This window comes from Rhizobacter sp. P5_A1, assembly GCF_056400745.1.
Window position 1 is genome coordinate 168,155 of sequence record NZ_JBFUKR010000006.1, and the last position, 56,557, is coordinate 224,711.

The following is a 56,557-nucleotide window of genomic DNA, read 5'->3' on the forward strand; positions in this document are numbered from 1 at the left end:
GTGTGCGAGCCGATGTCGGCGCCACGCGCGCAGAGCTACGAAACGCTGGCCGCGAAGATCATGAGCGGCCCCGGCGTCTATCGCAAAGGCTACCGCGGCAAGCGCGGCGGCGCCTGAGCTACGCAGGCATGGCGCGAAGCGCGGCGCGCAGTTCGCTCAGATCGAGCCACACGCGGCCGACGTTCGGCGCTGCGAGCGCATGAGCGATGCGACCGAAGCTGTCTTCGCGCGAGCGATAGGCGCGGCCATACGCGCGCATCGCCGCGTCGATCTCGCCGCGCTCCTGCAGGGCGATGCCCAGGTTCACTTCGGCCTCGACATGCTCGGGTGAAAGCAGAAGCGCCTCGCGCAGCGCCTGTTCCTCGCCGGCGGCATCGCCCGCGTCATGCCGCACCAATGACAGCTGAAACCATGCGTCGGCGCCAATGCGCAAAGTCGGAGGATGTTCCGGCCGGAGCGCGAGGCTCGCCTGCGCCAAACGCACGGCGGAGGCCGCGTCGCCTTCCTGCAGACTGATCACCGCGAGCAGCTGCTGCACCGCCGGATGCGGCGGATGCGTGGCTGCGGCCTGCTCGCACAGCACGCGTGCACGCGCGCGCTGGCCGGCGTTGACATGCTGGATCGCGAGGCCGAGCAGCGCTTCGACCGGGGCCGCAGCCGGCGCCATCGCGGCTCAGCGAGCGACCGCGGCGCGGCGCGTTGGCGTCGCCTTGACCGCGTTGGCCGGCACCGGCCATGAGCGCATCGCCATCTCGACGCTGCGCAGCAGGCTCGCACGCGTCGCGCCGTCTTTCGCCTGCATCGACATGCCCTGGTAGACGGTCGCGTAGAAATTCGCGAGTGCGCCGGCGTCGGTGCTGCGCGGCAGCTCGCCTTCGTCGATGCCGCGCTGGATGCGCGCCTGCATGTTCGCGACGCCGAGTGCGCGGCGCTTCGCGAGCGCGGTCTGGATGTGCTCGGCAGCGACCGAGCAGTTCGTCGCAGCCATCACCATCATGCAACCGAGCGGGTGGCAGTCTTGCGTCAGCTCGTCGGCCGCTTCGTTCAGCAGGCGGTGGATCGCGCGCCGCGCGGTCGGCTCTTCGTCGAGCGCGCGCTGGCCGAAGCCGCCCGGGCCCTTGCCGTAGCGCTCGATCGCCTCGAGGAACAGGTGCTCCTTGTCGCCGAACGCGGTGTACAGGCTGGGCGGCGTGATGCCCATCGCGGCGGTCAGGTCGCTGATCGACGCGGCCTCGTAGCCGTGCTCCCAGAACACGTGCATCGCGCGGTCGAGCGCGGTGTCACGGTCGAAGGACAGCGGGCGTCCGCGGGGTTTCGGTGCGGCGCCGCAGCAGCTCGCCGTTGTCTCGGGGGTCTTTTTCATATCGATCGCTAATAAATCTCTTGACGAGCTCTTGTGCGATGGCTACATTGTGCCACATGTCGTAGCGTTCACTACGTAATTTTCTGACCCGGCCCCGGGCCCCAAGTTCCCACGCGATGCAGTCGCCGAAACGCTCGTTTCGGCAAGGCGGGCGGAGCTGTTTTCGGCTCGCGGCCGGGCACGCGAAACAACCAAGGAATCATCATGTCGAAACCTCTTCCGCTCCCGACCCGCCGCCGCCTCTGGGTTGCCGGCACCACGCTGACCGCCCTCACCGCGATCGCAACCGCGGTGTTCAGCCTGCGCACGACGACCGCGACCGCCTCGCCATCGCCCGAAGCGCCGGCCACGCCGGTCTCGGTGGCGATGGTCGTGAACAGCGATGTCGCGACCTGGGACGAATTCTCCGGCCGCCTCGAAGCCGTCGAGCGCGTCGACATCCGCTCGCGCGTGGCCGGCACGGTGCAAGCGGTGCACTTCCGCGAAGGCGCGCTGGTCAAGAAGGGCGATCTGCTGCTGACGATCGACCCGGCGCCGTACGCCGCCGATGTCGAACGCGCCGAGGCGCAGGTCGCCGCCGCGCAGGCGCGCCAGTCGTACACCCGCAGCGAGTACGAGCGCGCCCAGCGCCTGCTCGACGAGCGCGCGATCGCGCAACGCGAGGCCGACGAACGCATCAATGCGCAGCGCGAAGCCGACGCGAACCTGCGCGCCGCGCAGGCCGCGCTGCAGACCGCGCGCCTGAGCCTCGGCTACACGCAGGTGCGCGCGCCCGTCGCCGGCCGCGTCGGGCGGCTCGAGGTCACGGTCGGCAACCTGGTCGCGGCCGGCCCCGGCGCGCCGGTGCTGACGACGCTGGTCTCCGTCAGCCCGATCTACGCAAGCTTCGATGCCGACGAGCAGATCGTGACGCGCGCGTTGCGCGGCCTGCAGGGTGAGGCGAAGGGCGGGGGCGCGAGCGCGCGCACGCAGCTCGAGAAGATCCCCGTCCAGATGGGCACCGCGGCAACCGCCGACACGCCGTTCACCGGCCACCTGCAACTCGTCGACAACCAGGTCGACGCGAAGAGCGGCACCGTGCGCGTGCGGGCGGTGTTCGACAACGCCGATGGCAGCCTGATCCCGGGCCAGTTCGCGCGACTGCGCATGGGCCAGGTCAAGAGCAGCGCGGCGCTGCTGGTCAACGAGCGCGCAGTCGGCACCGACCAGAACAAGAAGTACGTGATGGTCGTGGGCGACGACAACAAGGCCGCGTACCGCGAGGTCACGCTGGGCGCGAACGTCGGCGGTCTGCGCATCGTGACGACCGGCCTGAAGGCGCAGGAGCGCGTGATCGTCAACGGCCTGCAGCGCGTGCGCCCCGGCGCGCTGGTCGCGCCGCAGCCGGTGGCGATGGAAATCAAGGCCGAGGCCGCGCCCGCCACCGCGCCGCGCTCATAAGAACAGAAAGCTCTTCATGAATCTCTCGAAATTCTTCATCGACCGGCCGATCTTCGCCGGCGTGCTCTCGCTGCTGATCTTCCTCGGCGGCCTGATCGCGGTGCGCGGGCTGCCGATCTCCGAGTACCCGGAGGTCGTGCCGCCCTCGGTCGTGGTGCGCGCGAACTACCCCGGCGCGAACCCGAAGGTGATCGCCGAGACCGTCGCGACGCCGATCGAGGAGCAGATCAACGGCGTCGAAGGCATGCTCTACATGGCGAGCCAGGCGACGACCGACGGCCTGATGACGCTGACCGTCACGTTCCGGCTCGGCACCGACCCTGACAAGGCGCAGCAGCTGGTGCAGAACCGCGTCGCGCAGGCCGAACCGCGGCTGCCCGAAGAGGTGCGCCGGCTCGGCATCACGACGATCAAGAGCTCGCCCGACCTGACGATGGTCGTGCACCTGCTGTCGCCGAACGGCCGCTACGACATGACCTACCTGCGCAACTACGCAGTGCTCAATGTCAAGGATCGGCTGAAGCGGGTCGACGGCGTCGGCGACGTGCAGCTGTTCGGCTCGGGCGACTACTCGATGCGCGTCTGGCTCGATCCGCAGAAGGTCGCGAACCGCGGCCTCTCGGCGAGCGACGTGGTGAGCGCGATCCGCGGCCAGAACGTGCAGGCCGCGGCCGGCATCGTCGGTTCGTCGCCGGGCCTCTCGGGCATCGACGTGCAGCTCTCGGTCAACACGCAGGGCCGCCTGCAGAGCGAGGACGAGTTTGGCGACATCATCGTGAAGACCGGCGCCGACGGTGCGGTGACGCGCCTGCGCGATGTTGCGCGCATCGAGCTCGGCGCGGCCGACTATTCGCTGCGCTCGCTGCTCGACGGCAAGGACGCCGTCGCGGTGCCGATTTTCGCCGCGCCGGGCTCGAACGCGATCGCGATCTCGAACGGCGTGCGCGCGACGATGGAAGATATCAAGAAGGCGATGCCCGAAGGCGTGAGCTACGAGATCGTCTACGACCCGACGCAGTTCGTGCGCGCGTCGATCGAATCGGTCGTGCACACCTTGCTCGAAGCGATCGCGCTCGTCGTGCTGGTCGTGATCCTGTTCCTGCAGACCTGGCGCGCGTCGATCATTCCGCTGCTCGCGGTGCCGGTCGCGGTCATCGGCACGTTCGCGGTGATGAAGGTGTTCGGCTTCTCGATCAACGCGCTGAGCCTGTTCGGGCTGGTGCTGGCGATCGGCATCGTCGTCGACGACGCGATCGTCGTGGTCGAGAACGTCGAGCGCAACATCGAGGGCGGCCTGAGTCCGCGCGACGCGACCTACCGTGCGATGCGCGAGGTCTCGGGGCCGATCATCGCGATCGCGCTGGTGCTGATCGCGGTGTTCGTGCCGCTCGCGTTCATCAGCGGCCTGACCGGCCAGTTCTATCGCCAGTTCGCGCTGACGATCGCGATCTCGACGGTGATCTCGGCGGTCAACTCGCTGACGCTGTCGCCGGCGCTCGCCGCGCTGCTGCTGAAGAGCCACGACGCACCGAAGGACGCGCTGACCCGCGGCATGGACCGCGTGCTGGGCCGCTTCTTCCGCGGCTTCAACACGCTGTTCCTGCGCGGTGCGAACGCCTACAGCGGCGGCGTGAAGGGCGCGATCTCGCGCAAGGCGGTGATGTTCGGCGTCTACGTGCTGCTCGCGGCCGCCACGCTCGGCGTGTTCAGGCTGGTGCCGCACGGCTTCGTGCCGGCCCAGGACAAGCAGTACCTGATCGGCTTCGCGCAGCTGCCGGACGGCGCGACGCTCGATCGCACCGAAGACGTGATCCGCCGCATGGATGCGATCGCGATGAAGACCCCCGGCGTCGAACACGCGGTGTCGTTCCCGGGCCTGTCGATCAACGGTTTCACGAACAGTTCGAACTCGGGCATCGTGTTCACGCCGCTGAAGGCGTTCGACGAACGCCGCGGCCCCGAGCTCTCGGCCGGCGCGATCGCGCAGAACCTGAACAAGCAATTCGGCCAGATCCAGGATGCGTTCATCGTGATGTTCCCGCCGCCGCCGGTGCAGGGCCTGGGCACGACCGGCGGCTTCAAGCTGCAGCTCGAAGACCGCGCCTCGCTCGGCTTCGAGGCGCTCGACGCGGCGCAGAAGGCCTTCATGGCGAAGGCGTACCGGACGCCCGAGCTCGCCGGGATGTTCTCGAGCTGGCAGGTCAACGTGCCGCAGCTCTATGCCGACATCGACCGCACGAAGGCGCGCCAGCTCGGCGTGCCGATCACCGACGTGTTCGACACGATGCAGATCTACCTCGGCAGCCTGTACGCGAACGACTTCAACAAGTTCGGTCGCACGTACTCGGTGCGCGTGCAGGCCGACGCGGCCTACCGGGCGCGTGCCGAAGACATCGGCACGCTCAAGGTGCGCTCGACCAGCGGCGAGATGGTGCCGCTCGCGGCGCTGATGAACATCAAGCCGACCTTCGGTCCGGAACGCGCGATGCGCTACAACGGCTTCCTGACCGCCGACATCAACGGCGGCCCGGCGCCCGGCTATTCGTCGGGACAGGCGCAGGACGCCGTTCGGCGCATCGCCGCCGAGACATTGCCGCCCGGCATCAGCTACGAGTGGACCGACCTGACCTACCAGGAGATCCTGGCCGGCAACTCGGCCGCGCTGATCTTCCCGATCGCGATCCTGCTGGTCTTCCTGGTGCTCGCCGCGCAGTACGAAAGCCTGACCCTGCCGCTGGCGATCCTGCTGATCGTGCCGATGGGGCTGCTGGCCGCGATGACCGGCGTGTGGCTGACCGACGGCGACAACAACGTGTTCACGCAGATCGGGCTGATGGTGCTCGTCGGGCTCAGTGCGAAGAACGCGATCCTGATCGTCGAGTTCGCACGCGAGCTCGAGTTCGCCGGCCGGACGCCGATCCAGGCCGCGATCGAGGCGAGCCGGCTGCGCCTGCGGCCGATCCTGATGACCTCGATGGCCTTCGTGATGGGCGTGCTGCCGCTCGTGCTCGCCACCGGCGCGGGCGCCGAGATGCGCCGGGCGATGGGCATCGCGGTGTTCACCGGGATGATCGGCGTGACCGCGTTCGGCATCTTCCTGACGCCGGTGTTCTACGTGCTGCTGCGAAGGCTGACCGGCAATCGCCCGCTGAAGCTGCATGGCGGCGTGCCGCACCTGGACCCGGCCGAGGCGATCGGCGGCGGCGGCGCCAGCCATGCACTGACGCCGCAGCCGGCTGCGCCGCTGCGCCTGCCCGAGTGATGCAGGCAATGACACGAATCGAGAGACATGACATGAACCACAAGCTCTTCACGACACCGCGCTGGGCGCTCGCGCCGCTCTTCGCCGCGCTGCTGCTCGCCGGATGCGCGACGACGCCGGCCTTCGAGCCGATCGCCGCGCCCGCGGCGCCGGCCGCGTTCAAGGAAGTCGACGGCCGCTGGGCCGCGCTCCAGCCGGCCGAAGCGCAGCCGCGCGGCGAATGGTGGAAGGCCTTCGGCGATCCGCTGCTCGACGAGCTGGTCGCGCGCGCCGAGCGCCACAACACCAGCATCCAGCTCGCGGCCGCACGCCTGGCGCAGGCCCGGGCGCTGGTGCGAGCTACCGACGCCGATCGATTGCCGCAGCTCGGCCTCGCGGCCGGCGCGAACCGCCAGACCGCGAGCCCGGCCTTCGGCACGACGGCGCCAAGCAATGTCTTCAGCGCCGGTGTCGGCGCCTCGTACGAGCCCGACCTGTTCGGCCGCCTCGCGAAGGCCAGCAACGCCGCGGCACTCGACGCGCAATCGCGCGAGGCGCTGGTGCAGAGCGCGCGGCTGCTGGTGCAATCGGACGTCACGCAGACCTACTTCGGCCTGCGCGCGCTCGACGCCGAGCGTGCGCTGGTGCGCCAGACCGTCGGTGCCTACCGCGACACGCTGCGCCTGACCGAGCGGCGCTACCAGGCCGGCGACGTGGCCGAGCTCGACCTCGCGCGCGTGCGCACCGAGGTCGCCTCGACCGAATCGCAGGCGCTCGCGCTCGACCAGCGCCGCGCCGCGCTCGAGCACGCGCTCGCGGTGCTGCTCGGCGAACTGCCGAGCGCGCTGACGTTTGCCGAGAGAGCCGCCGAGGCCGACTGGGGCGGTGCGCTGCCGCAGGTGCCGCCCGGCGTGCCGAGCACCGTGCTCGCGCGCCGCCCCGATGTGGCCGCGGCGCAGCGCGCGATGCAGGCCGCACAGCTGCGCGTCGGCGTGGCGCAGGCCGCGTGGTTCCCCGACGTGTCGCTGACCGCCTCGGGCGGCTTCGCGTCGACCGATCTCGGCGACCTGTTCAAGTGGTCGGCGCGCTCGTGGGGCATCGGCGCACTGCTGTCGCTGCCGCTGTTCGATGGCGGCCGGCGCGAGGCCGGGGTGCAGAGCGCGAACGCGCAATGGGACGCCGCCGCCGCCGGCTACCGCGAGCAGGTGCTGGTCGCGTTCCGCGATGTCGAAGACCAGCTCTCGACGCTGCGCCTGCTCGCAGATCAGGCCGGCGCGCAGGCGCAGGCGGTCGATTCGGCGAGCCGTGCGACGCTGCTCTCGACCTCGCGCTACCGCAACGGCTACGTCAGCCAGCTCGAACTGCTCGACGCGCGCCGCAGCGAGCTCGCGAACCGGCGGCTCGCGCTGCAGGTGCGCTCGGCGCAATACCAGGCGACCGTCGGGCTGATCCGTGCGCTCGGCGGCGGCTGGGGCGACGCGCCGGCCGCCGCGCAGGGCCGTGCGCAAGCCCCGGGCCCGACGAGCTGACGCGACGCGCGGCCTACGGTCGCGGCTCGATCAACCCGGCCTGCCAGAGCAGGAACGCGAAGGTGTCGGCGCGTTCCTCGTAGCCCTGCTTCTTCGTCGAGCCCATGCCGTGGCCGGCGTCGTAGTCGACCCGCAGCAGCACCGGCTTGCCGCTCGCGGTGGCGGCCTGCAAGCGGGCGGCCATCTTCGCGGCCTGCCACGAATCGACGCGTGGGTCGTTGACGCCGGTGGTGACGAGCACGGCCGGGTACCTGGTGCCGTCCTTGACCGCGTGGTACGAGCTCATCGCATACAGCCCCTTGAAGCCGTCTTCGGTCTTGACGCTGCCGAACTCGGGGATGTTCGGCGGCCCGTTGGCCGAGAACTCGAAGCGCAGGGCATCCGACACCGGCACCTGATCGATCGCCGCGCCGAACAGCTCGGGCCGCTCGGTGATCGAGCGGCCGACGAAGATGCCGCCGGCGCTGCCGCCCATGATCGAGAGCCGCGCGCTCGTCGTGTAGCCGTTCGCGATCAGCCATTCGCCGCTCGCGATCGCATCCTTCCAGGTGTTCGGCTTGGTCAGCTGGTAGCCGGCCTTGTGCCAGTCTTCGCCGTACTCGCCGCCGCCGCGCACGTGTGCGACCGCGAGCACGCCGCCGCGCTGGAACCACGGCAGGTAGGTCGGTCGGTAGAACGGCGTCTGCGAGATGCCGTAGGCGCCGTAGCCGTACAGGATCGTCGGGTTGCTGCCGTCGAGCTTCAGCCCCTTGCGGTGGACGATCGACAGCGGCACCAGCGTGCCGTCGTGCGACCTGACCTTGACCTCGGTCGAGACCAGGTCGGCCGGGTTGTCGTAGGGGCCTTGCGGCTGCAGGCCGGTATCGCGGACCTTGGCGCTGCGCGGGTCGTAGGCATAGACGCCGCCGAAGCGGGTCCAGCCGCTGGTGTCGAAGACGACGCCGGGCACGCGCACGTCGGTCGCCAGCACGCTGATGTCGGCCTCGTACGGCAGCGGCACGGTCACCGCCTTCGCACCCGCCGCGTAGGGCAGGCGCAGCAACTCGCTCGACGCGCCGCTCATGCGCCGCAGGTAGAGCGCATCGCGCGCGGCCGCGAGGCCGGTGATCACCGCTTCGCTCGCGGGGACCACGACGTCGGCCTGGCCCATGTCGGCGGCGTTCATCGCGAGCCGGAGCACCTGGTATCGCGACGCGCCCCGATGCGAGAGCAGGTACAGCGTGTCGCCGAAGGCCGCGAAGTCGGTGACCTGATCGGCGGGGTCGACGACCTTCTTCCAGGTCGGCTTGCCGCCGGTCAACGAATCGATCGGCGCGAGGTAGAGCGTCAGCTCGCGCTGCACGCCGTTGACGATCAGCCCGACCGCCTGACGCGAACCGGGCACGATGCCGATGAAAGGTATCGCGCCCGGCGCGATCTCGACATTCGCCGCGAGGCCGGCGCCGAGCAGCGCGGTGTCCTGGTCCGGATCGTCGCCGAGCCTGTGCAGGTAGACGCGGCTGTTGAGGTACTTGTCGCTCACCGGCGCGTCCGCGGCCGTGGCCTGGAGCCGGTTGTAGACCAGGCGGTTGTCGGCGGTCCAGCCGGGCGGGCCGAAGTTGGTGCGCGTGATCAGCTCGCGGGTCGCGCGACCGGTCGCGCCCTCCTTGACATGCAGCACCGATTCTTCCGAGCCGCCGGTCGAGAGGCCATAGGCCAGGTACTTGTTGTCGGGCGACGGCGCGAACCAGTCGATCGCGGCGTGCGCTTCCTTCGAGCCCCCTTCGGTATCGGGATCGACCAGCAGCCGGTCCGTGCCCGCCGCGCCCTCGCGCACGTAGAGCTTCGCGATGGTGTCGTCCGGCCGGCGCTTGTAGAAGTAGATCGCGTCGCCGTTCACCTGCATGCCGTAGACACGCGCGACGCCGGCATCGCCGTAGCCCGTGATCTCCTTCAGCAGGGTCTCGCGCAGCGGCAGCCGGTCGAGCGTCGCGCGCGTGCGGTCGGCCTGCGCCTTCACCAGCGCCGCGACCGCCGGGTCCTTCACGTTCTCGAAGTAGCGGTACGGGTCATGCACGGTGGTGCCGAAGTGGCGATCGGTCACGTCCTTGACCGGCGCGGGCGGCGGCGCGCTCGGCGCCGGCTCGGCGTGGCAGAGGCCGCTGGCCAGGGCCAGCAGGGCGGCCGGCGCGAACCTGCCGGGGGCGAAGGAAGCAAAGCGCATCTGGAGCCTCTCGTGGAACGCGCGCGAATGTCCACGCACAAGGTGCGCAATTTATCGCACGCCGCGACGCGGCGCCGGGTGCGATCATCCGACCGTGCAAGCCGTGCCCGATCAGTTCGACCACCCGCTCGACGCCGCGGAGTTCAAGCGTCCGGCGCATCGGGCCGGCGTGGAGCTGTACCGCGCGCACATCGTGCGCCACGCGTTCGAGCCGCACACGCACGACGCATACGGGCTGGGCGCGATCGAGTCCGGTGTCGAGCGCTTTCGCTACCGCGGCAGCGAACACCTCGCGCCGGCCGACACGCTGGTGCTGATGAATCCCGACGAACTGCACACCGGCCGCGCCGAGACCGAGCACGGCTGGCGCTATCGGATGCTGTACCTCGACGCGGAGGTGCTGGACGCACTGACCGGCGAGCCCGGCTGGTGGTTCGCCGATGCGGTCGGCCGCGACCCGCCGCGCGCACGGCGCGTCAGCGGCCTGCTGAAGGCACTCTGGTCGACGCATGAACCGCTCGCGTTCGACAGTGCGCTGTCGCTGCTGGTCGACGCGCTGCGGCCGAGCGCGCGCGTGTTGCAGCCGCAGCGGCCCGAGGGGCGGCAACGGTTCGCGCGCGTCGTCGACTTCATGCAGACGAACCTGGCCGAGCGTGTCACGCTCGACACGCTCGCCGCGGTCGCGGGCCTGAGCCCGTTCCATTTCCTGCGCGAGTTCCGGCGCGCGCACGATGCCACGCCGCAGCAGATGCTGATGGCGTTGCGCCTGTTCGATGCGAAGCAGCGGCTCGCGCGCGGCGAAGCGCCGGCGCAGGTCGCGGCCGCGGTCGGGCTGACCGATCAGGCGCACCTGACACGCGCCTTCGCGCGCCGCTACGGCGTCACGCCGGGCCGCTACCAGCAGCAACTGGGTACAAGACCGCGACAACGCGCGTAGGCGACACTCGCGGCCCATGTTCGCTGCGCCACTCGTCTCCGGAATCCTCTTCGCCCTCGCCGCCGGCCTGATGTGGGGCCTCGTGTTCGTCGGCCCGCTGCTGCTGCCGGAGTACCCGGCGACGCTGCAATCTTTCGGCCGCTACCTCGCGTTCGGGCTGATCGCGTTGCCCCTCGGCTGGCTCGATCGCGGCCGATTGAAGCAGCTGGCGCGCGCCGACTGGCTCGAGGCGCTGAAGCTCGCGCTGGTCGGCAACATCGTCTACTACCTGTTCCTCGCGAGCAGCATCCAGCGCGCCGGCGGGCCGCTGCCGACGATGATCATCGGCACCTTGCCGGTCGTGATCGCGATCACCTCGAAGCTGCGCCGCGCCGGCGCCGGCGCGCGCGCCGAGGCGCCGCTGGCGTGGTCGAAGCTGCTGCCGTCGCTGGCACTGATCGGGCTGGGCATCGCGCTCGTGAATCGCGTCGAGCTCGCGCAATTGCGGCGCGACCCGAACGCCGACCTGGCGCGCTACGCGCTCGGCGCCTTGCTCGCGGCCGGCGCGGTCGCGTGCTGGACCTGGTACCCGATCCGCAATGCCGAGTGGCTGCGCGCGCACCCGGATCGCAGCCCGCGCGGCTGGGCCACCGCGCAAGGGCTGATGACCTTGCCCTTGGCGCTGATCGGCTATGCGCTCACCTGGCTCTGGCACAGCGCGAGCGGCAGCGCGTTCGAGATGCCGTTCGGGCCGCGCGCCGCAGAGTTCCTGACGCTGATGTTCGCGATCGGGCTGTTCGCATCGTGGCTCGGCACCTTGTGCTGGAACGAAGCGAGCCAGCGCCTGCCGCCGACGCTCGCGGGCCAGCTGATCGTGTTCGAGACGCTCGCGGCACTGGGCTACGCGTTCGTGCTGCGCAAGAGCCTGCCGCAGGCCGAGACGCTGCTCGGCGTTGCGCTGCTGATCGCCGGCGTCGTGTGGGCGGTGCGCACACAGCCGGCACAGGCGAGCGCCGACGCGCATCCCAATTGAGCTGAGTCGCCTGAGCGGCGCCGCCGCGGTGCGCGCCCCGCTTGACCGACTGCTTGCGAGCCAAATGCTCGGTGACTAGGCGGCGCAAGCGCCGATACACCTCGAGACTCAAGCCAGGGCATTGCCCAACACTTCAGTGGCGACCGGACCGAGGCGTGCCGAACTTGGGCGGTGAGTCGCGCAAGCTGCGAGGCGATCGTCGCTGAGGAGGGCCGTGATCTGTTCGACCGGCATTGGACGGCCAATGTAGTAGCCCTGCATCACGTCGCAGTCGAGCGCGCCGAGGAATTCCAGCTGCGCCCTGGTTTCCACGCCTTCCGCGACGGTGCTCATGTTCAGCGAACGGGCCATGGCGATGATTGCCCGCGTGATCGACGCCGCGCCATCGTCGCTGGTCACTTCGAAAGTGAATGACTGATCGATCTTCAGAACGTCGATCGGGAAGCGCTTGAGGTAGCTCAGGCTGGAATACCCCGTCCCGAAGTCATCCAGGGCGAGGCGCACACCAAGATCCTTGATGTTGCGCATCGTCTGAATGGCGGCGTCGGTATCGTGCATCAGGGCGCTCTCCGTCAACTCGAGTTCCAGGCAATGAGCCGGCAATCCGGTGGCGCGGAGCACATCGCACACCAGCGCCGGGATGTCCTGTTGCTGGAACTGCTTCGCCGACATGTTCACCGCCACAGACAACGCAGCGTGGCCTGCAGCGTGCCACGCCTTGGCCTGAGCGCACGCCGTTCTCAGCACCCACTCTCCGATCGGGACAATCAGCCCGGTCTCTTCGGCCAGCGGAATGAATTGCAGTGGCGGCACCATCCCGAGTTCTGGATGGTGCCAGCGCAACAGCGCCTCCACCCCGGTGCAAGCGCCATCGCGGTCCACCTGAGGTTGATAGTAGAGCTCCAGTTGATGGCGTTCGATTGCAACCCGCAGCGCAGCCTCGAGTTCCGTGCGCCTCTGAGCCTGGGCGCCCATTTCCTTCGAGTAGCACTGGAACCCGTTCCGACCGTTCGCCTTGGCGCGGTACATGGCCACATCCGCGTGCTGGAGTAGGGTGTCGCAAGTGTCTCCGTCGTGCGGAAAGACGCTGATGCCAATGCTGGCGCTCAAGTGCACCTCACGTCCGTCTTGCGGCATCGGCACCGAGATCGCCTCGAGCACCTTCGATGCGACACGAACCGCCCCTTCTGCATCTGCAAGGTCGGGCAGCAGGATCACGAATTCGTCGCCGCCCAGTCGCGCGACTGCGTCGCTTTGGCGCACGACAACCTCGAGCCGAGCCGCCACGGAGCGCAACAGGGCATCGCCGAACGCGTGCCCGAAGCTGTCGTTGATGAACTTGAATCCGTCGAGGTCCAGGAAGAGCACCGCCACATGCTGATCGTTGCGCCGGGCCAGCGCGATCGCCTGCTCGACACGGTCGGCAAGAAGGTTCCGATTCGGCAAGCCGGTCAATGCGTCGTGGGTTGCCTGGTACGCCATCCGTTCGGCGTGCGACTTTCGTTCGGAAATGTCGCTGGCCACGCCGTCGATGCGGATCGGCACTCCATCCGGTCCGCTGATGACTCTGGCCTTGTCTTCCAGCCAGCGTTCGCTTCCGTCCGGCCGCACGATTCGGTATTCGAGCGTCATGGCCTTGTTGACGATCAACTCGTCGAGGCTGTCCCTGAGGCGGCGGCGGTCGTCCGGGTGGACGATGCTGAGCCAGAGGGCGCGGTCCGCGAAGAAGTCGCAGACCGGTCGGCCGTACACGCGCTCGGCGGCCGGGTTGAGATAGAGCAACTCGTTTTCCGTCAGCGAAATCGACCACACCACGTTGTCGATCGAATCGAGCACGCCCGAGAGTTTCTCTTCGGCGCGATGGAGCTGAAGCACGCGTTGTTCCAGGCGCGCGTTGGAGTCGGTCAGGTCATCGCGCGCCTGGCGCAGGCCCTCGCGGGCGCCCGCCAACCCGGCCGCGGCCGAGCCAATTTCGGCTTGCAGAATGTTGAAACTCATTGCCATGTCGCCGACTTCGTCGCGCGTGTTGACGTGCACCGGCGTGATGTCGACCCTGGCGTCAGCGCCGTCCAAGTCCCCGCGACCGAGCGCATTCATCGCGCGGGAAAACTCCGCCAGGGTCCCCGTGGCGAGGCGCTTCGCCACGCTGGAGACCTCCATGACCGAGTGGGCGATGATGCCCGGCAGCACCAGCGCCACCGTGATCGACAGCATCGCGACCGCGACGAAGATGTCGGCCAGGGCCGTCATCAGCGCGCTCTGTTGCGGGGGCAAGTTGCCAACGGCGAGCAGATAGCCGGTGCCATCCAGCACCAGCACCAGCAGCATGGCGCCGGTCAACTTGACTTGCAGGCTGCCCACCAGGCCAGGCAAGCCGGCGCGCTTGCGGTCGTCGTACTTGCGCCAGGCGTACAGCGCCGATCCGGAGTACGCGAACGCCAGGCCAATCAGCACGGTGGACAGGCCGAACTGCTCGAAGCCTAGCAGGGCCGAAAGGCCCCAGATGATGGCCGCGGCGAGGCCGAGGTTGAGGGTGCCGCGCGGCGCCCGGAAGGGGCGATGCAGCTGCGGTGCGTCGCGCCGCAACAGCCATACCGCCACGCTGGGCAAGGCGATGCTGATGAGGTAGGTGAAGTTGGCGGCGGCGATCAACCAGATCGGGTCACCGATCAGCAGAAACAGAATGGCCATCGCTGCGGTCAACAGCGTGGCAACCCACGGTGCGTCGGTTCGCGAGCGACGCGCCAGGATGCGTGGCAACAAGCCGTCCTCCGACAGCTGCGACAGGGCGCGCGCGGCGCCCGCGAGCGGCTGCAGGGTGCCAGAGAACATGCCGAAGACCATGAACCAGATGGCGACCGCCTTGCCCGCGTTGCCGAACAGCGGGGCGAAGGTCGGGCCGAGCACCAGGGCCAGATCCTTGCCCAAGGGCTCCGCCCCCAAGGTGCCTAACCAAACCCCGGGAAGGACGGCGAAGAACAGGCCGGCCAGCAGGCCGCTGGCCAGCATGGCGCGCGGCACGGCCTTGTTCGGATCGATGGTCTCGCCCACATGACAGGCGGCGGCCTCGAAAGCCGGCGCGGCGAACCCGATCAGGTAGAGCCCCGCCATCAGACTGGTCAACTGGCCGAACCAGCCGCTGAACGGCGTGGTCAGCTCGAACGTGGTGGCCAGGCGCCAGTCGACCTCACCCGCCACGATCGGGGCCAGGCCCGACACGAAGGCCAGTACAGCGGAGACGCTCGCGATCGGAACCGCAACGCGCGTCACCCACCGGATGCCGAGCAAGTTCAGTAGCGTGAAGCACGTGACGATGGCGATCGCCAGGACCGTGATCGGCACATCGGGCGCGTACCACTGATGGATGGCTGAAGCCGAAAGGATCGCCGTCAGCCCGCAGGTCGGCACCCAACCCCACCAGTAGCAGACGCCGGTCAGGTTGGCCAACACGGGGCTGTAAGGTCGGAACGCCTCGATGCAGGCCGCCGAAATGCCGCCTACGCGATGCGGATACATCAGCACCAGTTCGATCCACCCTGGAGCCGCGGCCCAGGAGAGCAATAAGCCGATCATGAGCAGCGGCACGGCGGCGCTGCCCTGGCCCAGGATCTCGCCCTGGCCGGCGAACAGCGCGGCCAGGATGAACAAGCTCTGGTTGCTGCCGCCCATGGCCAGCGCGGTGGTGCCGATCCAGCCCAGCGCACGCGGGTGAGGGGCCGACTGGCCGGAGGGCCAGACCTCATGGTCGTTTGGTGAAGTCATGTGTCGGACGCCGTTGGAGGAAGGTGTAGGCGGCCCACGCCGTACTGCGCGCAGATCAGGTGAAGATTGCTTGTGTCTTCGGCACCGGTAAAAATATCATTACCACCATTTAAATCATTTTTTCACAGCCATCGCTGACTCAATCAGTGGAACTGCCTGCCGTTCCAGTGACACTTAGGGCGACCGCGCGCGGGATCGCGTTGCAAGTCGAGGGCTCTCGATGCGTTCGTTCTGACGGTCTTTCCCGCACTCATGCGCGGCGGGTCGCGTTGAGGATGCAGCGGCATTCAAGTCGCGCGTTACCGAGTGGTTTGCGCGCGAATCGTGGCGCTGGGTGGCAGCGATCCGGTCGGCGAAGGCTGGGCTTTCGGTCAGCTGCCGACTGCCATCGATCAGCGACTTCCGGCTGCTTGCCGAGGCCGGCTTTCCTGATGAGCTACGGCGCGGACCTCGACGCCCCGGGTCGGCGTGCAGCGACGTACGTCGACAAGATTCTCAAGGGCGCGCGCCCCGGTGACGTGCCCATCGAGCGGCCGAGCGAGTTCGAACTTTTCATCAACGTCAAGACCGCTCGCTCACTCGGGATCACGCTGCCGCAAGCCGTGTTGCCGGTCGGAAGTCCCACGAACATTCGCCGGCCGAGCGGGAGTAGCATCCGACCAGTCAGATGCAGCGAGGGAGGTCGGCATGGAGTTCATCGCAGCTTTGAAGCGCCTGACGTGGGGTCTCGCGTTCACCCTGACTGCTCTGCCGGCTATTGCCGGCGAGTATCCCGCGCCCAAAGAAGGCGATTGGATCGTGCGCGATTTCCGCTTTCACACCGGCGATGTTCTGCCCGAGATGCGCATCCACTACGCGACCGTGGGCTCGCCCACAGGCGAACCCGTGCTGATCCTGCACGGCACGACTCAATCGGGTGCGAGCATGCTCTCGCCGGCATTCGCCGGTGAACTCTTCGGCCCCGGGCAGCCGCTCGATGCCGACCACTACTACGTCATCCTGCCGGACGCCATCGGGCACGGCAAATCGAGCAAGCCGTCGGATGGGTTGCGCACGGGCTTTCCGAAGTACAGCTACGAGGACATGGTTGACGCCCAGCACAGGCTGGTAACCGAACACCTGGGCATCCGCCATTTGCGCCTCCTCCTCGGCTATTCGATGGGTGGCATGGAGACGTGGATCTTTGCGCAGAAGTACCCAAGCTTCATGGATGTCGCGGTGCCGATGGCGTCGCTGCCGATCCAAATGTCGAGCCGCAACTGGTTGCTTCGACGCCTCATCATCGACTCCATCCAAAACGATCCAGATTGGATGAACGGCAACTACACCAAGCAGCCACGCAGCGCGCAGTTCGCCTCGGTGTTCTTTGGACTCGCGACCAGCGGCGGCAATCAAGCACTCTACAAGGCAGCGCCAACACGAGAGCAGGCCGACGATCTTCTGAGCAAGCGCCTGAACACGCCCTTCAGCGCCGATGCCAACGATGTTCTCTATCAATGGGAGTCGTCGCGCGACTACAACCCGTCGGCGGGGCTGGAGCGAATTCAGGCCGTGACGTTGGCGATCAATTCGGCGGACGACGAGCGCAACCCTCCAGAACTCGGAGTCATGGACCGCGAGATCAAGCGCGTGAAGAACGGCCATGTGCTGCTGATACCTGCCAGCGACCAGACCGCTGGCCATGGAACGGCTTTCCAAGCGAAGTTCTGGAAGAAGGAAGTGGGAGATCTCCTGCAAGCCGCGCCACGCGAGGCGAGATAGGTGCTCGGCGCGTTCGCCGCCAGGAGACGTTCCTGAAGGACTGGTCCTGGCCGGGCCCTGCTTGCCACAAACGACAGGAACTGCGTCCTCAAAATTGATGGCAGCTTTGCGGCTACCCAGTTGAGCAGATGAATGGGTCGTCTCGACCCACTGCGGAAGTTCCCAGAGCTGATCTCAACGTCGGAAAGCGGCCACTCATCTCTCAGTCAGGCCCAAGACCAAAAGACTGCTGAATGGCAAGTTGACGATGTCAAGAGTCCGCCTTCATCGCTACTGCGTAGACAAGAGTCGCTTCGACCGAACTGATACTCGCGTCTCGTGTGAACCTGCCGATGTCGGTTAATGGTTGTCGCAACGCGTGTAATGCAGCATGCTCCGGCGATGGAGCGCACACCGGCCGAGGATCCATCGCAGCCTCCCCGCGGCTGGTGGGCGGCGGTATCCGGCACGCCGCACGGCGGCATCGCCGTCGCGCTGCTGCTGCGCGTCGTGCTGTTCAGCACGCTGGTCACGCTGGTGCTCACGATCCTGCAACTGAGCCTGAGCTACCGCAGCGAACGCGGGCGGCTGGAAAGCCGCTTTGGTGAGATCGAGCAGGCCAGCGCGCGCAGCTTGGCCGATAGCCTGTGGGCGGTGGACACGCGGCAGATCGAGGAGCAACTGGATGGCATCGTGCGCCTGCCCTCGATCCGCGCCGCCGAGGTGCGCGAGGTCGGTGGCTCGGGCCGCCCGTTCGTCGTCTTCCGCGGCGAGCGCGAGCCCCATGGCGTGACGAAGGAGTTCCCGCTCGCTTGCTGCAGTCCGAACCCGGTGACGATTGGGGTGCTTCGCATCGAGGCCACGCTGGCGGACATCTACCGGGACCTTGCCGAACAGGCCGTGGTCATCCTGCTGAGCAACGCCGCCAAGACCTTCCTGGTGGCTTTCTTCATCCTCTTCGTCGTGCACCAGTTGACGACTCGGCACCTCCTGGACATTGCCGCATCGGCGCGCAGCGTCAGCCTCGAAAGCGACGCGGCGCCGCTGCGACTGCGCCGTGCCCGCAGTGAGGGCGACGAACTGGACCAGCTCGTGAATGCACTGAACGCGATGCGCGAGCGACTGGCCCGACAGGCGCTTGAGCTGCGCAACGCCGATGCCCGCATGGCGGCCATCCTGGACAACATGCCCGACCTGGCGTGGATGAAGGACACTGAAGGCCGCTTCACCGCAGTCAACCGCGCTTTCGCGGCGGCCAAGGGCTTTGCCGACCCGCGCGAAATGCTCGACAAGACCGACCTCGACGTCCATCCACCGGAGCTGGCGCGCAGCTACCGCAGCGACGACGCCGAACTGATGGCGTTGCGCGGCACCCGGCGCATCGAGGAGCAGCACGCGCGCGCCGATGGCAGCATCCAGCTTGTCGAGACCATCAAGACGGCGCTGATCGACGCCGACGGCCACCTGGTCGGCACGGCCGGCATCGCGCGCGACATCACGGAGCGCCGCCAGGCCGAGGACGACCGCGAGGCGCGCCGAGCGGCCGAGATCGCCAGCGAGGCCAAGAGCGCATTTTTGGCCCACATGAGCCACGAGATCCGCACGCCGATGAACGCCATCGTCGGCATGTCGTACCTGCTGCTGCTGGCCGGGCTGGAAGTGCGCCAGCGCGAACAGGTGCAGAAGATCAACGACGCAGCCACGTCGCTGCTCGGCATCATCAACGACATCCTCGACTTCTCGAAGATCGAGGCCGGACGGTTGGACCTGGAGTCGATACCGTTCGATCTGCGTAAAGTGATGGACGGGGTGGCCGACATCGTCGGCATGAACGCCCAGGCCAAGGGGCTGGCGTTGCGGCTCGAGCTGCCGCCCGGGCTGCCGACGGCCCTGGTCGGCGACCCCTCGAGACTGCGCCAGGTGCTGCTCAACCTGGGCCATAACGCCGTCAAGTTCACCGAACGCGGCGCGGTGACGTTCGCGGTGCAGGTGGTCGAACGCGATGGTGCCGCGGCCCGCCTGCGCTTTGAAGTGCAGGACACCGGCATCGGCATGCCGAGCGACGTGCAGCAGCAGCTGTTCCGGCCGTTCACGCAGGGCGACGCGTCAACGAGCCGGCGTTACGGCGGCACCGGGCTCGGGCTGACGATCAGCCACCGCCTGGTGCGCATGATGGGCGGTGATATCGACGTCGCGAGCGCGCCTGGGCAAGGCAGCCGCTTCGGCTTCGAGCTGCACTGCCCGCTGCAGCGCGAAGCGCGCCCGACGCCAGTGCCGCCGCCGGCGGACATGGCGCGATTGCACGGCGCACACTTGCTGCTGGTGGAAGACAACGCCATCAACCGCGAGATCGCCGAATCGCTGCTGCAGCATGCTGGCGTCACCGTCGCCGTCGCCTGCAACGGTCAGGAGGCCCTCGAGATGCTGGAGCGTGGTGGGCGCTACGACGGCGTGCTGATGGACTGCCAAATGCCCGTGCTCGACGGCTACGAGGCGACGCGGCAGCTTCGCCGACAGCCGCAGTGGCAGGACCTGCCGGTGATCGCAATGACCGCCAACGCCCTGGTCGGCGACCGCGAGAAGGCGCTTGCCGCGGGCATGAACGACCACATTGCCAAGCCCATCAAAGTCGACGAGATGTATCGCACGCTGGCGCGCTGGGTGCGGCTCTCGACGCCGCAGACGTGAACTACTTTCGGCGCAGGTCGTACCACAGCTCGGGCCGGCTCACCGGCGTGCCGGGCGTGACCAGCGGGTTCTTCAGTTCGATGATGACGCGCTTGTCCAGTTGCGCCCGGCGCAGGCTCTCGCCGTGGTGCTGTTCGAAAAGACGGTCGGCGGAGCCGTCGGCGAGCGCCTTCTCCAGGCCCTGGCGGATGATCTCAGCCAGCCTCGTATTGCCTCGGTTGAGCATGTAGTACGACGCGTAGTAGGGATAGTGCAGCACGATGCGCGGCTCGACCTCCAGCGCATCGGCGTTGCTGGCCTGCTCGTTCCAGATCTCCATGACGCTGCGCGGAAAGTAGTCGAAGCGGCTGCCGACGATCATCTTGAACAATCCCTCGTAGCTCGGCCCCGTGATGACGGGAATGCCGTTGGCGCGCAGGATGTCCGTGTCGGGCCAATGCAGCCCCTGGGCCAGGCGCACCCGCTTCAGGTCGTCCAGGGTGTTCACATCGGCAATCCGGGCCGCGTCGCCCTTGCGGATCAGCCCCAGGCGCCAGCCGAGCACGCCCCTGTTGATCGGGATGTACACAGCCAGCAAGCGTGCCTCGCGCTCGGCCGAACTCGGCACGGGCGCGACGTCGATCGTTCGCCCGGCCTCGAGTTCGAGGATCTGGCGCTCTTGGTTCATCGGCGACTCGGCCAGCTCGACGCGGTAGCCCGGGCCGGCCTTGGACAGCGCCAGCTTCAGCAAATCCAGTGCGTAGCCAAATCGGCGATCGCCTTCGAACTCGGGGCGCGGAAAGCGGACGATTTCGGCGGCGGCGCACTGCGCGACGAGAAGCAAGGAGAGGAGGAGACGGGCGAGCAACGACATGATTCCTCCACTCTGCCTCCTCGCCGCGATTCTAACGCCGCACGCAACGGGTCGACCCTCTCGCTGTCGATGCGCGCGCAGTCGCTGAATGGACCAGTGTTTGCCTTGCCTTGCTTCAGCTCGTCGAACAGGACATCGAAATTGCAGTTGCCCTTACCCAGCTGCCGCGCCGCCGCTGACACGTCGACTTCGAGTCCTGCCTCAGCGCAGATACGGCGCGTCCGGCAGCTCGTTCGGATTCGCCGCGCCCGGCGCGAGCGCGAAGTGCGTGACGAGCAGCGCGTCGACCGCGTCGATCGCCTGGTTCAGCCCGGTCTCGAACTGGCCGGCCTTGAAGGCCGCGCTCATCGTCGCGGCGATGCGCTGCCACTGCGCGGCATCGACACGCCGTGCGAGCCCGCGGTCGGCGACGATCTCGATCGCGTGCTCGGCGAGCAGCAGGTAGATCAGCACGCCGTTGTTGTCCTCGGTGTCCCAGACACGCAGCTTGCCGAACATCATCAGCGCGCGTTCGCGCACCGGCGCGTCGCGCCGCAGGTAGCTCAGCGGCAGGCCGGCCTCGACGCAGACGCGGATCTCGCCGCTGTGATGCCGCTCGCTCGCTGCGACGCGCGCCTCGATGCGCTCGAGCGCGCCATCGCCGAGCAGCCGCCTCGCGTCGGCCTCGTCGAGCCGGCGATGCTTGAGCAGGCGCAGCAAACGGTTCGCCATCACCAGCTTCCCGACGCGCCGCCGCCGCCAAAATCCCCGCCGCCGCCGGAGCTGAAGCCACCGCCACCACCACCACCACCACCGCCGCCGAACCCGCCGCCACCGCCACCGCCACCGCCCCAGATGATCGGCCCGCCGCGACGGCCCAGGCCACCGAGCCGCCCGCTGCCCATGCCCATCACGCCGACGAGAAACAGCGCGATCAAGCCGGCGCCGCCGGCCACCAGCGCGCTCGCGGTCAGCCACCAGGCGATGCCACCGACCGCGCCGCCGGTCAGCGCCGCGCCGAGCTTGCGCCCGAAGATGCCGGTCAGCACCGCGCCGGCGATCGGCACGCCGACGAACAGGAAGATCGCCAGATCCTGGATGTCGAAGCCGCCGAACAGGCCGCCGCGGTTCGCGGTGCCGCCGCCCTTGCGCGTCGGCGCCGGCAAGGCCTCGCCGGCGATCGCGCGGTCGAGCCGGTCGACCGCGGCATTCAAGCCGCCGGCGTAGTCGTTGGCCCTGAAGGCCGGCTTGATCTGCTCGTTGATGACGCGGCCGGCGAGCACGTCGGGGATCGGTCCCTCGAGCGTCTTCGCGACCTCGATGTTGATGCGCCGGTCGTTCTTCGCGACGACGATCACCAGCCCGTCGCCGACATCGCGGCGCCCGATCTTCCAGGTGTCGGCGACACGCTGGCCGTAGGCCGCGATGTCTTCGGGCTGCGTCGTCGGCACGATCAGCACGACGACCTGAGCGCCGCGCTGCGTCTCGATCGCCTCGAGCTTGGCCGAAAGCGCCTGCGACTGCGCCGGCGTCAGCGTGCCGGTCTGGTCGATCACGCGGCCCGACAGCGGGGGCACCGGCAGCACGTCCTGCGCGCGCACGGTGCCGGCGAGTGCCAGCAGCGCCACGGCAGCGGCGAACAGCAGGCGACGCAGCATCAACGGCTCGCGCGCGCGGCGATCACTTCGGGGCCGAGGCCGGCGCCCTGTCGAAGTTCACCCTCGGCGGCACCGAGATCTCGGCTTCGTTCTGGACCGTGAAGTTCGGCTTGACCTTGTAGCCGAACACCATCGCCGTCAGGTTGCTCGGAAAGCTGCGCGCGAGCACGTTGTAGGCCTCGACCGACTTGACGTAACGGTTGCGCGCCACCGTGATGCGGTTCTCGGTGCCTTCGAGCGTCACGCGCAGGTCCTGGAAGGCCTGGTTCGCCTTCAGCTGCGGGTACTGTTCGGCCACGACCATCAGCCGGCTCAACGCACCGGTCAGCTCGCCCTGCGCCTTCTGGAACTTGTCGAACGCCTCGGGGTTGTTGTTGAGCTCCGGCGTGGCCTGGATGCTCGTCGCCTTCGCGCGTGCCTCGATCACCTTGGTCAGCGTGTCCTGCTCGAAGCTGGCCTCGCCCTTCACGGTCGCGACGATGTTCGGGATCAGGTCGGAGCGGCGCTGGTACTGGTTCAGCACCTCGGACCACGCGGCCTTGACCTGCTCGTCGAGCGACTGGAAGCTGTTGTAGCCGCAGCCCGACAGACCGAGCAGCGCCAGCGCGGCCAGCCCCGCGGCAAGCGCGCGTCCGAATGAGCGGGACGACGAAGTGACGGCACGGATCATGTTGTGTTTCCTCCGGAGAATGGCGCGGCAATGCTACCCCGCGAGCCCGACATGCGGCCGCCCCGATCGCTTTCAACACGGGCCGGATTCGAGCGCGTGGTTAAAGTCCGCGCATGACGCTCTTGAACCACGCGCTGCATGCCGGCCGGTCGACCGCGGCGAGCCGCGGCGCTGCCGCGTCGACCACCGTGCTGGTCGCCGGCGCCGGCGGCGCGCTCGGCTCGGCAGTGCTCGAAGCGCTGCTCGCGAGCCACCGTTTTGCGCACGTCAGAGTGCTCGCGACGCGTGCGCTGACGACCGCGATGCACGGCCTCGAGCCCGTCGTCGTCGACGCCGCGCGCGACAGCGCCGAACCGCATGCGGCGCCGATCGCGGACGCCGCACTGATCGTCTTCGATCGCGAGCGCCACGCGAACGGCCGCGAGCTCGCGTTCGTGCGCCCGCAACCGCACGAGCTGCCGGCGCTCGCGCGCTGGTTGCACGAACGCGGCGTGCGCCGGCTGATCGTCGTGCTGCCGCACGCGCCGGCCGCGCTGCCCGACGCGCTGAAACTCGGGCTGGCGAATCTCGACGAGCAGGCCGCAGCGGCGCTCGGCTTCGAGCACCTCGTGTTCGTGCGTTCGGCGCAGGCGCCGTCGAATGCCCGCGCGAGACAGTGGCTGCAGCGCTTCGCCGACGGCGTGCTCGCGCAGCTGCGCATGATGGTCGCGACCTCGAACCAGCCGGTGCGCGCGGCCAAGGTCGCGCAGTTCGCGGTCGAGCTCGCGACGCAACTGCCGGCGAGTGCGAGCGGCACGCGGGTCGCGCCGCCGGAGCTGGTCTGGCAGGCGGCGCAGCTGCGCGATCCGCAGCGCCTGGTTCAGGCCTGGCTGGCGCGAGGCGAGCTGCCTGCGATCAACGCGCCGCGCGGGCGGATGTGAAGCCGGCGTGAAGTCGCCGATGGACGCTGCGCAACGCCCGCCGTAAGCTGCCAGCCAGCGAACTTCTCGCGCCCGCACAGATGTCCGACGCCAACGCTCCGCACCGCGTCCAGCTCAAGCGCAGCAAGGGCTGGAAGATGCCCGAGAACACGGTCAAGATCGACCGCACGACGCGCTGGGGCAACCCGTTCACGCCGCAGGAATGCGGCTCGATCGCAGCAGCGGTCGCGAAGCACGCCGCGTGGATGAAGGGCGAGATCGCGGCACCGGATGGTCGCGTGCCGCCGACGCTGGGCGAGATCCGAACCGCGCTGAACGGCCGTCACCTCGCCTGCTGGTGCGCGCTCGACGGGCCCTGCCACGCCGAGCTGCTGTTGCAGATCGCGAACGGACGCTGAGCCCGGAGCCGGCGCGCGAACTCACTCCGCCGGCAGAAAGCCTTCGATCGACAGGTAGCGCTCGCCGGTGTCGTAGTTGAAGCCGAGCACGGTCGCGCCGGCCGGCAGCGACGGCAGCTTCTGCGCGATCGCCGCGAGCGTCGCGCCGGAGGAGATGCCCACCAGCATGCCCTCCTCGCGTGCCGCGCGCCGCGCCATCTCGCGCGCCGCTTCGGCCTCGACCTGGATCACGCCGTCGAGCAGCGCGGTGTGCAGGTTCTTCGGGATGAAGCCGGCGCCGATGCCCTGGATCGGGTGCGGGCTGGGCTTGCCGCCGCTGATGACCGGCGATGCGCTCGGCTCGACCGCGAACACCTGCAGCTTCGGCCACATGCGTTTGAGCACCTGCGCGCAGCCGGTGATGTGGCCGCCGGTGCCCACGCCGGTGATGAGCGCGTCGACCCCGCTCGGGAAGTCGGCCGCGATCTCCTGCGCGGTGCTGCGCGCGTGCACCTCGATGTTCGCCGGGTTCTCGAACTGCTGCGGCATCCAGCCGCCCTCGATGGCCGCGAGCAGTTCGGTGGCGCGCGCGATCGAACCGTTCATGCCCTTCTCGCGCGGCGTCAGCTCGAAGCGCGCACCGTACGCAAGCATCAGGCGGCGCCGCTCGATGCTCATGCTGTCGGGCATCACGAGGATCAGCTCGTAGCCCTTCACCGCGGCGACCATCGCCAGGCCGACGCCGGTGTTGCCCGAGGTCGGCTCGATGATCGTGCCGCCGGGCTTCAATGCACCGGAAGCCTCGGCAGCCTCGACCATCGCGAGCGCGATGCGGTCCTTGATCGACCCGCCAGGGTTGCTGCGCTCGCTCTTGATGTAGACGCTGTGCGTGTTGCCGAACAGCCGGTTCACGCGGATGTGCGGGGTGTTGCCGATGGTGTGCAGGATGTCGTTGGCGAGCATGCGGTCCTCCGTCGTGGCGACGGCGATTATGGTCACGGTCGGCGCGCGTTCACGCTTTGCGACAATCGGCGGATGCATGCACCGCTCCAGAACGACAGCTTCCTGCGCGCCTGCCTGCGCCAGCCCACGACCCACACGCCGGTCTGGCTGATGCGTCAGGCCGGCCGCTACCTGCCCGAGTACCGCGCGACGCGCGCGAAGGCCGGCAGCTTCATGGGGCTGGCGACGAACGTCGACCATGCGACCGAGGTCACGCTGCAGCCGCTGGAGCGCTACGCGCTCGACGCCGCGATCCTGTTCAGCGACATCCTGACCGTGCCCGACGCGATGGGCCTCGGCCTGAGCTTCGCGGAAGGCGAAGGCCCGCGCTTCGCGCGCCCGGTGCGCGACGAAGCGGCGGTCGCGAAGCTCGAAGTGCCCGACCTGGACAAGCTGCGCTACGTGTTCGACGCGGTCGCGTCGATCCGCAAGGCCCTGAACGGCCGCGTGCCACTGATCGGCTTCTCGGGCAGCCCGTGGACGCTCGCCTGCTACATGGTCGAGGGCGCGGGATCGAGCGACTATCGCCTCGTCAAGACGATGCTTTACAGCCGCCCCGACCTGATGCATCGCATCCTGCAGGTCAACGCCGACGCGGTCGCGCGCTACCTGAATGCGCAGATCGAGGCCGGCGCGCAGGCCGTGATGATCTTCGACAGCTGGGGCGGCGTGCTCGCCGACGGTGCGTTCCAGCACTTCAGCCTCGCCTACACGCGCCGCGTGCTGCAGCAGCTCAAGCGCGAGCACGATGGGCAGCGCGTTCCGCAGATCGTCTTCACCAAGGGCGGCGGGCTCTGGCTCGAAGAGATCGCCGCGGCGCAACCCGATGTCGTCGGGCTGGACTGGACCGTGAATCTCGGCGCGGCGCGGGCGCGCATCGGCGACCAGGTCGCGCTGCAGGGCAACATCGATCCGAACGTGCTGTTCGCCGGGCCGGAACAGATTCGCGCCGAAGTTGCCCGCACGCTGCAGAGCTACGGCAAGCCCGGCGGGCACGTGTTCAACCTCGGCCACGGCATCAGCCAGCACACGCCGCCGGAGAGCGTCGGCGTGCTCGTCGACGCCGTGCACACGCTGTCGAAACAACCGTAGCCAACGCCACATCGGGACGACCCGCGCGGATTTTTCCTGTGCAGGTAAGTGAGCGCTCAGGGCTTGACTTATCCCCAAAATCGGGCACGTGCTGCGCACCCGATGGCACCTGCTGCGATGCAACATCGAATTTCCGACAATCGCCGCTAAGTCATTGATTTCATTGACATGCATTGGTTGCCGCGAAACTGAGCAATCTTCGCCGTAACGAGGCGTAGCAAGCGTTTCCGGCCATGCCGGGGGCGGTTACGCACAAAGTTATCCACAGAACAAGTGGAAAGTTTTGAAAGCTCTTCAAAATCATCGACTTAACGCGTTTTCATGAACGAGATTTGAGCTTTGGTCGGTAACTTCACTGAAGCTTCGGCCGTTCCGGCGGTACGTCTGCGCGTCGCGGTCGAGGCGCCGCAGCACACCGGGCTGGCCGCGCCCCTCGACTACTCAAGTGAGTACACGCTCCCAGCAGGCACATTGGTCAGCGTGCCGCTGGGTCGTCGCGAGGTGCCCGGCATCGTGTGGGACGGCGAGCCATCGGGCGCGGCATCGGTCGAACTGCGACCGGTCAGTGCGGCGCTGGCGTCGCTGCCGCCACTGGGAATGGCGTGGCGCGAGCTGGTCGATTTCGCGGCCGGCTACTACCAGCGCAGCACCGGCGAGATCGCGCTCTCGGTGCTGCCGCCCGAGTTGCGCAAGCTCGACGACGCGCAGCTGGCGAACCGGATCAGGAAGCTGCACAAGGCGCGTGCCGCCGAACCCGCGGCCGCGCCGGCGACCGCCGCACCGTCGTTGACCGATGCGCAGGCCGAGGTGCTCGCGCAGATCGCTGCGGCCGGCGCAGCGGATGCGCCACGCCCCGTGCTGCTGCACGGGGTCACCGGCAGCGGCAAGACCGAGGTCTACCTCGGCGCCGCCGCGCAGGCGCTCGGGGCAGGCCGGCAGGTGCTGGTGCTGGTGCCGGAGATCAACCTGACGCCCCAGCTCGAGGCGCGCTTCGCGGAGCGCTTTGCCGGGCGTCACATCGTCTCGCTGCACAGCGCGCTGACACCGGCGCAGCGCTTGCGCAGCTGGCTCGCGGCGCATCTGGGGCTGGCCGACCTGGTGCTCGGCACGCGCCTGGCGGTGTTCGCGTCGATGCCGCGGCTCGGGCTGATCGTCGTCGACGAGGAGCACGACCCGTCGTACAAGCAGCAGGAAGGCGCGCGCTACTCGGCGCGCGATCTGGCGGTCTACCGCGGCCGTCTCGAGCGCGCCTGCGTCGTGCTTGGCTCGGCGACGCCGTCGCTGGAGAGCTGGCAGCGCGCCAATGAAGGCCGCTACACGCGGCTCGCGCTCCCGGCCCGGATCGGCGGCGGCGCGCTGCCGAAGGTGCGCCTCGTCGACATGACCCAGCAGCCCAAGGGCAAAGGCGCGCACACGGCCTTGTCGGCGCCGCTCGTGGCCGCCTTGCAGCAGCGTCTCGCGCGCGGCGAACAGAGCCTGGTGTTCCTGAATCGGCGCGGCTACGCGCCGGTACTGCACTGCGGCGAGTGCGGCTGGAAGAGCGGCTGCCCGCACTGCAGCGCCTGGCGCGTGTTCCACAAGCTCGACCGCACGCTGCGCTGCCACCACTGCGGCTTCACCGAGCGCGTGCCGCACGCCTGCCCGGACTGCGGCAATCTCGACATCGCGCCGATCGGCCGCGGCACCGAGCGGCTCGAGGAACAGCTCGCCGCGCTGCTGCGCACGCCCGACGACCGGCCCGCGCGCATCGCCCGCATCGACGCCGACAGCACCCGCCTGAAGGGCGCGCTCGAGGCGCAGCTCGGCGCGGTGCACGCCGGTGACGTGGACGTGCTGGTCGGCACGCAGATGGTGACCAAGGGCCACGACTTCCGCCGCATCACGCTGGTCGCCGCGGTGAACCCGGACAGTTCGCTCTTCAGCAGCGACTTCCGCGCGCCCGAGCGCCTGTTCGCGCTGCTGATGCAGGCCGGCGGGCGCGCCGGACGCGACGCGCTGCAAGCCGATCGCAGCGAACTGTGGGTGCAGACCTGGCACCCGACGCATGCGCTCTACGGCGCGCTGCGCCGGCACGATTTCGAGGCCTTCGCGACGAGCCAGCTGACGGAGCGCGAGATGGCCGGACTGCCGCCGTTCTCGCACCTCGCGATCCTGCGCGCCGATGCCCGCACGCCCGAGGCCGCACGGGCGTTCCTGCAGGCCGCGGCCGAGCTCGCGGCGACGCTGCCCGGCGCCGATCGGCTGATGCTCTACCCGCCGGTGCCGCTGGGCGTCGCGCGCGTCGCGGATGTCGAACGGATGCAGATGCTGGTCGAGTCGGCCTCACGCGTCGCGCTGCAGCGCTTTCTCGCGCAGTGGCTGCCGGCCCTGCATGGGCTGCGGCGCACGCAGCGCTCGGCCGACGAGCGCATCCTGCGCTGGGCCGTCGACGTCGACCCGTCAGCGATTTGACATCGGCCGGCGCCGGCGCGGCGGCGGTGCAGCCGCTGCACCGGCGGGGCCGACCGGCCGAGCGATGTCGGCCAGCAGCAGCGTCGCGCGCACCAGGCCCTCGACCGCTTCGCCGAGGTCCTGCGGCGGCTCCAGCGATTCGATCTCGGTCAGGAGCTCGTCGGCATCCTCGAGATCGTCAGGCCCGAGGTGGCGATAGACCAGCGCGAGCGGCTCGGTCAGCGCCTTCGCGTCGAGCGCCATCAGGTCCGGGAAGAGTTCGAGCGCGGTCGCGAAGCCGGCAACCCACGGGTAGACCGCATCGATCGCGCCGGGGTCGCCGTCGTCCTCCTCCTCGTCGTCCGACACATCCGTATCGGGCGCGTCGCCGTCATCGCTCAGTTCGAACACCCACGGATCGAACCACTGCCGGCGCTGGATCGCGTCGTCGAGTTCGGCGTGGCGGCGCAGCAGCAGCGCCGTCAGGCGGGTGGCGTCGAAGCGCGCCGGCAGTGCCCGGCCATCGACGTCGGTCACGTGCGGCAGCCAGCGCGCGACCGGGACGTGGCGCGGCTGCAGCAGCACGCCGCACAGGTAGCCGTCGAGCATGCTGACATCGAGCGCTTCGAGCGGCGCCGGCACCTGGTCGAGAATCGCCTGCAGTTCGTCGAGTTCGCGCTCGTTCAGCGGCTGCACCCGGCGCGGCGCGCCCGGCGACGGCCGATTCGCGCGCGGCGCGTGGCGCGAAGATGGGCGTGGGAGCGGGCCAGTCATGGGTGCATTGTCGCGCGCCCGACGCGTGACGTTTTCCCGGGCGACCGGGGCGATATACAACGTTTCCGGGCGTTCCCTCGAATTGGGGATGGCGGTGCATGACCGGCATGCCTAGAGTCGCCCCCATTGCTGTCACACGGCGCTTCACGAGAGGCGCAAGCAAGGTTCCGAACGCCCGGCCAAGAACACCGACACCGAACAGGGCGCAGAACCGAAACGGTCCCAACGACGTCCTTTCCGAAGGACTTCAAAGCCCACCCGCTCACGCGGGTGGGCTTTTTTTTGGCCGCCAGGTCACCACAGCACCATCTGCGTGCAACGAAACAGCGCCATCTTGCGGTTCTGTTCGTTGAACACCGTCGCCGACCAGACCTGCGTCGTCCGGCCCAGGTGTTCGGCGAGCGCCTCGGCGCGCATCACGCCGCTCGTCGCGGTGCCGAGAAAATTGCTCTTCAGCTCGACGGTCGTGAAGCCCTTCGCCCCCTCGGGCAGGTGCGCGATGGTCGCGTAGCCGGCGCAGGTGTCGGCCAGCAGGATCACGCTGGCGGCGTGCAGGAAACCGTTCGGCGCCATCATCCAGGGCTGGATCGTCAGCGCCATCGCCATGCGGCCCTCCTGAATCTCGGTCACGCGCACGCCATAGCGGTCGGGCAGCGTGCCGACCTGGCGCGCGTGAAAGCCTTCGATCGTGGTCTCGGGACGCAGCATCGCCTTCGCTCCTTCAGTACTGCGCGCAGCATAGCCATGCGGCGCGGGTTGTGCTGGCCGCTCGAATAGACTGCTCGGCTGATCCGCCACCCGTTGCCGAGGAGATAGACCATGGGCGCACCCGAAGCCTTCACCGCCACGACCGAAGTCGGCCACTTCATCAACGGCCGCCCGGTGCCCAGCACCGGCGGACGGCGCCAGCCGGTCTGGAACCCCTCGACCGGCGCGGTCGCGCGCCAGGTCGCGCTGGCCTCGGTCGACGAGGTCGCCGCGGCGGTCGCTAGCGCGAAGGCCGCGTTCCCGGCCTGGGCCGACATGCCGCCGATCCGCCGCGCGCGCGTGATGAACAAGTTCCTCGAGCTGCTGAACCAGCACCGCGACACGCTCGCCGCGATGATCACCGCCGAGCACGGCAAGGTCTTCACCGACGCGCAGGGCGAGGTCACGCGCGGCATCGACATCGTCGAGTTCGCGTGCGGCGTGCCGCAGTTGCTGAAGGGCGACTTCACCGACCAGGTCTCGACCGGCATCGACAACTGGACCCTGCGCCAGCCGCTCGGCGTGGTCGCCGGCATCACGCCGTTCAATTTCCCCTGCATGGTGCCGATGTGGATGTATCCGGTGGCGATCGCCTGCGGCAACACCTTCATCCTGAAGCCGAGCGAGCGCGATCCTTCGTGCTCCGTCTTCATGGCCGAGCTGCTGACGCAGGCCGGGCTGCCCGATGGCGTGTTCAACGTGATCCAGGGCGACAAGGTCGCGGTCGACGCGCTGCTGACGCACCCCGACGTGAAGGCGCTCTCGTTCGTCGGCTCGACGCCGATCGCGCAGTACATCTACGAAACCGGCGCGCACCACGGCAAGCGCGTGCAGGCGCTCGGCGGCGCGAAGAACCACATGGTCGTGATGCCCGACGCCGACATCGAGCAGGCGGTCGACGCGCTGATCGGCGCCGCCTACGGCTCGGCCGGCGAGCGCTGCATGGCGATCAGCGTGGCGGTGCTGGTCGGCGACGTCGCCGACAAGATCATCCCGAAGCTCGCCGAGCGCGCAAGGGCGCTGAAGGTCAAGAACGGCATGGAGCTCGACGCCGAGATGGGCCCGATCGTGACCCGGCAGGCCCTCGAGCGCATCGAAGGCTACATCGACACCGGCGTCAAGGAGGGCGCAAAGCTCGTCGTCGACGGTCGCGGCCTGAAGGTGCCAGGCCACCCCGAAGGCTTCTTCACCGGCGGCACGCTGTTCGACAACGTCACGCCCGAGATGCGCGTCTACAAGGAAGAGATCTTCGGCCCGGTGCTCGGCTGCGTGCGCGTGCACGACCTGAAAGAAGCGGTCGAGCTGGTCAACGCGCACGAATTCGGCAACGGCGTGGCCTGCTTCACCAGCGACGGCAACGTCGCGCGCGAGTTCTCGCGGCGCATCCAGGTCGGCATGGTCGGCATCAACGTGCCGATCCCGGTGCCGATGGCCTGGCACGGCTTCGGCGGCTGGAAGCGCTCGCTGTTCGGCGACATGCACGCCTACGGCGAAGAGGGCGTGCGCTTCTACACCAAGCAGAAATCGATCATGCAGCGCTGGCCGGCAAGCATCGCGAAGGGTGCCGAGTTCGTGATGCCGACGGCGAAGTAGCCGCCGCCGGCGCGGCCGGCTCGTTTACTTCAGGTCTTCATGCAGGCACAGGATGTTGCCCTCGGTATCGACGAACCACGCGGCCTTCTCGGCGCCGAGCACGCAGACATGCTCGACCGTCTTCAGCCCGGGATAGTCGTAGTCCTCGAAGGCGACACCGGCGCGCTGCAGTTCGGCGATGCTCGCCGCGATGTCGGGCACCTGGAAGCTGACCGCGGTGTGGTCGGCCTTCGTGCCGCCCTCCTTCGGGAACAGCGCCAGCGTCGCGCCGCCGCAGTCATAGCTGAACTTGCCGTCGGCCTGCAGGCCGATCGGTCGCAGCCCGAGCCGACCCTCATAGAACTGCCGGGCGCGGGCCAGATCCTTGACCGGCAACATCGTCGTCACGTGAGCATGTGTCAGCATGATCGTCTCCTGTCGAGTGCGGTGATGCATTCTGCGCCGCCACCGGCGGCTTGAACACTCGCTCCAGGACGCTAGAGGCGCTCGGCTTCCGCCTCGCGCGGCTGCCACTTCATCAACCGTTTCTCGAGCCTGCCGACGATGGCGTCGAGCATCAGCGCGAACACCGTCAGCACCAGGATGCCCGCCATCACGGTGTTGATGTCGAACGATCCTTCCGCCTGCAGGATCAGGTAGCCGACGCCACGCGACGAGCCGAGGTACTCGCCCACGACCGCACCGACGAACGCCAGGCCGACGCTGGTGTGCAGCGAACTGAAGACCCAGCTCGTCGCGCTCGGCAGGTACACATGGCGCAGCAGTTGCCGCTGCGAGGCGCCGAGCATGCGCGCGTTCGCAAGCACGACCGGGCTGACCTCCTTGACGCCCTGGTAGACGTTGAAGAAGACGATGAAGAACACCAGCGTGACGCCGAGCGCGACCTTGCTCGCGACGCCGAGGCCGAACCAGACCGCGAAGATCGGCGCCAGGATCACGCGCGGCATGCTGTTCAGCGCCTTGATGTACGGGTCGGTGATCGCCGCGGCCAGTGGGCTCAGCGCGAGCCACAGCCCGCAGCCCAGGCCCAGCACGGTGCCGATGCCGAACGCGAGCACGGTCTCGAGCAAGGTGACGGCCAGGTGCTCGTAGATGTCGGCGTTCGTGACGAACCAGGCCCAGATCCGGCCGAAGATCTTCAGCGGCTCACCGAAGAAGAACGCTGCCTGCCGGTCGTTCTCGAACACCAGCGGAGGAATCAATCCCGGCTTCGTCAGCACGTGCCAGAGCGCGAAGATCAGCAGCAGCAGCCCGAGCTGCCAGAGGCGCAGGTACTTCATGCGGCGAGCTGCTGGCGATAGCCTTTCAGCACCTCGTCGCGCAGCACGCTCCAGACCCCGGAGTGCAGCTCGACGAAACGCGGTGTCGCGCGCACCTCGGCGACATCGCGCGGCCGCGGCAGGTCGATCGCGAACTCGCCGATCGGGTGCGAGGCCGGGCCCGCGCTCAGGCACACGACACGGTCGCTCATCGCGATCGCTTCGTCGAGGTCGTGCGTGATGAACAGCACCGCCTTCTTCCTGGCCGCCCACAGATCGAGCACCTCGTTCTCCATCAGCTGGCGGGTCTGCACATCGAGCGCCGAGAACGGCTCGTCCATCAGGATGATGTCGGGGTCGAGCACCAGCGTCTGCGCCAGGCTCACGCGCTTGCGCATGCCGCCCGAGAGCTGATGCGGATAGCGGTCGCCGAAGCCGCCGAGGCCGACGCGCTTCAGCCACTCGCCGGCCTGCGCGGCGGCATCGCTTGCGCCGCGGAATTCGAGCCCGGCCATCACGTTCTGCGCCGCGGTGCGCCACGGCATCAGGCTCTCGGCCTGGAACATGTAGCCGGCACGCCGGTTGATGCCGGCAAGCGGCTCGCCGAACACGCGGACGGTGCCGGTGCTCGGCGCGAGCAGGCCCGCGGCGACGTTGAGCAAGGTGCTCTTGCCGCACCCGGTCGGACCGACGACGCTGACGAACTCGCCCGCGCCGACCGTCAGCGTCACGTCGCGGACCGCGGTGTAGCGCTGGCCCGGGTCATCCTTCGAGACGAAGGTGCAGGCGACACGATCGAGCTGCAGCGCGGCAGGGGCGGTGTGCGAATTCAGCGAAGCTCCCGGACATTCGTTTGGCTGCGAGTTTAGTGTGCGACGCCGGCTCATCGCGGCCAGGGCGGCTTCGTCGCACGCCAAGCGGTTTCGTCGCAACGCTGGCCGCCGGGCGACACGCGGTCTACGATGCGGCAATCGCCGACCCCAAGGCTCGGGCTGCAGGCGAAACGCCAAGGCAGGAGGCCGTTCGATGCCGCAGTCCGCCCGTCGCGCGAGGGCGCCCACGAGGCCCGTGGCGACAGCCTTGCCGTCCGTCGCGCCCGCGACCGCGGCGCTCGCCCGCTCGCCGCTGGCCACGGTCGTCGCATGCAGCGCGATCGTCGCGCTGCTGCTGTCGACCGAGTACCTGTTCCAGCCTTTCGTCTGGCGCCATTGGCCGGTCGACGAGGTCTTGCTCGGCTGGCTCGAAGTGCTGCGCGACCGAATCGGCGTGGCCGCGATGATCGGCTTGGCGCTTGTCGCGGCGGGTCGGCTGCCGGCGCGCACGTTGCGCGCGCGCTCGGTGGCGTTGGCGGCGGCGATCGTGGCCGGCGCCGCGGCCGGAGAACTCCTTCTGGTCGCCGCAGGCGCACACGGCGCTTCCGACGACGCGACCGCCATGCTCGGTCGCATCGCGCGCTGGGCCATCATCGCGAGCAGCATCGGCGCGATGTGGTTCGTGTGGCGGCGTGGCGCCGAAGCGAGCGAGCAGGCCCAGGCGGTCGAACTCCGGCGCGTCCAGCTCGAGCGCCAGGCCACCGAGGCGCGGCTCGGCGTGCTGCGCAGCCAGATTGATCCGCACTTCCTGTTCAACACGCTGGCCACCGTGCGCCGGCTGCAGCAAGTCGAGCCCGAGCGCGGCGCGCGCCTGCTGGCGCATTTCGTCGCCTACCTGCGCTCGGCGCAACCGCAGGCCGACGGCCACCGCAACACGCTGGGCCAGGAGATCGACCTGACCCGCGCCTACCTCGGCGTCGTCGAACAGCGGATGCAAGGTCGATTGCAGGTGCGTTTCGATGTTCCGGACGAGCTGCGCGCACGGCCCTTCCCGCCACTCACGATCGCGACCCTGGTCGAGAACGCCGTGAAACACGGCATCGGCCCATCCACGACCGGCGGCACGATCGGGGTGTCGGTGCATTGCCACGACGGCATGCTCGAAGCGGTGGTCGCCGACACCGGCGTCGGCTTCAGCGGCGCGAGCGGCAGCGGCATCGGCCTGGCGAACATCCGCTCGCGTCTGAGCACCTTGTATGGCAGCGCCGGCACGCTGAGCTTGCAGGGCAACATGCCAAACGGCGTGCGCGCCGCGCTGCGCATCCCAGCGGCCACGACGGAGCACGCCGCGTGAAAGCGTTGGCGATCCGCCGCCGCTCCCCCGCGGCCGCCACGGCGCAGCTGAATTGGCGCCGTGCGTGGAGCTACGGTGCACTCTGGGCCATCGCCTGCGCGACGATGGAGTCGTTCGCGCTGCCGCTCGGCAACCTGAGTCCCGTCGAATGGCTCGAATTCAATCTGCGCTTGATGACGCTGTGGCTCGTCGCCGGGATCGCTCCGGTCGGCGCGCTGCTGTTGTTCGAGCCTTACCTGACGCCCGCGCGCTTCGCACCGGCGCTGCTGGCCTTTGCCTTCATGGGGACGGCCGCGTGGACGCTCGCCTCCAAGCTCCTGTTCCTGATCAAGCCGATCCGGCTCGCCGAAGGCAGCTCCATGCACGTCTTCTGGGGTTGCCTGTGCTACGGCGGCGTCTTCATCGCGGTGTACCGGATGAGCCAGCGCGGGGAACGCACGCGGGCGCTGCTGGCGCAGGCCGAAATCGCGCGCCTGCGTTCCGAGGCCGCGCTCGACGCCGCCCGGCTGCAGGCCCTGCAGGGACAAGTCGACCCGGTGTTCCTGCTGCGTGCGATGGCCGAAGTTGAACGGCGCTATGCGGCCGCGCCCGCCACGGTCAGTGGCCTGCTCGATCCGTTGATCGGCTTCCTGCGCGCCGCGATGCCGGGCGTGCGCAGCGGCGCCTCGACGCTCGCGGCCGAGCTGCTGCTGGCGATGCAGTATGCGCGGCTCGTCGCCGCGTTCGAGCCGGGACGCAGCGTCCGCGCGATTCGCGTCGACGGCCCGATGCCGGACCTGCCGTTCCCGCCACTGATGCTGTTGCCGATGCTGGATGCGCTCGCCGCTGCACCAGTGGGCGCGGCGCTTGGCGACACTGGCGCGGCGCTGCGCCTCACGCAGCACGGCGGCCACTGCACCTTGACGCTGGTCCGCGCCGGGCTGAGCGCCGACAACACCTGGCTGCCGCCCGAGTTGCTGTACCGCCTGCGGGTCGGGCTGCGCACCTTGTTCGGCGACGCCTGGGCGCTGAATTTGCACGACGGCCCCGGCTCGCCCGCCTTCACGCTGACCCTGCCCCTGTCCCTGTCCCTGCCCGCCGGCGCCGAGCCGGCGAGACAAACGCGCGTCGAGGCGACGCGTTCCCTCCTGGAGACGACCCACCATGGCTGATCGAACCTCTCTCTGCTGCGCCGCCGCTACCGGCGAGATCGACGACGGCGAGCGCCGCCGCGCCTTGCTGGCCTTGCTGGCCGGCCTCGGCCTTGGCGATGCAGCGCTGGCGCAGGACGCCGCGGCCGTGCAGCCGCGCGCCTACCGTGTCGCGTTCGAGAACGACAAGCTGCGCGTGCTCGAGTTCAACAGCCGCCCCGGCATGGCGGTGTGCGGCAACGGCATGCATTCGCACCCGGCTCACCTGTCGATCTCGCTGAGCGCGGCGAAGGTGCGCGACAAGGCCGCCGACGGCAAGACCATCGTCGTCGAGGTCAAGCCCGGCGACATGTTCTGGAGCGAGGCCCAGACGCACGAGACCGAGAACATTTCCGGCAAGGACATCCGTGCGCTGCTCGTTGAATTGAAGCCGGCGGGCGGCGCAAAGAAGACCTGAGGTGCGGCGATGAGCCACCCGTCCGCGCTGATCGCCGAAGACGAGACCGTGCTGCGCGACGAGCTGCGCTCGCACCTGGCCATGCTGTGGCCCGAGCTGCGCATCGCCGGCGAGGCAGGCAACGGCTTCGAAGCGCTGCAATTGCTGGATCGACTGACCCCGAACCTGGTCTTTCTCGACATCCAGATGCCGGGCCTGACCGGCGTCGAGGTCGCCCGCCAGATCGCCGGGCGCTGCCACGTCGTGTTCGTGACGGCATACGACGCGCATGCAGTCGCGGCGTTCGAACAGGGCGCCGTCGACTACGTGCTCAAGCCTTATTCGGTCGAGCGCCTGGCGCTCGCGGTCAGCCGGGTCCGCCAGCGCATGGGCCGCGCACCGGTAGCGCTGGACGGCGTGCTGCGCGAACTCGCCGCAGCCGTGCCGGCGCGCAAGCATCTGCGCTGGATCAACGCATCGAAAGGCCAGGACGTGGCGCTCATCACCGTCGACGAGGTGCTGTACTTCCAGTCCGACACCAAGTACACGCGGGTCGTCACCGCGACCGGCGAGTCGCTGATCCGCATGTCGCTGAAGGAACTTCAGGACGAGCTCGACCCGGCGTGCTTCTGGCCGATCCACCGCTCGACCATCGTCAACGCCAACGCGATCGCCGGCGTGACGCGCGACTTTCGCGGCCGCGTGCTGGTCAAGCTGAAGTCACGCAGCGAGACGCTGCCGGTCAGCGATGCACACACGCACCTGTTCCGGCAGATGTGATTCAGCCGCGCGGTGCGAGCCGGCTCGCCATCACCTGCTCGCCGACCTGGCGCCCCTGCACCGGCCCGGTGTTCACCGCATGCCGGAAGTGATGCGTGAGTGCCCAGCCGTCCATCTGGCGCGCGGCAGCGAGCTGCACGGCGATCTGCATCAATGAGTCGAAGGTGCCTTCGAGCCAGCAGATCGCAAGCTCCGACTGGTCGGCGGTACGCCGCAGCGCCGAGTGCCTTGACCTCGCTGAAGTCGGCCGCGTAGGCGGCACTGTTCACGTCGTACGGCGCCTCGACGCGGTAGGCCGAGTTGCTGGGGATCGAGAACGGCGTCATCCGGTCGCCCAGCTGCACGGCGGCCGCGAAGTCGAACGGCGGCGTGAAGCGATAGTCGCCCGGCGATCGCCGCGAGCGCGGCCGCGTACTCGGTGTCGAGCCGTGCCGTCGCCAGCGGTAGTTCGTGCGCCAGCACGTCGCCTCGACGCGGCGGACTTCTGGCCGATCCACCGCTCGACCATCGTCAATGCCAACGCGATCGCCGGCGTGACGCGCGACTTTCGCGGTCGCGTGTCCGTCAGGCTGAAGTCGCGCAGCGAGACGCTGCCGGTCAGCGATGCGCACACGCATCGGTTCCGGCAGATGTGAGCGCGCGGCCGCGCACATCCACACCGTCGTTTGCCGCGTTCGCACGCCGCAGGGCGCACTCGTCGCAAGCGCAGCGGCACGCCGGTGCGGCGCCCAGACTGGCCGCTCCATCAACGGGAGAATTCGATGCACCGATCTCACTTGAATCACTTTGGCCCGCTCGCCGCCGTAGCCACGGCGGCCTTCGTCACAGCCTGCGGCGGAGGTGGCAGCAGCGATGTCACCGATGGCGGCAGTTCGGTCGCGCTCGCCGCCGACAAGCCCATCGCGCTCGTCTCGCGAGGGCCGAACGTCGTGTCGATCTGGCACGAGATCGCGATCAACACGATCAACGTGCCGGCGTCGCCGACCGGCGCGACGCCGGAAGAACGCGTCGGCGGGCCCGACATCGCGACCGTGCAGCTCGCGGTCTACGACGCGGCGATCGCGATCGCCGGCACGCACAAGCCGTTCGCGATCACGCCGACGACGCCCGCCGCCGGCGCCTCGATGGAGGCCGCGGTCATCGAGGCCGCCTACCGCGTGCTCAAGGGCCTGTTCCCGAGCCGCGGCGCGCAATACGAAGCGGCCTACGCCGCTGGGCTGGCGGGAATCGCCGACGGCGATGCGAAGACCCGCGCGATCGCGATCGGCGCCGAGGTCGCGAGCGGCATCCTCGCGCTGCGCGCCAACGACGGTCGCAGCGTCGCGCTCGCCCCCTACGTGGCGGGCAGCGCGCCGGGCGACTTCCGCGGCGCGAACCCGGTGAATCGGCAGCAGCCGTACATCCGGCCGTTCACGCTGCGCAGCGCGGACCAGTTCCGCCCCGAACCGCCGCCGGCGCTGACGAGCGATCTGTACGCGCGCGACCTGAACGAATCGAAGGCCTACGGCGGCGCCGTCAGCGCTTTGCGCACGCCGGCACAGCTCGACCTGGCGCGTTTCCACACCGAGTCGCCGGCGATCGCGCCGTATCGCAACCAGCGCCGGTTCGCGACCGTCAACATCGAACTGGCCGACAACGCCCGCCTGCTGGCGCAGATGAGCGTCGCGCTCGCCGACGCGGTGATCGGCTGCTTCGACGCGAAGTACCACTACAACTTCTGGCGCCCGCAGAGCGCGGTCCCGCTGGCCGCGACCGACGGCAACCCCGCGACCGATGCCGACGCCGGCTGGACCCCCGTGGTGCCGACGCCGAATCATCCCGAGTACCCGGCCGCGCATGGCTGCGCGACGACGGCGACCGCGGAGACACTGCGCCAGTTCTACGGCACCAAGAAGCTCGCGTTCGACTGGGACAGCACGGTCGCCAGCGTCGCCGACAAGACGCGGCACTACGAATCGACGGACGACCTGCTGCGCGACGTGATCGATGCCCGGGTCTACGGCGGCATGCACTACCGCAACTCCGGCGAGGCCGGCGTGCAGCTCGGGCGCAAGACCGCGCAGTGGGTCGCGCGCTATCACTTCGAAGCGAAGTGATGTCCGGTCTCCGGGCGATCCCGCGTATTCATCCGAGACCGGGCGTGAAGCGCGGGCGGACTGGAAGGGGTCTTCAGATGAACAAGTTGCTGACGTTCGCCATCGTCGCCGGTTGTGCGACGGGCGCCCAGGCCGCGGGGTTCTATGGCTCGCTGACCGTCGACGGGCAGCTGCCCGGCAGGCCGATCGAGATGCAACTGGTCTGCGGCGGGCAGCCTCTCGCATCGACGACGGCCGATCGGCGCGGCTCCTACCAGTTCGGCATCGACCGGTCGGCGCGCGATTGCGTCGTCCGCGTCGGGGACGCCAGCGCGCCCGTCGTGATCTACGCCAATCCGACGCGCTACGACTTTGCGCTGACGCACCCGGGCGGTGCCGCGCAGCTGACCCGGAGATGATCCATGGGCGCCGATTCGAACCATGGCGACCCGCGGCGATTGTTTCGCGCGCGCACGTCGCCCGAACGAACATGGGACGGGTTCCTCACCGACAACCTGAAGTGGGTGATCGTGACTCTGGCGATTCCGCTGGTCGGCGGCTGGATCACGAATCGGCTCGGCGAGCAGGCGGAGCAGCGCGCCTTCGCCGACCGCGTCGCATCGAACCAACGCGCGGCCGAGGACCGCAAGGCCGCCGACGAACGCACGCGGCAAGACGCGCGCCAGCGCGCCTATACCGATCTGATCAACAAGCGTGAAGAGGCCGAGATGGGCGTGCGCAGCAACATCTTCTCGACGCTGCTGCATGACTACCTGGATCCGGCCAAGGCCAACCTTGCGCAGCGTTTGACGGTGCTGGAATTGCTCGCATCGAACTTCGACGAGTCGCTCAATCTCAGCCCCTTGTTCTGGCAGATCGATCGCGAGATCGCGTCGCAACCCGCGGCCTCGCGCGCCGCGCTTCGTGAGCAGCTGGCGAATGTGGCCACAGCCGTCAAGGTGCGCCAGGTCGACGTGCTGGCGGCCAGCGGCGCGAGGGCCGATCTGATGGTCGGCTTCGACAACTTCCGGGATTCACCGTTCGAGGAGCCGTTGCGCTTCGTCGATCCGGCGTCTTCGGCGTCTTCGGCCAAGGGCTGCCTTTTCAAGCTGAGGCTCCTGAGTCACGATGCGTCCAGACACCGGTTCTACGCCGTCGTCACCTCGGACGCGACGGAGGGCGACGCGTCGAGGAACTCCTCCTGTCTCGACAGGACGAAGGAGCCGCCCCAACCGCAACAGTGGAGCTTCTGGGTCGACGAGTTCGATTTCCCGCTCATCTCCTATACCCGGCTGTCGGCCACCGAACGTTTCGCGGTCGTGCTGGTGGCCTACGACGGACAGCAACGGTCCGCGACATTCAGCCTGGTGTTCTTCCCGAGCTCACGCGGTGGCGCGCGCGATCGGCCGTTCATCGACACCGTCATCCAGGCCTTGAACGATGCGCCTGGCGAGCCTGCGCCGCGCACGCCCGGCGGCGCCGCAAAGGAGACGCCGAAATGAAGCCCTTGCTTTCGATCCTCGCGGCGCTGCTCGCCGTCTCGGGCGTGGCGCGCTCGCAGGGACCGGGCACACCCGCCGCGGCCCCCCCGGCAACACAGTCGTTGAAGCTCAAGCTGTTTCTCGCCGATCCGCACGGTACCCGGATTGCCGCCAAGGGCGTGAAGCTGCACCTCAGCGACATGAACGGTTCGGGCGGAACCTACCTGACCGACAGCGGCGGCGAGCGGCACCTGTCGCTCGCGCCAGGCCCGTACATCCTCGATGTCCTCGGGGCAAGGATGTGCTCGTTTGCGCTGACGATCAAGGCCGGTCCGGAGGCCTCTCTGGCACTGCTGATTCCGCTGCAATCCGGCGGGCAATGCCAGGTCGCCAAAGAAGAACCGAAGACACCGGTCGCCGCGGCGTCGGACGCGTCCGGATGACGCTTCAGCCCTTCGGGTACTTCGCGTTCGCCTTCTTCGCGAACTCGTTCGTGTAGATCGCCGCCAGATCGATCTTCGCGCCCGCGATCTCGGGGTCGATGCTGGCGAGCGCGCGGCGCGCGGTCTCGCCGCCGGCCTCGGGGAACATGCCGTCGGTCGACAGCGCGCCCTTCGCGGCGAGGAACGCATCGACATACACCGCGCGGTCGCCGAGCAGGTAGTTCTCGGGCACGGCCTTGATGATGTCGCCGGCGCCGGCGTTCTGGATCCACCGGTCGGCGCGCACGATGGCGTTCGCGAGCGCCTGCGCCGTCGTCGGATTCTTGTCGATGAAGCTCTGCGACGCGTACAGGCAACCGGCCGGCATCGGCCCGCCGAAGATCTTGTCGGCCTCGCTGACAACGCGGGTATCGGAGACGATCTTCAGGTCGCCCGAACGCGCCAGCAGCGTGATCACCGGGTCGAGGTTGCTGATCGCGTCGATCTGGCCGGCGCGCATCGCGGCGACCGCGCCGCTGCCGGCGCCCACGCCGATGATCGACACGTCGCCCGGCTTCAGCCCGGCCTTGCCGAGCACGAAGTTCGCGAGCACGTTGGTCGACGAACCCGGCGCGGTGACGCCGAGCTTCTTGCCCTTCAGCTCGGCGACGCTCTTGAAGTTCGGCATCGTCTTCGGGTTCACGCCGAGCACGATCTGCGGCGCGCGGCCCTGCAGCACGAAGGCGCGCAGGCGCTGGCCCTTCACCTGCATGTTGATCGTGTGCTCGAAGGCGCCCGAGACCACATCGGCGCTGCCCCCGATCATCGCCTGCAGCGCGCGCGAGCCGCCGGCGAAATCGGCGATCGTCACCTCGAGGCCCTCGGCCTTGAAGTAGCCCAGGCTCTCGGCGATCGTCAGCGGCAGGTAGTACAGCAGGTTCTTGCCGCCCACGGCGATCGTGAGCTTGGGCTTCTCGAGCGTCTGGCTCAGCGCCAGTGCAGGCCAGGCCAGCGCGGTGCCGGCGGCACCAGACAGAAGGGTCCACAGAAGGGTACGGCGTTGCATGTCTCGGGTCTCCACAATGGTTGCCGACGACTGTAGCGACCGCGGATGCCCGCGCGTACTCTCGTCTCCCCGCATCGGACCCCGCGGCGAACGCGGCCCGACCCCACCCCAAGCGCGGCTTCCCCGGCCCGTAGAATGATTCGCAATGAAGTGCCGCCGGTTCTCCGTTGGGGTCGCGCCGGTCTGGTTCTGGTGCCTTGCCCAGTTCGCCGCCGCCGCGCCTGTGGAGCCCGTCCCCGCCGGGCCCTCCGCGCCTGCTGCCGCTGCGAGCGTGCCGCAAGAGGCCGCCTCGGCACCGATCTCGCTGTCGGCGCGCAAGGTCTACGAACAGGCACGCTCGCAGCTGGTGCAGATCCGCACCGTGCTGAAGGGCCGCGCGAGCCAGACCTCGGTCGGCTCGGGCTTCCTGGTCACGCGCGAAGGCCACATCGTCACGAACTTCCATGTCGTCGCCGAAGCGGCGCTGAAGCCGGAGCACCACGATCTCGTCTATGTCACAGCCGATGGCCGCGAGGCGCCGCTGCAGATCCTGCAGCTCGATGTGCTGCACGACCTCGCGCTGCTGAAGGCCGGCGACCCGACCCGGCCCGCCGCCGGCTTCGATGCGCTCGCGTTCCGCCCCGATGCGCAGCCGCTGTCGCAAGGCGAGCGCATCTACTCGCTCGGCAACCCGCTCGACGTGGGCTTCGCGGTCACCGAGGGCACCTACAACGGCCTGGTCCGGCGCAGCTTCTACCCGCAGATCTTCTTCGGCGGCGCGCTCAGCGGCGGCATGAGCGGCGGGCCGGCGCTCGACGAGCAGGGCCGCGTGATCGGCATCAACGTGGCGCGGCGCGTCGACGGCGAGCAGGTCAGCTTTCTGGTGCCGGCCAGCTTCGCGGTCGCGCTGCTCGCGCGCGGCCGCGACGCCGCACCGATCCGCACCGCCGCCTACGGCCTCGTCACCGACCAGCTGATGCTGCATCAGGCCGAGTTGACCGCGCGCTTCATCCAGCAGGGCTGGAAGACCGCGACACACCCGCGCTACCGCGTGCCGGTGCCGAGCGACCAGTTCATGCGCTGCTGGGGCAGCAGCGAGCCGTCGCGCACCGGTGGCCTCGACCTGGAGCGCTCGGACTGCGTGATGGACACGCGCATCTATGTCGGCGATTACACGACCGGTGCAATCGGCCTGCGCCACGAGAGCTACGACGGCGCGAAGCTCGGCGCCCTGCGCTTCGCGGCGCGCTACTCGGCGAGCTTTCGCAACGAGAGCTTCACGCGGTTGCGCGCCGAATACCAGACGAAGCCGCAATGCCATGAGGACTACGTCGACCGCGCCGGGCTGCCGCTGCGTGCGGTCGTCTGCCTGCGCGCGTACAAGAAGCTGCCGGGGCTGTACGACCTGTCGGTGCTGGTCGCCACACTCGATCAGCCGCGGTCCGGCGTGCAGGGTCGCTTCGACGCGCAGGGCCTGAGTTTCGCGAACGCGCAGAAGCTCGCGAAACACTACCTGGGAGCCTACGCATGGGCGCGCTAGCGCAGGCCACGCCGCTGGCCGTCGAGCACGACATCCGCGTGCCCGAGCGCGCCGCGCCCGGCGCGCTCGCGCTGGTCGAGATCGTCGATCGCGACGGTCAGCCGCGGCAGGCCTACGCGGTGCACGGCTGGCCGCTGCGCATCGGCCGCGCGCTCGACAACGACGTGGTGCTGAGCGATGCCCATGTCGCCGCCCACCACCTGAGTGTCGCGCCGACCGAACACGGCCTGACGTTGACGGTCGCCGACACGCGCAACGGGCTGCTGCTCGGCCGCAAGCGCCTGCGCGCCGGCGACAGCGCGCTGCTCGCCCCCGACGCCGGCCCGATCGACCTGACGCTCGGGCGCACGCACCTGCGGCTGCGCCTGCCCGACCAGACGCTCGCGCCCGAGCTCGTGCTGGCCCCGATCGGCTCGCTGACGCGCCGCCTCGTGCCGATGGTGCTCGCCGCGCTGCTGGTGATTGCCGGCGCGCTGTTCAACACCTACCTCGACACCGATCCGGACGGCCTGAGCCGCGCGGCCGGCAGCGTGCTGCTCACCGGCCTGGTCGGAGCGGCGGTCTGGTGCACGGCCTGGGCGCTGCTGTCGAAGACCTTCACGCGCCAAGCGCACTTCGGCTGGCACCTGCGCGTGTTCCTGTACGCGAGCCTGGCGCTGCTCGCGGTCGCCACGCTGCCGCCGCTGCTCGCGTTCGCGTTCTCGTGGCCCAGGTTCACCGACTTCGACTTCGTCGGCGCGATCCTCGTGATCGCCGCGGCGCTGTACTTCCACCTGCTCGCGGTCGAGCCGGCGAAGCACCGGCTGCTGAAATGGGTCGCGGCGAGCTGCGCGGTCATCGGCGTGCTGCTGATGCTGTGGTTCAACGTGCAGCGCAGCGACCAGTTCGGCAACGAGCTCTACATGAGCCACCTGCTGCCACCGGCGCTGCGCATCGCGAAGCCGATCGCGAGCGACAAGTTCGTCGACGGTCTCGCACCACTGAAGGCAACGCTCGACAGGAAGGCGAAGGAGCCGGCGCGTGGCGAAGATGGTGCGCGCGGCGACGACGATTGAGCAGACCGCCCCGCAACGACAACCGACCCGGAGTCCCAGCCCGATGGCCACAGCCTTCAACGCGCCACAGCGCACCGTTCTCGTCACCGGCGGCGGCCGCGGCATCGGCGCGGCGACCAGCTGGCTCGCCGCGCAGCAAGGTTGGGCCGTCGCGGTCAACTACACGCACGGCAGCGCGGCGGCGCAAGGCATGGTCGCACGCATCCGCGATGCCGGCGGCACCGCGATCGCGGTGCAGGCCGATGTCGCCGACGAGGCCCAGGTGCTCACGATGTTCGAGGCCGTCGACGAGGCGCTGCCGCCGCTGCGCGCACTCGTCAACAACGCGGGGGTCGTCGATGTGCAGGCGCGCGTCGATGTCATGACGCTGCAGCGTTTGCAGCGCATGTTCGCGATCAATGTCTTCGGCAGCTTCGTCTGCGCGCGCGAGGCGATCAAGCGCATGTCCACGATCCACGGCGGCCAGGGCGGCTGCATCGTCAACCTCTCGTCGGCCGCGGCGCGCATCGGCGCGCCCGGGCAGTATGTCGACTATGCCGCCGCGAAGGGCGCGATCGACGTCTTCACGATGGGCCTGGCAAAGGAGGTCGCGCTCGAGGGCATCCGCGTCAACGCGGTGCGGCCCGGCATCATCGAGACCGAGATCCACGCCTCCGGCGGCACGCCCGACCGCGCGAAGCAGATGGCGCCGATGGTGCCGATGCAGCGCGCCGGCAGCGCCGAGGAGGTCGCGCAGGCGATCCTCTGGCTGATGTCGGACGTGTCGAGCTACACGACCGGGTCGGTGATCGATGTGACGGGCGGACGGTAGTCCGATGACCACCCGCCCCCAAACCCTCGGCGAGGAACTCGCCAATGGCATCAGCCACGGCATCGGGTTCCTGCTCGCGATCGCGTCGCTGCCGATCCTGCTGGTGTTCGCGCCCGAGCGCACGACCGCGATCAACATCGTCGCGACCTGTGTGTTCTCGGTGACGATGATGCTGCTGTACGGCGTCTCGACGCTGTATCACACATGGCCGCCGGGCGGCCGCGCGAAGGCCTGGCTGAACCGCTGCGACCACGCCGCGATCTACCTCTTCATCGCCGGCAGCTACACGCCCTTCGTGCTCGGCGTGCTGCGCGGCGGCTGGGGCTGGTCGCTGTTCGGCGTGGTCTGGGCGATGGCCGTGCTCGGCTTCACCGCGAAGCTCGCAGACCGCCTCAAGCACCCGCTCTGGTCGACCGGGCTGTATGTCGCGATGGGCTGGGTCGCGGTCGTCGCGGCGGCGCCGTTGATCGCGCGCGTGCCGGGCGCCGGTCTCGCGTGGCTGGTCGCCGGCGGGCTCTCGTACACCGCCGGTGCGGTGGTGTTCCTGTTCGACTCGCGGGTGCGTTACGCGCACTTCGTCTGGCACCTGTTCGTGCTCGGCGGCAGCGCCTGCCACTTCGTCGCGGTGCTGCGCTACGCGCAGTAGACGGCGCGGCGCGCCCGCGTGATCACGGCCGCCGCGCGTCAGCGTCGCCGCGGTGCCGGCTTCGGGGGGTTCTTCGCGCTCTTCGCGCGCTTCTGCGCCGCCACCTTCGGCGCTCCCGCGGCAACGGTGCCGCGCGCCGCCGCTGCCCGCCGAGGCGGCCGATCGGTCCGCGGCGTGCGACCCGGCTGCACGCGCTGCGCGAGGTCGATCAGTCGGGTGGCCGTGCGCGCGAGCGCTTCGTCGTCGACCTCCACCAGTGACAGTGCATCGCACAGGCGCGACAGCAGTTCGATCTGCGCGACCAGCGCGGCAATCTGCGAGGGCTTCACGGTGATGTTGCGCAGCGCCTCGGCGTAGGCACGTGCGATGTCCTCGAAGACCGCGCGCCCGGCGTCGCCGGCGCGGCCGAGGCTGCCATCGATCAGGCGTTCGACGAGCAGCGCCTCGGGCTGCGTGATCGCGTCCCACAAGCCCGGCGTGATCGCGAAGCCCTGCGCGGCCGCACGCCGGCATTGCTGCGCGAGCTCGATCGCGGCGTCGCGGCTTGCCGGGTCGGGCCATTCGGTCAACGCGTCGAGCGCAAGCCGGTTCAGCGCGTGGTAGGGGCTGAACTGGCTGCTGCCGGGGCTGCCTTCGGCGCTCTGGTACGCGGCGATCGCGTTCAGCAGGCACGCGTTCATCTCGCGCCGTGCGGCGTCTTGCTCGGCGTGGCCGAGCCGGCCGCTGAGCAGGCGTCGTGCGTGCAAGCTGGCCTTGCGCTTCCAGGCGCTGCCGCGCAGCGCGGCACGCGTACCGTGCGGCGTGGGCGCGACGAGCGGCGCATCGGCGCGGGTCGGCAAGCGGGTCTCGACCAGCGCATCGAGCCCGTCGAGCCGCTTCAGCGACATCTCGATCAGCGCCTCCGCGGTGTGCGGCATGCCCTTCGCGTGCTTGCCCGGCGCGAGCTCGACCTGCGCGCGCTGGTCGCCGAGGCGCGCCTCGACGCTGGCGAGCTTCTCGATGTCGTGGATCGGCACCAGCCCGATCGTGTCGACCGCCTGCACCGCGGCCAGCAGGCAATCGCGCGCGCGTTCGAGCTGGCCGAGCTCGAACCAGGTGCGGCCGAGCGCCGACTGCAGCTGCGGCAGGCGCTCCCAGGCCGGCGGGCAGCGCTGCCTCAGCAGCGCGGCGATCGCATCGGCCTGGCTGCGCATCTCGGCCTCGGACATGCTCTCGCGCCGGCGCGACAGATCGGCGCGGCGCCGCGCGAGCTCGTCGAGCAGTTCCTCCGGTGACGCCGCGGTGCTCGCCGGACCCGGGCCCTGGCCATCGGGCGCGCGCGGCTCGGCGAGCCAGCCGGGCTCGCCGTAGGCCTGGAAGGCGCCCCAGGTGATGTCTTCGGGGTGCGCGCGCCAGACCGCGCGGCGCGCCTCGAAGACCGCGTCGCCGAACGGCCGCCGGCGCAGCAGCACCTGCTCGTAGAAGGACTCGCCGAAGCGCTTCGCCGAGTCGTCGTTGATGGCCCATCCGGCGACGACGACACAGCGCACGCCGACCTCGATCAGCTCGCGCGCGACGCTCGCCGCGAGCTTGTTGGCGCCGCGGCCGGCGCGGCCGGCGTCGGCGCCGATCTGGCCGAGGTGGCAGCAGTTCAGGAACACCAGATCGGGCACGGTCTCCATCGCCGCGATCTCGGCCGCGGTGATCAGCAGACCGCCCGACAGCAGCACACCGCTGCGGCGCCGGCCGTCGACATGCGGCACATCGAACACGCCGTGCGCCGAGATGTGCAGGATGCGCCAGGGCTGGCTGTACAGGCGGGTCAGGACCTCGCTCGCGGTCTTGTCTGCGCCGATCACCGAATCGACCGTGTAGCCCATGCTGCCGAGCACGACCGCGGTCGCCTCGGCCTCGGCCTGCGCGCCGGGCAGCGCCGGCGGCGCCTGCGTCGGCCGGCCGTCGATGCGCGGGAAGGCATCGGTGAATCCGGCAACCGACGGGTTGCCGATCACCAGCGCACGCCGGTCGATCCCCTGGCGCACCTGCGGCCGGTAGGTCCAGGTCGTCAGCTGGCGCACGACGGCGGTGCGCAGCGCGAGCGGCAGCTTGTCGTCGCCGTCGCGGCCGGGGTCGTCGGCGAGCATCAGCTCCCACGGCAGGTTCGCGGTGAAGGCATCGACGACGAGCACGACGCGGTCGAGCTGGCGCGCGGCGTCCTTGAAGTCGTGCGGCACCATCAGCTGGAACAGCATGCGGCCGAAATCTTCGTTCCAGGTCGGGTTGTGGATCTGCTCGGCGACGAGCTGCTCGATCAGGCCCGGCTGGCGCTGCAGCGCGACCGATTCGGCGCGCGCACGCTGGCCGACATAGGTGAAGCGCAGCCGATCGGCCAGCGGCGCGGCGGCGCCGGCAAGCGGCGTGTTCACGGCGCCGGTCGGGTTCGACACGATCACACAGCCCGGTGGGCAGGCGTCGTCGTCACGGTCCGCGTCGGCGATGATCAGGCGCGGCCAGTAGCTCGAGCTGCGGTCGTCGAACAGGCGCAGCCGCAGTCCTTCGCCCTGCACCAGCTCGTTGCGGCAGACCAGCAACGTGCCCTGCTTGGCGGCCAGCACCGCGAGCTGGGCCCCGAGCTGCCGCAGCGCGTAGACGGCGCTGATGGCGGTATCGATGTAGAGCTCGATGATGTCGAGCCGACTGATGCGGATATTCAGCCGCGTCGTCTCGAAGAACTTCGCGTTGGCCTCCATCACGCCGCGCACCAGCGCTTCGACCGAGGCCGCGACGGTCAGGTTCGCCGACGAGTTGTAGCCCATCAGCAGCGTCGCGAGCGGCACCTCGCGGTCGGCCTTGCCGAGCACATCGACCACCTGCAGCAGGTAGTGCAACGCGCCACTGCGCACCGCTTCGGTCAGCACCGACGGGCTCAGCGCGCGGTCATACGAGCCGAGCCCCGCGACGACCGCGCCGGAGAGGCTGCCGCGCTGGCGTTCGATCTCGTTCGGCACGCGCAGCACGACGGTCGCGCTGCCCTGCCCGCCGGCATACAGGCCGAGCGTGTGGCGCTCGCTGAGGTCGCCGCCGAGCAGCTCGCGGTCGATCAGCGCCTCGGCGCCGGCGATCGGATCGCGCTGGTAATGGCCGACCATGATGGGCTGCGAGACGAAGCGCAGGTCCATCGCTCGGACGGTGACTTCGAGCCGGCGCTTCGGCCGCGGCGGCACGCGGTTGCGCCGCGAGCCGCCCATCAGGCCGCGCTGCAGCGCGTCGGGGTCGTCGGCGGTCGGCGGGCCGGCGTCGTAGCTGACCGGCAGCGGCTGCTGGACCGCGCGCGTCGCCGGCGGCGTCGCCGACAGCCGCGCGGTGGTGCCGGATGTGAGCAGCTCGGCGAGCGCCGCGAAGTGCTCTTCGGTCGCCGGCAGGTCGCCATGCGCGGCCGGCAGGTAGAAGTAGCGGCCGATGCCGCCGATGCGGCCCGACTCCCAGCTCACCGTGCCGTCGCCGCGCGTCGTGCCGACCATCTTCAGACGCGTGCCGCCGCGGCCATCGGGCTCCTCGCGCACGCCGCACGGCGTGTTCGGCGCGACGCCGAACACATAGACGCTCTTCGGCCCGTACGCGGCCGGCAGCGTCGGCGTGCCGGGCCCGTCGGCCTCCCAGAGCCATGAGGCCTGGTCGAGCACGGCTTGCGCGGGCGTGCCGGCGCGGTGATCGCCGAACCAGAAGTCGGTGACCTTGGCCTTCAGTTCGACCCAGGTCTGCGCGCTCTGGAACGCGTAGCGGCCACCCCCGTCCTGCTGGCCCTGGAACATGTCGACGAAGCCGGGCTTGGGCAGCAGCTGCAGCGCGCCGCGAAAGCCGGCGACGATGTCGAGCACCTGCTGCATGTCATGCTTCAGATCGAGCCGCACCAGCGTGCGCAAGGTGTCGCCCTTGCCGAGCATGTTCTCGACCATCGAGTGCGCGCCCTGGTTCGGCGTGCCCAGCATCACGAAGCGCGCACCGTCGCGCGCCATCAGCGCATCGATGACCGAGCGGCGCTTGTGGATCGTCGCGCGCACGACGAGCCCGCCCATGCTGTGCGCGAGCAGCCGGATCGGCTGCGTCGTCTGCTTCATCAGCCGGTCGAGAAATTCGCCGAGGCGCTCGGCGAGCACGTCGAGCGGCTGGCGCCAGTCGTACGGGAAGGGCTCGACGCGATGGCTCTCGGCCAGGTACTTGCAGACCTTGCCGTAGAACATCGCGAACAGCGCTTCGGCCTCGACCGAAGGCCGGCCCCATTCGATCTTCGTGAGGCCGCCGGCCGCGATGTCGAGCGGATCGAACCAGACCCGGTCGCCGCCGGCGACCTCGAGATGCGAGCCCATCACGCCGGGCAGCACGACGACGACAGGCCGGTCGACGGCGCGCGCGTCGCGGCTCGCGGCCGATGCGGCGAGCGCGGCGGCGAACTCGTCCGGCGTCGGCAGCGCGCGGAACACGCCGAGCGTGCCGGGCTCCGGCGCGACCAGCCAGTCGCGCAGCGCGCCGCGCGTGTCGACATTCGCGAAATAGCGGAAGTGCGAGACATCGGCGCCGCGATCGAACAGCACGCGCGCGTTCGATTTCGGCGCGATGCCGGCGAGCATCGCGGTGGTGTTGACGACGAGGTCGTTGTCTTCGTTGTCGAAGAGCAGGAAGTCGGCCAGCATCACGCCGAGACGCCGCAGCATGCTGCCGCCCTGGATGTCGCCGGCGATCACGGCCATCGCGGTGCCCGGCCGCACCGGCGCATCGCGCAGCAGCCGCGCCATCGGGGAGTCGGGCAGCATCGCCTCGATGCCGGGCACCAGGTGCGCGTTGGTGCGGTTCTTCGCGACCTCGACGACGACGCGCTTGAACGCCGAATAGATCGGGCTGCCGAAGAAGAACGGCACGAGACCGATCAGGCTCAGGATGCCGCTCAGGAACACGTCGAAGTTGCCGCTCGCGAGCAGCGTGCCGTTGGCCGGGCTCGCGGCGCGCACGTAGCGCTGCACCGTGAGCTGCCGATCGCGCAGCACGCCGGCCAGCGTGCGCAGCTGCGCGCGCTGCTCGGCATGCGCGGTCTCGAGTTCGCCGAGCACGCGCTTCGCCTCGGTCGGGTCGGCATCGCCGGTGCCCTCGAAGGCATAGGCGTAGCCATCGATCAGCGCATCGAAATCGCCCAGGCACAGCAGGTCGGCCACGAGCCCGCCACGCGAGTGCGAGACCAGGCTGACCTGCGCGCCGCGCGGCAGTGCATGCGCCAGCTCGATCGCGTTCTCGATCGGGCTCTGCGACAGCGTGCGGTGCTCGAACGCGAAGATGCCGCCGCCGAAGTGCGCGCCGAGCACGCCCCAGAGATCGCGGTCGCCGGTGCGCAGATCGCCGAAGCTGCCGAGCGTGCTCGAGGCCGTGCCGTGCACGAACACCAGCATCGGCCGCACGGCCGAAGGCGGCGGCAGCGTCGGGTCGTTCAGGTCGACGGCGACCAGGTCGTCCGGCTTGCCGCTCGCGCCGACCCAGCGGTGCAGCCCGGGCGGCTGGTCGAGCCGCTTCTCGATCGCGGCCATCAGCACCTTGGTGCCGAGCCAGGAGACACCGAGTTCGAGTGGGTTCTTCAGTTGAGCGAGCGCCTCGTCGACGATCGCGTCGGGCGCGGCGCCGACGGCGAACGCGTAGACTTTGCTGATCAATCCGCCGAGCGCCTCGCCGAAGCCGCGGCCCGGTGCCGCGCCGTCGGCGCGCAGCTTCTCGAGCAGGATCCCACCGTCGTCGGCGAGCAGTTCGGGGTGCGTCAGCGCGAGCGAATCGCGCAGCCGCTCGGCGCTGGTGATCAGCGTGCTGCCATCGGCGAGCTCGAGCACGATCACCTCGTCGGGGCCGGCCGCGTGCGACTGCTTGACCGCGGCGCCGGCATCGCGCGCCGCGGGGCCGACATCGAACGCGGCCGTCGGCACCAGATAGCCCGACGGCAGGAACGCGTCGTCGGTGCGGCCGGCCGCGCGCGTCGCGGGCGTCAGCAGCGCTGGCAGCCTTGCGCCGGTCTCGCGGCCGGTGAGGCGGATCTCGACGACGCTGCGTTTCGGCATGCAGGCTCCTGCTCGTGGTGGCCCTAGACCGTGAAGGGCTTCTGCTTCAGGAATTTCGCGGCCGTTCCGAGCACGAACAGGTTCGGCGACTGGGTGCGCGGCAGACCCGCGCGGATCGCGATGTGGAAGGCGTTGTAGTCGCCGCGGAATGCACCGCGGTCCCAGACCTTCAGCAGCTGCTCGGTGAACGCGCCGTTGTGCTCGCCGTCCATCGAGGTCTGGTTGTCCTGGCAACCCGAGATCAGGATCACCGCGGGGCGGAAGCGGCCGACCAGCGCGCTCGCTTCGGCCGCGCTGCCGACCAGCGCGAGCGCGGCATCGGGATCGGCGAAGCTCTTGCGCGCGGCCGCCGCGACATCGGCCTGCAGCTTGTCGTAGAAGGCCTGGTGTTCGTCATAGACGCGGCGGCCGACGGCCTCGGGCATCAGCTTGACGCGCTGCCCGGGCGGCGGCGGCGGCGGCGCGATCTCGCGCGTGATGCTGCCGCTGTGGCAGCTGTCGGAGAGCACGAGGATGCGCACGCCGGCGGCGAAGCGGCTGAGCTCGAAGTAGATCTCGTCGTCGATCAGCTGACCGTCGTAAAGGCACCAGGTCTCGTCCTTCTTGTCGGGCTCCTCGTTGTTCGTGTCGGGCACCTGGCCGCCGTGGCCGGAGTAGGTCAGCAGGAAGAAGTCGCCCGCCTTCAGCGCCTTCGCGGCGCCGCGCAGCGCGGCGAGCACGTGGGCGCGCGTCGCCTTCTTCGTCAGCAGCACGGTCGCCTTGATGCCCTTCGAACGGGCGATCGCCGCCATGTCGTTGGCATCGAATTCGCAGGCGGCGAGCGGGCCGTCCCAGCCGCCGTACGCGGCCGCGCTGACACTGTTCAGCCCGATGTTGAGCGCCAGCCCCTTCGGCTTGACGGCGGCAGGAGCGCGGGTCGTGGAGGAGTTGCCGGCCATGCTGTATTCCTTCCTGTCGTCGCAGCCCGAGTGCGCGGCATGATGGGCGCCACCCCGCGGGGTTGCCAGCCCTAGATCATGGGGCGGCGGAACGCGGCGCGCATACTGACTCGCGGGATGCGAACAGGAATCTGCCAGCGCCTGTCGAAAGCGCCGCGAACCGAACGTCATGGCCTCGATGCGGCGAGATCGCCGCGTCGCCACCCTCAAGGAGATCGACGATGAAATACCTGTTGATGATCTACGCCAGCGAGAAGGAAGAAAGCGCGATGCCAGCCGACGAGATCGGCAAGATCATGCAGGCCTACGGCGCCTACACCGAGGCGCTGGCCAAGGCCGGCGCGCTGCAGGCCGGCGAACGCCTGCGCCCGACCAGCGATGCCACCTCGGTGCGCGTGCGCGGCGGCAAGACCGAGGTGTTGAACGGGCCGTACGCCGAGACGCGCGAGCAGCTCGGCGGCTACTACCTGATCGACGTGCCCGACCTCGACGCCGCGCTCGCCTGGGCGGCGCGCTGCCCGAGTTCGAGCTACGGCACGATCGAGGTGCGGCCGGTCTGGGCCATGTGACGATGCCCGATGCGGCCACCGCGGCCGCGGCCGCCGAGGCTGCGGCGCGGCGCAGCTACGGCAAGCTCGTTGCGTTCGTGGCGGCGCGCACGCGCGATGTCGCCGCGGCCGAGGATGCGCTCGCGGCCGCGTTCGAATCGGCGCTGCGCCACTGGCCCGAGCAAGGCGTGCCGGCCAACCCCGAGGCGTGGCTGTTGACCGCCGCGCGGCGCCAGGCGATCGATGCCGCGCGCCGCCGCCGCACCCATGACGAAGCGGCCGCCGATCTGCTGCTGTTCGGGTTCGGCGAGCTCTCGACCGACGACGAAGCGCCGCGTGCGATCCCCGACGATCGCCTGCTGCTGCTGTTCGCCTGCGCGCACCCGGCGATCGAGCACAGCGTGCGCGCGCCGCTGATGCTGCAGACCATCCTCGGCTTCGACGCCGCGACAATCGCCTCGGCGTTTCTCGTCGCGCCCGCGACGATGGGCCAGCGGCTGGTGCGCGCGAAGGCCAAGATCAAGCGCGCCGGCATCCCGTTTCGCCTGCCCGGCCACGACGACCTGCCCGAGCGGCTGGCCTCGGTGCTCGAGGCGATCTACGCGGCGTTCAGCGAGGGCTGGTCCGACCCCACCGGTACCGAGGCACGGCACCGCAATCTGACCGAGGAAGGCATCTGGCTCGGCCAGCTGATCGTCGCGCTGTTGCCCGACGAACCCGAGGCACTCGGCCTGCTCGCGCTGATGCTGCATGCCCACGCGCGGCGCGCCGCGCGGCGCGATGCGCAGGGCCGCTACGTGCCGCTCGCCGAGCAGGATCCTGCGCACTGGGATGCCGCCGCGATCGATCACGCCGAGGCCCTGCTGCGCCGCGCGAGCCGGCTCGGCACGATCGGCCGCTACCAGCTCGAGGCCGCGCTGCAGTCGGCCCACGTGGTCCGGCGCCGCACCGGCCGCGCCGACTGGCCCGCGATCGCGCAGCTCTACGACGCGCTGCTGGCGCTGACCGGTTCGCCGGTCGTCGCGATCAACCGCGCGGTCGCGATCGCCGAGACGCGCGGCGCGGCCGAGGGGCTCGCCGCGCTCGATGCGATCGCCGCCGACGCGCGCCTCGCCGACTACCAGCCGTTCTGGGCCGCGCGCGCCGGCCTGCTCGCACGCACCGGCGACCGGCTCGCGGCCGACGCGGCCTACGCCCGCGCGATCGGGCTCGAGGCCGATGCATCGGTGCGCCGCTTTCTGCAGGAGCGGCGCGGGGCACTGGCCGCAGGCGACGCCTGAACTCAGCGCCGCTCGACGACCACCGGCACCAGCTTCAGCCCGTCGCGCACGCGCTCGGCGACGCTGCGCGCCTCGTCGCGGCTCGGATACGGGCCGGCCTGCAGGCGGAACAGCGCGGCGTCGCTGAAGACCGCGAGCAGCGGCGAGAGCCAGTCCATCTCGGCCGCGACGCGCTGCTGGAAACTCTCGGCGCCGTCGCGCGCGCGGAACGCGCCGAGCTGGACCCAGAAGCCGCGCGCCGGCGTCGTGAACGCGCGTGCCGCGGGCGCGTCGGCGACCGGCACGGCCGCCGGGTCGGCCAGTGCCCCCGCGGGCTCCGTCGATGCGACCGGCGCGGCTTCGGCGCTTGCCGGCGCCGTCGAAATCGGCACGATCGCCGCGGCCGGCACCGTCGCCTCCGCGCCGCCACGCGCCGCCACTTGCACCGGCTCGCCCTCGCCGCCGCGCCGCCACGCGCCGGTGCGAATCTCGTCGAACGTGATGCGCTGCAGCTCGACCGGCGCGACACCGCGCAGCAGGTCGAGCTTCAGCGCCGCGGTGTAGCTGAGGTCGACGATGCGGCTCGAGTGGAAAGGCCCGCGGTCGTTGATGCGCACGACCACCTCGCGGCCGTTCGCCGGATTGCGGATGCGCGCGTAGCTCGGGATCGGCAGCGTCGGGTGCGCCGCCGTCATCGCATACATGTTGTAGACCTCGCCGCTCGCGGTGCGCCGGCCATGGAACTTGCGGCCGTACCACGACGCAAGACCACGCTCGGTGAACGGCGCATCCTGCGTGATCGGCAGGTAGCTGCGGCCGAGCACCTCGTAGGGCTTGTTGGGGCCGCCGCTGCGGATCGGCTCGAGCCGCGGCTCGGCGTCGGCG

The 56,557-nt window shown here is 69.5% G+C and carries 47 protein-coding genes and 1 pseudogene (2 of these 48 cut by a window edge); 29 read left to right on the forward strand and 19 right to left on the reverse strand.

The genetic code is table 11. The annotated features are described in order from the left end of the window. On the forward strand, positions 1 to 117 hold the 3' end of the coding sequence (locus AC1DTW_RS08800; RefSeq protein ID WP_477980660.1) for a hypothetical protein. It extends 591 nt beyond the left edge of the window; 117 of the gene's 708 nt are visible here — the last part of the coding sequence; its start codon lies beyond the left edge, outside the window; it ends in the stop codon at positions 115 to 117. A gap of 1 nt (position 118) precedes the next feature. Here the strand turns inward: AC1DTW_RS08800 and AC1DTW_RS08805 are convergent, their stop codons facing one another. After that, positions 119 to 538 carry a hypothetical protein gene (locus tag AC1DTW_RS08805; protein ID WP_477980661.1) on the reverse strand — a complete coding sequence of 140 codons (420 nt, stop codon included), beginning with the start codon at positions 536 to 538 and terminating at the stop codon, positions 119 to 121. Between the two features lie 135 nt (positions 539 to 673). Continuing rightward, positions 674 to 1,363 carry a TetR/AcrR family transcriptional regulator gene (locus tag AC1DTW_RS08810; RefSeq protein WP_477980663.1) on the reverse strand — a complete coding sequence of 230 codons (690 nt, stop codon included), beginning with the start codon at positions 1,361 to 1,363 and terminating at the stop codon, positions 674 to 676. A 204-nt stretch (positions 1,364 to 1,567) separates the two neighbouring features. Here AC1DTW_RS08810 and AC1DTW_RS08815 point away from each other — a divergent pair, with 204 nt between their 5' ends. From AC1DTW_RS08815 to AC1DTW_RS08825, 3 genes are read left to right on the forward strand one after another with little or no spacing between them, the layout of a single operon-like run. After that, positions 1,568 to 2,803, forward strand: coding sequence for an efflux RND transporter periplasmic adaptor subunit (locus tag AC1DTW_RS08815; RefSeq protein ID WP_477980664.1), 1,236 nt, complete (start codon positions 1,568 to 1,570; stop codon positions 2,801 to 2,803). Positions 2,804 to 2,819: 16 nt separating this feature from the next. Continuing rightward, positions 2,820 to 6,065, forward strand: a complete 3,246-nt coding sequence (locus AC1DTW_RS08820) for an efflux RND transporter permease subunit (RefSeq protein WP_477980665.1) — start codon at positions 2,820 to 2,822, stop codon at positions 6,063 to 6,065. 32 nt (positions 6,066 to 6,097) lie between these two features. Then, complete coding sequence (locus AC1DTW_RS08825; protein WP_477980667.1) at positions 6,098 to 7,573, forward strand: efflux transporter outer membrane subunit; 1,476 nt, start codon at positions 6,098 to 6,100, stop codon at positions 7,571 to 7,573. A gap of 13 nt (positions 7,574 to 7,586) precedes the next feature. Here the strand turns inward: AC1DTW_RS08825 and AC1DTW_RS08830 are convergent, their stop codons facing one another. Next, entirely contained in the window at positions 7,587 to 9,776 is a 2,190-nt protein-coding gene (locus AC1DTW_RS08830) for a prolyl oligopeptidase family serine peptidase (protein ID WP_477980668.1), read from the reverse strand. A 94-nt stretch (positions 9,777 to 9,870) separates the two neighbouring features. Between AC1DTW_RS08830 and AC1DTW_RS08835 the strand changes: the two genes are divergently transcribed. Continuing rightward, complete coding sequence (locus AC1DTW_RS08835) at positions 9,871 to 10,713, forward strand: AraC family transcriptional regulator (RefSeq protein WP_477980669.1); 843 nt, start codon at positions 9,871 to 9,873, stop codon at positions 10,711 to 10,713. A 16-nt stretch (positions 10,714 to 10,729) separates the two neighbouring features. Then, positions 10,730 to 11,725, forward strand: a complete 996-nt coding sequence (locus AC1DTW_RS08840; protein WP_477980670.1) for a DMT family transporter — start codon at positions 10,730 to 10,732, stop codon at positions 11,723 to 11,725. A 108-nt stretch (positions 11,726 to 11,833) separates the two neighbouring features. On the opposite strand, the gene AC1DTW_RS08845 is transcribed toward AC1DTW_RS08840, so the two are convergent. Further along, positions 11,834 to 15,487 (reverse strand): amino acid permease, encoded by a 3,654-nt coding sequence (locus AC1DTW_RS08845; RefSeq protein ID WP_477980671.1) that lies wholly within the window; start codon positions 15,485 to 15,487, stop codon positions 11,834 to 11,836. Between the two features lie 431 nt (positions 15,488 to 15,918). Between AC1DTW_RS08845 and AC1DTW_RS08850 the strand changes: the two are divergent. From AC1DTW_RS08850 to AC1DTW_RS08860, 3 genes and pseudogenes are all read left to right on the forward strand, one after another. Beyond that, positions 15,919 to 16,083: pseudogene (locus AC1DTW_RS08850) on the forward strand (ABC transporter substrate binding protein); the annotation flags it as partial. Positions 16,084 to 16,174: 91 nt separating this feature from the next. Then, entirely contained in the window at positions 16,175 to 17,248 is a 1,074-nt protein-coding gene (locus AC1DTW_RS08855; RefSeq protein ID WP_477980672.1) for an alpha/beta fold hydrolase, read from the forward strand. 381 nt (positions 17,249 to 17,629) lie between these two features. Beyond that, a complete protein-coding gene (locus AC1DTW_RS08860; protein ID WP_477980673.1) occupies positions 17,630 to 19,915 on the forward strand; it encodes an ATP-binding protein in 2,286 nt (761 codons plus the stop codon). A 1-nt stretch (position 19,916) separates the two neighbouring features. On the opposite strand, the gene AC1DTW_RS08865 is transcribed toward AC1DTW_RS08860, so the two are convergent. From AC1DTW_RS08865 to AC1DTW_RS08880, 4 genes are all read right to left on the reverse strand, one after another. After that, the gene (locus AC1DTW_RS08865; RefSeq protein WP_477980674.1) at positions 19,917 to 20,768 is read right to left on the reverse strand and encodes a substrate-binding periplasmic protein; all 852 of its coding nucleotides are present in this window, start codon (positions 20,766 to 20,768) and stop codon (positions 19,917 to 19,919) included. A gap of 201 nt (positions 20,769 to 20,969) precedes the next feature. Then, positions 20,970 to 21,479, reverse strand: a complete 510-nt coding sequence (locus AC1DTW_RS08870) for a TPM domain-containing protein (RefSeq protein WP_477980675.1) — start codon at positions 21,477 to 21,479, stop codon at positions 20,970 to 20,972. Further along, the gene (locus AC1DTW_RS08875) at positions 21,479 to 22,405 is read right to left on the reverse strand and encodes a TPM domain-containing protein (protein ID WP_477980676.1); all 927 of its coding nucleotides are present in this window, start codon (positions 22,403 to 22,405) and stop codon (positions 21,479 to 21,481) included. The genes AC1DTW_RS08870 and AC1DTW_RS08875 overlap by 1 nt, the downstream gene beginning before the upstream one ends. Before the next feature lie 22 nt (positions 22,406 to 22,427). Then, on the reverse strand, positions 22,428 to 23,075 hold the full coding sequence (locus tag AC1DTW_RS08880) for a LemA family protein (protein ID WP_477980677.1): 648 nt from the start codon (positions 23,073 to 23,075) through the stop codon (positions 22,428 to 22,430). A 113-nt stretch (positions 23,076 to 23,188) separates the two neighbouring features. On the opposite strand from AC1DTW_RS08880, the gene AC1DTW_RS08885 reads away from it, so the two are divergent. Next, on the forward strand, positions 23,189 to 23,995 hold the full coding sequence (locus AC1DTW_RS08885) for a Rossmann-fold NAD(P)-binding domain-containing protein (protein ID WP_477980678.1): 807 nt from the start codon (positions 23,189 to 23,191) through the stop codon (positions 23,993 to 23,995). An 80-nt stretch (positions 23,996 to 24,075) separates the two neighbouring features. Next, complete coding sequence (locus tag AC1DTW_RS08890; RefSeq protein ID WP_477980679.1) at positions 24,076 to 24,393, forward strand: DUF4326 domain-containing protein; 318 nt, start codon at positions 24,076 to 24,078, stop codon at positions 24,391 to 24,393. 21 nt (positions 24,394 to 24,414) lie between these two features. Here the strand turns inward: AC1DTW_RS08890 and cysK are convergent, their stop codons facing one another. Further along, entirely contained in the window at positions 24,415 to 25,335 is a 921-nt protein-coding gene (cysK, locus tag AC1DTW_RS08895) for a cysteine synthase A (protein WP_477980680.1), read from the reverse strand. A 72-nt stretch (positions 25,336 to 25,407) separates the two neighbouring features. On the opposite strand from cysK, the gene hemE reads away from it, so the two are divergent. Both hemE and AC1DTW_RS08905 read left to right on the forward strand, forming a co-directional pair. Further along, the gene (gene hemE, locus AC1DTW_RS08900) at positions 25,408 to 26,466 is read left to right on the forward strand and encodes a uroporphyrinogen decarboxylase (protein ID WP_477980681.1); all 1,059 of its coding nucleotides are present in this window, start codon (positions 25,408 to 25,410) and stop codon (positions 26,464 to 26,466) included. Between the two features lie 339 nt (positions 26,467 to 26,805). Beyond that, a complete protein-coding gene (locus AC1DTW_RS08905; protein ID WP_477980682.1) occupies positions 26,806 to 28,917 on the forward strand; it encodes a primosomal protein N' in 2,112 nt (703 codons plus the stop codon). Here AC1DTW_RS08905 and AC1DTW_RS08910 read toward each other — a convergent pair. Both AC1DTW_RS08910 and AC1DTW_RS08915 read right to left on the reverse strand, forming a co-directional pair. Then, positions 28,906 to 29,670, reverse strand: a complete 765-nt coding sequence (locus AC1DTW_RS08910; protein WP_477980683.1) for a YecA/YgfB family protein — start codon at positions 29,668 to 29,670, stop codon at positions 28,906 to 28,908. The two genes, AC1DTW_RS08905 and AC1DTW_RS08910, sit on opposite strands and share 12 nt — an antisense overlap. Before the next feature lie 294 nt (positions 29,671 to 29,964). Next, complete coding sequence (locus AC1DTW_RS08915; RefSeq protein WP_477980684.1) at positions 29,965 to 30,378, reverse strand: PaaI family thioesterase; 414 nt, start codon at positions 30,376 to 30,378, stop codon at positions 29,965 to 29,967. A 111-nt stretch (positions 30,379 to 30,489) separates the two neighbouring features. On the opposite strand from AC1DTW_RS08915, the gene AC1DTW_RS08920 reads away from it, so the two are divergent. Then, positions 30,490 to 32,010, forward strand: coding sequence for a CoA-acylating methylmalonate-semialdehyde dehydrogenase (locus AC1DTW_RS08920; protein WP_477980685.1), 1,521 nt, complete (start codon positions 30,490 to 30,492; stop codon positions 32,008 to 32,010). Between the two features lie 24 nt (positions 32,011 to 32,034). Here AC1DTW_RS08920 and AC1DTW_RS08925 read toward each other — a convergent pair whose 3' ends face one another. From AC1DTW_RS08925 to AC1DTW_RS08935, 3 genes are all read right to left on the reverse strand, one after another. Continuing rightward, complete coding sequence (locus AC1DTW_RS08925) at positions 32,035 to 32,415, reverse strand: VOC family protein (protein WP_477980687.1); 381 nt, start codon at positions 32,413 to 32,415, stop codon at positions 32,035 to 32,037. Between the two features lie 71 nt (positions 32,416 to 32,486). Then, positions 32,487 to 33,290: an ABC transporter permease gene (locus tag AC1DTW_RS08930; RefSeq protein WP_477980688.1), complete on the reverse strand. Its 804-nt coding sequence runs from the start codon at positions 33,288 to 33,290 to the stop codon at positions 32,487 to 32,489. After that, positions 33,287 to 34,156, reverse strand: coding sequence for an ABC transporter ATP-binding protein (locus tag AC1DTW_RS08935; protein ID WP_477980689.1), 870 nt, complete (start codon positions 34,154 to 34,156; stop codon positions 33,287 to 33,289). Before AC1DTW_RS08935 ends, AC1DTW_RS08930 begins: the two co-directional genes overlap by 4 nt. A gap of 181 nt (positions 34,157 to 34,337) precedes the next feature. Here AC1DTW_RS08935 and AC1DTW_RS08940 point away from each other — a divergent pair, with 181 nt between their 5' ends. Genes AC1DTW_RS08940 through AC1DTW_RS08955 form a run of 4 tightly spaced genes read left to right on the forward strand, consistent with a single transcriptional unit; the run spans position 34,338 to position 37,781 of the window. Next, positions 34,338 to 35,435, forward strand: a complete 1,098-nt coding sequence (locus tag AC1DTW_RS08940) for a sensor histidine kinase (RefSeq protein ID WP_477980690.1) — start codon at positions 34,338 to 34,340, stop codon at positions 35,433 to 35,435. After that, complete coding sequence (locus AC1DTW_RS08945; RefSeq protein ID WP_477980691.1) at positions 35,432 to 36,586, forward strand: sensor histidine kinase; 1,155 nt, start codon at positions 35,432 to 35,434, stop codon at positions 36,584 to 36,586. Before AC1DTW_RS08940 ends, AC1DTW_RS08945 begins: the two co-directional genes overlap by 4 nt. Then, positions 36,579 to 37,022, forward strand: a complete 444-nt coding sequence (locus AC1DTW_RS08950; RefSeq protein ID WP_477980692.1) for a hypothetical protein — start codon at positions 36,579 to 36,581, stop codon at positions 37,020 to 37,022. Before AC1DTW_RS08945 ends, AC1DTW_RS08950 begins: the two co-directional genes overlap by 8 nt. 9 nt (positions 37,023 to 37,031) lie before the next feature. Next, the gene (locus tag AC1DTW_RS08955) at positions 37,032 to 37,781 is read left to right on the forward strand and encodes a LytR/AlgR family response regulator transcription factor (protein WP_477980693.1); all 750 of its coding nucleotides are present in this window, start codon (positions 37,032 to 37,034) and stop codon (positions 37,779 to 37,781) included. 1 nt (position 37,782) lies between these two features. Here AC1DTW_RS08955 and AC1DTW_RS08960 read toward each other — a convergent pair whose 3' ends face one another. Beyond that, on the reverse strand, positions 37,783 to 37,932 hold the full coding sequence (locus AC1DTW_RS08960) for a hypothetical protein (RefSeq protein WP_477980694.1): 150 nt from the start codon (positions 37,930 to 37,932) through the stop codon (positions 37,783 to 37,785). A gap of 277 nt (positions 37,933 to 38,209) precedes the next feature. On the opposite strand from AC1DTW_RS08960, the gene AC1DTW_RS08965 reads away from it, so the two are divergent. The 5 genes from AC1DTW_RS08965 to AC1DTW_RS08985 all read left to right on the forward strand — a co-directional run bounded on the left by AC1DTW_RS08965 (position 38,210) and on the right by AC1DTW_RS08985 (position 41,780). Continuing rightward, entirely contained in the window at positions 38,210 to 38,416 is a 207-nt protein-coding gene (locus AC1DTW_RS08965; RefSeq protein ID WP_477980696.1) for a LytTR family DNA-binding domain-containing protein, read from the forward strand. Between the two features lie 141 nt (positions 38,417 to 38,557). Next, complete coding sequence (locus AC1DTW_RS08970; RefSeq protein WP_477980697.1) at positions 38,558 to 39,877, forward strand: vanadium-dependent haloperoxidase; 1,320 nt, start codon at positions 38,558 to 38,560, stop codon at positions 39,875 to 39,877. Positions 39,878 to 39,954: 77 nt separating this feature from the next. Beyond that, positions 39,955 to 40,275 carry a hypothetical protein gene (locus AC1DTW_RS08975; RefSeq protein ID WP_477980698.1) on the forward strand — a complete coding sequence of 107 codons (321 nt, stop codon included), beginning with the start codon at positions 39,955 to 39,957 and terminating at the stop codon, positions 40,273 to 40,275. Between the two features lie 3 nt (positions 40,276 to 40,278). Beyond that, positions 40,279 to 41,358 carry a hypothetical protein gene (locus AC1DTW_RS08980; protein ID WP_477980699.1) on the forward strand — a complete coding sequence of 360 codons (1,080 nt, stop codon included), beginning with the start codon at positions 40,279 to 40,281 and terminating at the stop codon, positions 41,356 to 41,358. A 5-nt stretch (positions 41,359 to 41,363) separates the two neighbouring features. After that, complete coding sequence (locus tag AC1DTW_RS08985; protein ID WP_477980700.1) at positions 41,364 to 41,780, forward strand: hypothetical protein; 417 nt, start codon at positions 41,364 to 41,366, stop codon at positions 41,778 to 41,780. A gap of 4 nt (positions 41,781 to 41,784) precedes the next feature. On the opposite strand, the gene AC1DTW_RS08990 is transcribed toward AC1DTW_RS08985, so the two are convergent. Next, positions 41,785 to 42,825, reverse strand: coding sequence for an ABC transporter substrate-binding protein (locus tag AC1DTW_RS08990; protein ID WP_477980701.1), 1,041 nt, complete (start codon positions 42,823 to 42,825; stop codon positions 41,785 to 41,787). A gap of 271 nt (positions 42,826 to 43,096) precedes the next feature. Between AC1DTW_RS08990 and AC1DTW_RS08995 the strand changes: the two genes are divergently transcribed. The 4 genes from AC1DTW_RS08995 to trhA are packed head-to-tail and all read left to right on the forward strand — an operon-like array spanning position 43,097 to position 46,856. Beyond that, the gene (locus AC1DTW_RS08995; RefSeq protein WP_477980702.1) at positions 43,097 to 44,344 is read left to right on the forward strand and encodes a S1 family peptidase; all 1,248 of its coding nucleotides are present in this window, start codon (positions 43,097 to 43,099) and stop codon (positions 44,342 to 44,344) included. Continuing rightward, positions 44,332 to 45,399: an FHA domain-containing protein gene (locus tag AC1DTW_RS09000; RefSeq protein ID WP_477980703.1), complete on the forward strand. Its 1,068-nt coding sequence runs from the start codon at positions 44,332 to 44,334 to the stop codon at positions 45,397 to 45,399. Before AC1DTW_RS08995 ends, AC1DTW_RS09000 begins: the two co-directional genes overlap by 13 nt. Before the next feature lie 43 nt (positions 45,400 to 45,442). Continuing rightward, entirely contained in the window at positions 45,443 to 46,210 is a 768-nt protein-coding gene (locus AC1DTW_RS09005; protein WP_477980705.1) for an SDR family oxidoreductase, read from the forward strand. 4 nt (positions 46,211 to 46,214) lie between these two features. After that, entirely contained in the window at positions 46,215 to 46,856 is a 642-nt protein-coding gene (gene trhA / locus AC1DTW_RS09010) for a PAQR family membrane homeostasis protein TrhA (protein WP_477980706.1), read from the forward strand. A 38-nt stretch (positions 46,857 to 46,894) separates the two neighbouring features. Here the strand turns inward: trhA and AC1DTW_RS09015 are convergent, their stop codons facing one another. Further along, entirely contained in the window at positions 46,895 to 52,927 is a 6,033-nt protein-coding gene (locus AC1DTW_RS09015) for a DUF7379 domain-containing protein (RefSeq protein ID WP_477980707.1), read from the reverse strand. Positions 52,928 to 52,950: 23 nt separating this feature from the next. Continuing rightward, positions 52,951 to 53,865 (reverse strand): caspase family protein, encoded by a 915-nt coding sequence (locus tag AC1DTW_RS09020; RefSeq protein WP_477980708.1) that lies wholly within the window; start codon positions 53,863 to 53,865, stop codon positions 52,951 to 52,953. 221 nt (positions 53,866 to 54,086) lie between these two features. Here AC1DTW_RS09020 and AC1DTW_RS09025 point away from each other — a divergent pair, with 221 nt between their 5' ends. Then, on the forward strand, positions 54,087 to 54,434 hold the full coding sequence (locus tag AC1DTW_RS09025; RefSeq protein WP_477980709.1) for a YciI family protein: 348 nt from the start codon (positions 54,087 to 54,089) through the stop codon (positions 54,432 to 54,434). A gap of 2 nt (positions 54,435 to 54,436) precedes the next feature. Continuing rightward, positions 54,437 to 55,693 (forward strand): RNA polymerase sigma factor, encoded by a 1,257-nt coding sequence (locus AC1DTW_RS09030; RefSeq protein WP_477980710.1) that lies wholly within the window; start codon positions 54,437 to 54,439, stop codon positions 55,691 to 55,693. 2 nt (positions 55,694 to 55,695) lie between these two features. On the opposite strand, the gene AC1DTW_RS09035 is transcribed toward AC1DTW_RS09030, so the two are convergent. Next, positions 55,696 to 56,557: the 3' portion of a septal ring lytic transglycosylase RlpA family protein gene (locus tag AC1DTW_RS09035; protein WP_477980711.1), read on the reverse strand. It continues 170 nt past the right edge of the window; 862 of the gene's 1,032 nt are visible here — the last part of the coding sequence; the start codon falls outside the window, past its right edge; its stop codon occupies positions 55,696 to 55,698.

Coding starts and splice junctions, on each gene's coding strand:
- AC1DTW_RS08855 (WP_477980672.1), top strand. CDS start 16,175: ATGGAGTTCATCGCAGCTTTGAAGCGCCTGACGTGGGGTCTCGCGTTC.
- AC1DTW_RS08810 (WP_477980663.1), bottom strand. CDS start 1,363: ATGAAAAAGACCCCCGAGACAACGGCGAGCTGCTGCGGCGCCGCACCG.
- AC1DTW_RS08875 (WP_477980676.1), bottom strand. CDS start 22,405: ATGCTGCGTCGCCTGCTGTTCGCCGCTGCCGTGGCGCTGCTGGCACTC.
- AC1DTW_RS08890 (WP_477980679.1), top strand. CDS start 24,076: ATGTCCGACGCCAACGCTCCGCACCGCGTCCAGCTCAAGCGCAGCAAG.
- AC1DTW_RS08845 (WP_477980671.1), bottom strand. CDS start 15,487: ATGACTTCACCAAACGACCATGAGGTCTGGCCCTCCGGCCAGTCGGCC.
- AC1DTW_RS08910 (WP_477980683.1), bottom strand. CDS start 29,670: ATGACTGGCCCGCTCCCACGCCCATCTTCGCGCCACGCGCCGCGCGCG.
- AC1DTW_RS08825 (WP_477980667.1), top strand. CDS start 6,098: ATGAACCACAAGCTCTTCACGACACCGCGCTGGGCGCTCGCGCCGCTC.
- AC1DTW_RS08955 (WP_477980693.1), top strand. CDS start 37,032: ATGAGCCACCCGTCCGCGCTGATCGCCGAAGACGAGACCGTGCTGCGC.
- AC1DTW_RS09015 (WP_477980707.1), bottom strand. CDS start 52,927: ATGCCGAAACGCAGCGTCGTCGAGATCCGCCTCACCGGCCGCGAGACC.
- AC1DTW_RS09025 (WP_477980709.1), top strand. CDS start 54,087: ATGAAATACCTGTTGATGATCTACGCCAGCGAGAAGGAAGAAAGCGCG.
- AC1DTW_RS08870 (WP_477980675.1), bottom strand. CDS start 21,479: ATGGCGAACCGTTTGCTGCGCCTGCTCAAGCATCGCCGGCTCGACGAG.
- trhA (WP_477980706.1), top strand. CDS start 46,215: ATGACCACCCGCCCCCAAACCCTCGGCGAGGAACTCGCCAATGGCATC.
- AC1DTW_RS08880 (WP_477980677.1), bottom strand. CDS start 23,075: ATGATCCGTGCCGTCACTTCGTCGTCCCGCTCATTCGGACGCGCGCTT.
- AC1DTW_RS08915 (WP_477980684.1), bottom strand. CDS start 30,378: ATGCTGCGTCCCGAGACCACGATCGAAGGCTTTCACGCGCGCCAGGTC.
- AC1DTW_RS08820 (WP_477980665.1), top strand. CDS start 2,820: ATGAATCTCTCGAAATTCTTCATCGACCGGCCGATCTTCGCCGGCGTG.
- hemE (WP_477980681.1), top strand. CDS start 25,408: ATGCATGCACCGCTCCAGAACGACAGCTTCCTGCGCGCCTGCCTGCGC.
- AC1DTW_RS09000 (WP_477980703.1), top strand. CDS start 44,332: ATGGGCGCGCTAGCGCAGGCCACGCCGCTGGCCGTCGAGCACGACATC.
- AC1DTW_RS08815 (WP_477980664.1), top strand. CDS start 1,568: ATGTCGAAACCTCTTCCGCTCCCGACCCGCCGCCGCCTCTGGGTTGCC.
- AC1DTW_RS08885 (WP_477980678.1), top strand. CDS start 23,189: ATGACGCTCTTGAACCACGCGCTGCATGCCGGCCGGTCGACCGCGGCG.
- AC1DTW_RS08865 (WP_477980674.1), bottom strand. CDS start 20,768: ATGTCGTTGCTCGCCCGTCTCCTCCTCTCCTTGCTTCTCGTCGCGCAG.
- cysK (WP_477980680.1), bottom strand. CDS start 25,335: ATGCTCGCCAACGACATCCTGCACACCATCGGCAACACCCCGCACATC.
- AC1DTW_RS08840 (WP_477980670.1), top strand. CDS start 10,730: ATGTTCGCTGCGCCACTCGTCTCCGGAATCCTCTTCGCCCTCGCCGCC.
- AC1DTW_RS08925 (WP_477980687.1), bottom strand. CDS start 32,415: ATGCTGACACATGCTCACGTGACGACGATGTTGCCGGTCAAGGATCTG.
- AC1DTW_RS08860 (WP_477980673.1), top strand. CDS start 17,630: ATGGAGCGCACACCGGCCGAGGATCCATCGCAGCCTCCCCGCGGCTGG.
- AC1DTW_RS08980 (WP_477980699.1), top strand. CDS start 40,279: ATGGGCGCCGATTCGAACCATGGCGACCCGCGGCGATTGTTTCGCGCG.
- AC1DTW_RS08830 (WP_477980668.1), bottom strand. CDS start 9,776: ATGCGCTTTGCTTCCTTCGCCCCCGGCAGGTTCGCGCCGGCCGCCCTG.
- AC1DTW_RS08990 (WP_477980701.1), bottom strand. CDS start 42,825: ATGCAACGCCGTACCCTTCTGTGGACCCTTCTGTCTGGTGCCGCCGGC.
- AC1DTW_RS08960 (WP_477980694.1), bottom strand. CDS start 37,932: ATGCAGATCGCCGTGCAGCTCGCTGCCGCGCGCCAGATGGACGGCTGG.
- AC1DTW_RS08950 (WP_477980692.1), top strand. CDS start 36,579: ATGGCTGATCGAACCTCTCTCTGCTGCGCCGCCGCTACCGGCGAGATC.
- AC1DTW_RS08920 (WP_477980685.1), top strand. CDS start 30,490: ATGGGCGCACCCGAAGCCTTCACCGCCACGACCGAAGTCGGCCACTTC.
- AC1DTW_RS08935 (WP_477980689.1), bottom strand. CDS start 34,156: ATGAGCCGGCGTCGCACACTAAACTCGCAGCCAAACGAATGTCCGGGA.
- AC1DTW_RS09005 (WP_477980705.1), top strand. CDS start 45,443: ATGGCCACAGCCTTCAACGCGCCACAGCGCACCGTTCTCGTCACCGGC.
- AC1DTW_RS08930 (WP_477980688.1), bottom strand. CDS start 33,290: ATGAAGTACCTGCGCCTCTGGCAGCTCGGGCTGCTGCTGCTGATCTTC.
- AC1DTW_RS08975 (WP_477980698.1), top strand. CDS start 39,955: ATGAACAAGTTGCTGACGTTCGCCATCGTCGCCGGTTGTGCGACGGGC.
- AC1DTW_RS09020 (WP_477980708.1), bottom strand. CDS start 53,865: ATGGCCGGCAACTCCTCCACGACCCGCGCTCCTGCCGCCGTCAAGCCG.
- AC1DTW_RS09030 (WP_477980710.1), top strand. CDS start 54,437: ATGCCCGATGCGGCCACCGCGGCCGCGGCCGCCGAGGCTGCGGCGCGG.